A 57671-nucleotide genomic window follows, 5' to 3' on the forward strand; every position below is an offset into this window, starting at 1 on the left:
GGCTACACCTACGCCAACAACAACCCCCTCACCTACAGCGACCCCACCGGTCTCTTCTTCAGGAACCCCACGAAGTTCCTGAACAGCATGAAGAAGATCGCCAAGACCGCCACCAAGCTGTACAAGAAATCACAGTCGGTCAAGCGTTCCTCCACCGCCACCAGAACCAGCTACACGAGCAGGAACGCGTCCACCCGCACCAACGGACCGGTCAGTGATGACAGTGTGTGCGTGGGGAGTAACAGTGCATACTGCATCAAGTATCGGACAACTGGAAAGTATCCCCCGAGCATGTGGGGGCCTCAGGACCCGACCGTCAGCGGCAGGGACATCGCCAAGGCGCTCGTGTCCCTATTCGTCAGCCTTGACGAATGGAAGGGGTGTCTCGGAGACGAACCGAACCTGAGTGACTGTGTTTGGGCTGGTACTGACTTTGTGCCGGCACTCAAGCCTGCTCGCGCCGGCAAGTTTTTCAATAAGTTCAGAAATATCGACTGTAACAGCTTTGCGCCAGGCACACGCGTCCTGATGGCTGACGGTACGGCCAAGCCGATCGAGGAAGTCGAGATCGGTTGACAAAGTCCTGGCCACCGACCCGGAAACAGGAGAGACGTCAGCCCAAGCCGTCACCGCCGAGATCACAGGCCACGGTCTTAAGAATCTGGTCAGTATCTCGGTGGTCGCCAACGAGAGCAGTGACACCGTCGATATCGTGGCCACCGACGGCCACCCCTTCTGGGTACCCGACCTGGAACAGTGGACCGACGCCGGCGACCTCACCCCCGGCACATGGCTCGCCACCGGCACCGGAACCCTCACTCAGATCACCGCAGTCGAGCACCACACCCTCCAACTCACCGTCCACAACCTCACCATCGCAGACCTCCACACGTATTATGTGCTGGCGGGTGCCACGCCAGTCCTGGTGCACAACAGCAACGGATCGTGTGGTGTATGGAAATCTGAGTTCGACAAACTGCCGAAAGGGAGACAGGGGCACGTTCGGGAGATGCCTGATGAGAAGACCATGCGCAACGCATTCGAGCGCTGGACTGCTGGTGCTGAGCGACTTCCAGCGCGGGGACCAAAGATCCCCGAGGTGTATCGACTCGGAGACGGCACTGTGATCCAATGGAGAACGGCATCTGCTTCTGGTGGTGCGACGGTGGATATCCAGCCTGGTAGCGGTGGAAAACCAATGAAAATTCACTTGCCGTGATCGACAGACGCATTTTCGCTGACGTGCTGATCGAAGGGCTGGACGATTGGGTCCCAATCGACCAGCTCATCTGGGCAGCGCGCGAAGGGAGGAAGGGGCACCCGTGGAGGGGGTGCTTTGTCGAGCTTTTGCGCTTCTTGTTGGAAGACGGCCTGATTCAGATTGGTGAGCTTGCTGTAGAGGGATTTGTGCCGTGGAGGGGGGAGGTCGACGAAGTTGTCCAGCTGGTGCTCGATGATCTGGAACGCCTTTCCTGGGAACCTAAGCTGGGCAGCCGCGCCTGGATCGCGAATACGGAAGAAGGGGACGAAGTTGCGCGGTCGCTGATTGATTGCTGAGAGCTCGTAACACGTCTTGTGATGGCGGGCTGGTGGGCGTGACCAATCGATGGGTTGCCGCGCTCGGTGGTGTGTGAGTGCCAAGCCGTGGATTGTGTCGGATGAACTGTGGTCTTGGTGGAGCCGTTGCTGCCCCCTTGTCCGGAGCGCCCGGAGGTCAGGAACTCCATGCGGGGCCACGAAGAGGGTAACGGGGCGTTGGAAGAGGCCCGTCGCCGATCAACCGCTGGTCCCCGCCTGGCGGCGTCAACCGCGCCCGTGCTCGCGGCCGGACAGCAACTGCCCGTGCCGGGCGACTCGGAGCGCGGAAAGTCATCTACGCAGGTGGGTGTTGAGCCGGGCGGCCTGGCGGGTCAGGTGGTTGCGTTCGGCGAGGGTGGGGGCCTGCCGGGCCGCCTCGGCGTACAGCCGGGCCGCCTTCGGCAGGTCGCCGTCGCGCTCGTGGAGGTAGGCGGCCACCGCGGTGTGGCGGGGGACGGGGCGTGCCCCGCTCGGGGAGGTCGAGGAGTCGTGCTCCAGGGCCGCGAGCGCCGCGAGGCCGGCGCGCGGGCCGTCGGCCTCGCCGACCGCCACCGCGCGGTTGAGCCGGACGACCGGGCTGTCGGTCAGGCGCACGAGTTCGTCGTACCACTCGGTGATCTGCACCCAGTCCGTCTCCTCGGCTGTGGGCGCGTCGGCGTGGAGGGCCGCGATGGCGGCCTGCGCCTGGAACTCGCCGAGCAGGTCACGGGCGAGGGCCGCCTGCAGGATGCCGATGCCCTCGGCGATCGACTCCGTGTCCCACCGGCCGCGGTCCTGTTCGGCCAGCGGCACCAGGCTGCCGTCGGGCGCGGTCCGGGCGGCGCGTCGGGCGTGGTGGAGCAGCATGAGGGCGAGCAGCCCCGCCACTTCGGGGTGGTCGATGGCCGTCGCGAGCTGCCGGGTGAGCCGGATGGCCTCGGCGGCCAGGTCGACATCGCCGGAGTAGCCCTCGTTGAAGACGAGGTAGAGGACGCGCAGCACCGTGGCGACATCGCCGGGCCGGTCGAACCGGACCTTGGAGACGGTGCGTTTGGCCCGGCTGATGCGCTGCGCCATGGTCGCCTCGGGCACCAGGTAGGCCCGGGCGATCTGGCGGGTGGTCAGCCCGCCGACGGCGCGCAGCGTGAGCGCGACGGCGGACGACGGGGTCAGCGACGGGTGGGCGCACAGGAAGTAGAGCCGGAGCGTGTCGTCCGCCGCGGGCGCGGGACCGGGCGTCGGCTCCTTGTCGACCAGGGTCTCGCGCCGGCGGCGGGCGGCGTCCGCTCGGGTCGCGTCGAGGTACTTGCGCCAGGCCACGGTGACCAGCCAGCCCTTCCAGTCCCGCACGGCGGAACCGCCGCCGGTGGAGCCCGGGGAGGGGGAGGCGGCGGCCCGCCCGAGGCGGACCGCCTCCACCAGCGCCTCCTGCAGGGCGTCCTCGGCCGCCGCAAAGTCGGCTCCGCGGCGGACGAGGATGGCGAGCACGCCCGGGGTGAGGCTCCGGAGCCGGGCCTCGTCCACGTCAGGGGTCATTCCGTGACGGTGGGCGGGGCCGTCAGGAAGGGGCGGACCTCCAGCCACTCGTGGATCGGTTCCCCGCCCGCCCCGGGGGCGGCCGACAGCTCTCCGGCCAGTTCGAGGGCGCGCTCGTAGCTGTCGACGTCGATCACCATCCACCCGGCGATGAGGTCCTTGGTCTCGGCGAACGGGCCGTCGGTGACCGGCGGGCGTCCCTCGCCGTCGTAGCGGACGAAGGTTCCCTCCGGGGCGAGGGCCTGTCCGTCGACGTATTCGCCGGTCTCCTCCAGCCGGGCGGCGAAGTCGTTCATGTACCGCACGTGCGCCGAGACCTCCTCGGGGGTCCACTGGTCCATGGGCACGTCGTTGACGGCAGCCGGAGCTCCGCGGTAGTGCTTGAGCAGCAGGTACTTCGCCATCGTCTTCTCCTCGGTGCTGGTGCGACTCATTGTGGTCGCGTGCATCCGGGGGACGGAGCCGGTCGCGGTTTCTCGACACGTCCGGCGGATCCCTTTCCGCCGGGGTGGGCTATTCCCCTGAGCCGCCCCATGGGTTCCGGGGCGCCGCGACAGCGGTCCGCGCGCATGCCCGGGATGTCAGTCGTGGTGCCGGGAGCGGATCCGGGGGAGGCTGGGCGGATGAGCGAGATGGTGGAGACGGCGTCGGGGCCGGCGCGGGTGACGTGGCACCGGGCGGAGAAGACGGCGCGTGCGGTGCTGGCGCTGGGGCACGGCGCCGGGGGCGGTATCGAGGCGCGTGATCTGGTGGCGCTGGCCGCCGCCCTGCCGGGGCGGGGTATCACGGTGGCGCTGGTGGAGCAGCCGTGGCGGGTCGCGGGCAGAAAGGTGGCACCCGCGCCGAAGACGCTGGACGCGGCCTGGCGCGAGGTGTGGCCGGTGCTGGAGGCGGAGGGCGTGCCGGTGGTGTCGGGCGGGCGCAGCGCGGGGGCGCGGGTGGCCTGCCGCACCGCGGGGGAGCTCGGCGCCCGCGCGGTGCTGGCGCTGGCGTTCCCGCTGCACCCGCCGGGGAAGCCGGACAAGTCCCGGGCCGGGGAACTGGAGGGGGTCAAGGTGCCGGTGCTGGTGGTGCAGGGCGCCCGGGATCCGTTCGGGCGGCCCGCGGAGTTCCCGGCCGGCACCGAAGTGGCCGAGGTTCCCGGCGGGGACCACGGCTTCGCGGTGCCGAAGAAGGCGGACACCGGTCAGGACGAGGCGCTGGCGCTGCTCACCGAGTCGGTGTCCGGCTGGCTGGACCGGCACTGCTGAGCGCTGCCGCCTCGGCGCGGTGCCGGACCGGGCCCGTTTCTGTGTCATGCCGTGAGTCCGTTCACGGTGGTCGGCGACTGTGCCCTTGGGAGCTTGGAGAGGCGATACAGCGCACCCTCACAGCAACGGATTACCGGTGAGCCGGCTCTGTCCGGGCGCCATGTCCGTCGGTATGACGGTGGACGAACAGACCGCGTTCGGCATTCTGGCCGGGTTCGTCGAAGCCGGTGGGACCATCGACCCGCCAACTGCTGTTCGTTCCGGGTGCCCGAGGGCCGCGGCGGGGAGAGCAAGACCGTCCTGGGCCGCTGGCCGGCCGATCGCGGCAACGCTGCCCGGGGGGCAGTCCACAGGTGGTCCCGGTCATCGGGGTCAGTTCGGTGGCGCAGCTCGACGAGTGTCTGGCCGCGGCCGGTCTGGAACTCCCCGGGGAGCTGCGCACGCGCATGGACGAGGCGGCCTGACGCCGGACTTCACGGGCGCAACGCCCGGCGGGCCCCGCACCGGTGCCGGTGCGGGGCCCATGTGCGCACACCCGCTCGTCACCGGACGGTGCCCGTGTGACCGGGCCCCGTGGTCGCGGCCCGGCCGGCGGAAGAGGGCCCGGTCCCGCGGACGCCGTGCGCCACGGGCCGGACGGCGGGAGACGGGGAGCGGGGTCAGGAGGGGGTGCCGGGGGTGGCGGCTGCCGCGCCGGCGCCGGCGGTGCGCTGGGCGGGGATCTTCGGGCCGTCGCCGGCCTGCCGGCGGCGCCGGGCGTCGGACTTGTCGCACAGGGCGGCAGTGGCTGCCCTGAAGCGCTCCAGGGAGGGCGGGTCGGACGGGCCCAGCAGGTGCTCCTTGAGCGCGGCGCGGTCCGCGGCCAGCGTGTCGAGCGCCGGGTCTCGGACGGTGGCCAGCAGGGCGGGGATCCCGTCGGCGTCCCGGCCGAGGACGGTGGCGGCGCGCACAGTGGGGTTGACCGCCCGGAACTCCGCATCCGTCATGCCGCTGGTGTTGACCACGGCGTACGGCTTGGAGCTGGCCAGGAAGTCGGAGACGACGCTGGAGACGTCGGTGACCAGCAGGTCGGCCTGGTTGAAGCAGGCGTAGATGGCAGGCCGCGGGCCGTCCAGGACCAGGTGCTCGCCCGGGGCGTGGGAGGCCCAGAAGGCCGTTTCCCAGGCGGCGGTGGCGGCCTCGACGCGCGCGGCGCGGCCCGGCTCTGGGGCGCCCTGGAGCATCATCCGTTCCAGGTCGTCGGCGTCGGCCCGGAAGGCGGTGGCGGTGAGGCTGTCCAGCTCGGCGGTGCGCCGGGCCAGTTCCTCCCGGGCGGCGGGGTCGTGGCGCGGGGCGCGCGCGGCGTTGGCCTCGGCGATCAGCGCCCGGATGCGGGCGTCGGCCGCGCCGGCCCGGGCGTCGACGGAGCCGGTCATCGGGTGCGGCTTGTACAGGAGACGGACGCGCTCGTCGGCCAGCAGGGCCGAGACGATGTTCTCCCCGGCCAGGATGACCGAGGTGTTGCCCGGGTCCTTGGTCCAGCCCTCCCAGGTGGGGGCGTAGAGCACGGTGACCGGGCCGTCGGCCGGCGGGCGCCCGTCGGCCGGCCGCACGGGGGCGAGCTGCGGGCGGCCGACCTCGACGACATCCCGGTCGTCGACGCCGACGTCGGCCAGCGCGTAGCGCTCGCGGGCCGCCGGGCCGGCCACCCACACCTCGTCGTAGACCTTGGCGTAGGGGTTGCAGCTGGAGAGCTTGTCGCTCTCGCCGTGGTTGGTGAAGGCGTGCTTGATGGAGGGGATGCGCAGCACCTGGGTGGTCTTCGGGGCGTTCGCCGGGTGCAGCATCATCTTGAGCGTGGAGTGCTCCAGGTGCATCAGATGGGCGACCTTCGGGATGCACACCATCGGCACGTCGGTGGCGGCGATGAGCTGCACCATGCAGCGCTCGCGGAGGACGATCAGCGGCTTGCCGTCGAGGGCGGCCAGCGTGGTCAGCCACATGTTCGCCTGGTAGGCGGTCGCGTTGCCGCCGGAGAAGTACAGGGCGACGTCCGGCCGGTAGCCGTCCAGCCAGGCGTCCAGCCAGGCCAGCACCTGCCGCTCGCTCGGCGGGCGCTTCCCGGGCAGCAGCCAGGTGGCCAGGTGGACGGCGCCGGCCAGCGCGAGGAGGACGGTGGTGCCGGTGCCGAGCAGCCCCCAGATCACCTGCTCGGTGGCGACGGTCGCCAGCAGTCCGGCGGTCGCGGGCACGGAGAACAGCAGCAGCCGGTGGCCGGACTGCCGGGCCAGCAGCCGGGGCGGTGCCGGGGACAGCCGGAGCCCCGAGGTGTCGATGTTGCGGGTGAGGACCGGCAGCGTGCGGGAGCGGCGCACGACGATGGACAGGCCGCGGGTGACGAAGTGCAGGGCGTAGCCGGCGAGCAGTCCGGTCGCCAGCAGCAGCCGGTCGGAGGTCTCCAGCCCCGGCAGCTGCACGAGCATCGCCAGGACGAGGAGGTCGCGCAGCAGCTGCCGGACGGTCTCGGCGCAGTGGACGCGGGCCAGTGCGGCCGGCACGGCGGGCAGCCACTGCCGCAGCGCCAGGTCCACCGTGAGGCCGGCGGCAGCGGCGGCGATCACGAGCGTGACATGGGGCACTTTGACGCCGATGACGAGCACGGCGAAGGAGGCCAGCAGAACTGCGAGGGCGAAGTGCTGCAGTCCGCGGCGGGGCATCGGTCCGGCAGAGGGCACGAGGGGAGCTCCGGGGGAGAAACGAGCGGGTGGGGGGAACGGCTCACGCAGACGCGGGACCGGCCCGTCCCTCACAGAGCGTATGGCGGAGGCCAAAGCTGAGCAATCGCCGCGTCCGTTTGGTCCCGGCACGATTCCGTGGCGAACACCACACCCGGCCGTCCGCGCAGGCCGGGCGGGGGCGGCGGGGCCGCGCGGTGCCGTAGATTACGGCACGGTCCCGGTGCGGTCGGTGGGTGGCCGGGTGACACGACGGAGCACAGAGGTACCAAGGTGACAGCGGCACGGCAGGACGTCACGGACGCCCGCAGGATCGTCGTCAAGATCGGCTCGTCCTCGCTGACCACGGCGTCGGGCGGGCTGGACGCCGACCGGGTGGACGCGCTCGTCGACGTCCTGGTCCGGCACCTGGGCGGGCAGCCGTCCGGGCCGGGCGGCGCCGAGCCGGGGGGCGCCGGGGAGGGCAAGCAGATCGTGCTGGTCTCCTCCGGGGCCATCGCCGCCGGGCTCGCCCCGCTGGGCCTGCCCCGCCGCCCCTCCGACCTCGCCCGGCAGCAGGCCGCGGCCAGCGTCGGCCAGGGACTGCTGCTCGCCCGCTACACCGCGTCCTTCGCCCGCTACGGCCGGAGGGTCGGCCAGATCCTGCTCACCTTCGACGACGTCAGCCGCCGCGCGCACTACCGCAACGCCTACCGCACGCTGGACCAGCTGCTGGCCATGGGCACCGTCCCGGTGGTCAACGAGAACGACACCGTCGCCACGGACGAGATCCGGTTCGGCGACAACGACCGGCTGGCCGCCCTCGTCGCCCACCTGGTACGGGCGGACCTGCTGGTGCTGCTCTCCGACGTGGACGGCCTCTACGACGGGGACCCGCGCCGCCCCGGGGCCAGCCGCGTGGAGACCGTGCGCGGCCCGGGCGACCTGGACGGCATCCGGCTGGGCAACGCCGGGCGCGCCGGGGTGGGCACCGGCGGCATGGTCACCAAGGTGGAGGCCGCCAGGATCGCCACCGAGGCCGGCATCCCGGTGGTGCTGACCTCCGCCGGCCGGGCGGCCGACGCCCTGGCCGGCCTGCCCACCGGCACCCACTTCCACCCCACCGGGCGGCGCTCCGCCGGGCGCCTGCTGTGGCTGGCGCACGCCTCCGCCCCGCGCGGGGCCGTCATCCTGGACGAGGGCGCCGTGCGCGCCGTCACCGAGCGGGGCGGTTCGCTGCTGCCCGCGGGGATCACCGCGGTCGAGGGCGACTTCACCGCGGGGGAGCCGATCGAACTGCGGGCCGAATCGGGCCGTCCCGTGGCGCGGGGGCTGGTCAACTTCGACGCCCGGGAGATCCCCCGTCTCATCGGCCGCTCGACCCGTGAGCTGGCCCGTGAACTCGGGCCCGCCTACGAGCGCGAGGTCGTACACCGGGACGACCTCGTGCTGCTGCGCGGCTGAGCCGGGGCGGTCCTCACTCACGCCGGTGCGGTGCGGGCGGTTCCCGATCCGGCAGAAGTCCAGTCTTTCAACGGAAGGTTCCCCGAAAAACCCTGCGCGGACGGGCACGAACTGGTCCACTTTGATGCGCGGCCCGTGGCCGGCGAGGCGGCCGCGGGCATTCAGCGCAACGAGACCGCCCGAGTCAGGAGGCTGCCGGTGAGACGACTGGCCAGCGTCGAGGAGAACCGGCGCGCCCGGCCGGCGCAGCAGCGCGAGACCTGCGGCCGGCCCACGCCGCGGCTGTGGCACGTCACACTCAGCGTCGCGGGCGACGAGAGGCCGCGCACCGACGTGCGGCGAGCCCTGGAGCGGCTGGCGCACGACCACCCCTTCCTGCTCACCGGCCGCTACGCGGGCGACCACGCCGAGATCCGCTACTGGGAGGAGGCCCGCGACCTGCACGACGCCGCCGCGGTGGCGCTGCGGCTGTGGGGCGAGCACCGGCGCACCGCGCAGCTCCCGCCGTGGGAGATCGTCGGCCTGGAGGTCATCGGCCGGGAGGCCTACCACCAGCGCGTCGCCGAGGGCTGGGGTCCGCCGCCGGCCGTGCCCGTGGGCGTCCACCCGTTCTGATCGCCGGCGCGCCGGCGGCCGGAGCCCGGCAGGGCGGCCCGCGGGTGCCCGCAGTCCGGACGCCGCGGGCCCGGCGGCGCGCGGACGGCTAGGCTTGCCGGACATGAGCCGCAGCGCATCCGAATCCGCCGTGATCACCACCGCTCGCCGTGCCCGCGAAGCCGCCGCCGCCCTCGCCCCGCTGCCGCGCACGGCACGGGACGCGGCGCTGGAGGCCATCGCCGACGCTCTGGAGGCCCGCTCCGCCGAGATCGTCGAGGCCAACGCCCAGGACATCGCCCGGGCCCGGCAGGCCGGCACCCCCGACGCCATCGTCGACCGGCTCACCCTCACCGAGCAGCGCGTGTCGGCCATCGCCGCCGACGTCCGGGACGTCGTGGCGCTGCCCGACCCGGTGGGCGAGGTCGTCCGCGGCTCGACGCTGCCCAACGGCCTGGAGCTCCGCCAGGTCCGGGTGCCGCTCGGCGTGGTCGGCATCATCTACGAGGCCCGGCCCAACGTCACCGTGGACGCCGCCTCGCTCTGTCTGAAGGCGGGCAACGCCGTGCTGCTGCGCGGCTCCTCCTCCGCCTACGCCTCCAACACGGCGCTGGTGGCCGTGCTGCGCGACGCGGTGGTCGCGGCCGGCCTGCCCGCGGACGCCGTCCAGCTGGTGCCGGGGGAGAGCCGGGAGTCGGTCCACGAGCTGATGGGCGCCCGTGGCCTGGTGGACGTCCTCATCCCGCGCGGCGGTGCTTCCCTGATCAAGACGGTGGTGGAGCAGTCCACCGTGCCCGTCATCGAGACCGGCACCGGCAACTGCCACGTCTACATCGACGAGTCGGCCGACCTCGGCATGGCGGTGGACATCCTGGTCAACTCCAAGGCGCAACGGCCCAGCGTCTGCAACGCCGCCGAGACCGTCCTGGTGCACGCGGGGATCGCCGACCGGTTCCTGCCGCGCGCCCTGGCGGCCCTGACCGAGGCCGGTGTGAAGGTCCACGGCGACGAGGCGTGGCAGAAGGCCGGCAGCTCGGCCGGGGTGGAGGTGGCCCCGGCCACCGACGAGGACTGGGCCACCGAGTACCTGAGCTACGACATCGCCGCCGCCGTGGTGCCCGGCCTGGACGAGGCCGCCGCGCACATCCGGCGCTGGACCTCCGGGCACACCGAGGCGATCGTCACCCGTGACACCGCGGCGGCCCGGCGCTTCGTGTCGCTGATGGACTCCACCGCCGTCATGGTCAACGCCTCCACCCGGTTCACCGACGGCAGCCAGTTCGGCTACGGCGCGGAGATCGGGATCTCCACCCAGAAGCTGCACGCCCGGGGGCCGATGGGCCTGCCCGAGCTGACCTCCACCACGTACATCGTGACGGGGGACGGTCACATCCGCGAGTGAGGCCGGCCAAGCCTTCCCCGTACGGTCCGGTTCGGCCTACCCTGGGGAGCGTGCCGGACGACCTGGGGGGCCAGCCGTTTCCGGACGGTGACGGGCCCGACAGCCGAGACCACCAGACGGCGGACGAAGCGTTCGCCTCCCTGGTGCTGGACGAGCGATTCGTCGACGCGGCCGAGATCCACGAGCCGACCGCGGCCGAGCGGATCCTGTACGCGGCGCTGGAGCGTGCCGAGACCGACGCCCCGGCCGAGGAGCACGGCTTCCACCGGCAACCCGACCTCGACCCCGGGGGCTTCGAGGAGCCTTCGGGCCGGGGCTCCCACACGGAGGACGACGAGGACGCGTCCGGCCACCCGGACCGCACACCCCACCCGGGCGACGAGGACACCGGCTTCCGGAGCCCGTCCGGGTACGCCCCGTCGCCGCGGCCGGGGGTGCCGCCCGCCTGGCGGCCGGTGCGCTGGCAGCGCCCGGTGGCCTGCATGCTCGCGGTGGTCATGGGCATTTCCGTGATCGCCTTCGCGCTCATAGCCATCCAGCGCGCAGGCTCCGCCCAGCGCACCGCCCCCGCCCCGCCGCCGGCCGTCGGCCCGCAGCCGTTCGTGCCCGGCGCCCAGCCCTTCGCGGGCGGAACGTAGAAGACACACCGGGCGGGCACCGGCCGGATGCCGGTCGCCTCCGACTGTCGGTGTGCGGCTCCTCGGCTTAGGCTTGGTCTGTGGCCGGGCACACAGACCCCCCCGACGGGACACCACCCGGGGGTGTTCCGGGCGGCGGGGACGAGGAGTACCGATCGACCGTCTTCGACGAGTCGTTCATACGGGCTGCCCGGCTGGAGGAGTTCTCCGCCGAGGAACGCCTGACGGACCGCACCTCGCCGGTGCGCAGCCGCCCCGAGGTCTCGGTGGCGGACCCGCGCCTGGCCAAAGGGCTCTCCCGGCAGGGCCTGGCTCTCGCGCTGGTCGTCCTGCTGGCCTTCGCCGCCGCCATCTACCTGGGCAGCAACGCCACCTACGGCGGGAACGCGACCGCCGCGGCGGAGCCCCCGCACACCCGGGTCGTGCCGCTGGCCCCGGCCGGGGACGTCCCCGGCGGCGATCCCGCGCAGCTGTACGCGGACAGTCCGGCCGCCGAGTACGGCATCGGCGCGGCCGGGCTGCGCCTCCCCAGCCCGCACAGCACCGAGAACTTCACCCGGGAGCAGGTGCTCACCGCGCTGACGGTGGCCAAGGACTACGTGGTCGCCAGCGCGCTGACCCCCGAGGTGGTCAGCGGGGCGACCGTCCACCAGGTGCGCGACCTGCTCGCCTTCGGGCAGCAGCAGCACTTCGAGGACACCCTGACCGCGCCCGAGGCCGAACGCCCGGTGACCGGCTGGTTCCTGCGCTTCGATCCGTCCAGGGTGGTGCTGGCCGATCCGCAGATCCGCGCGGACGGTGGTTTCACGTTCGAGGAGAGCACCCCGGCCGTGCTGGCGGTGACCGCCGAGCACGTCGTCGCCTACACCGTGCGGCCGCCCGGGCCCGCCGACGGGCCGGCGGCGCTCTTCACCGTGCGGCGGCAGCTGCGGATGAACTTCTCCGAGGAGGACCTCCGCGACCGCCGCGTCACGCTGCGCGACACCGACGTGCTGGCCGGCCCGATGAGCTGCGACGCCGACCCGGCGCACAGCCTGGACCCGCTGCTGGCCGGGGAGAGTGCCTCCCGGTCCGGGCCGGGCGAGACCGACCTGTTCGACCCCGAGCCGGGCGGCGTGCCGCTGTGCGGCTCGCTCGCCACCGGAGGGCTCCCGTCCGCAGGAGAGGGGGGCGGCGAGGGCCGGAGCTGAGGGCAGTCCTCAGCCGCTCCCGCCGGGCTCCCGGCCGCCGTCCGTGGGCGGTGCCGGTGGCGAAGTCCGTGGCCTCTCCGGTCTGCCGGCCCTCTCACCGGCCTCCCCGGGAGCCTGCCGCACCGCGAGCGGCAGGGGGTGGCGGTGCGCCGCCGGCCCTTCCGCTTACGATGAGCCTACGTCCAGCCGTCCCCTTCCCGGATAGGTCCGCGCATGTCCCTGCTCAGCAACCCCGACGTCCTGACCGTGCTCGCCGAGGGCCAGAACGAGGGCGTGAACCCGTACTTCGTCGGCGGCCTCACGCTGGCCGGGCTCCTCCTGCTGCTGTGGATCACCACCCGCCTGAACCGCGACCGCTGACCGCTTCCCGTTTCACCAGCTAGGGTCTGCGTATGGGAGACCACATAGCCGCGCGCCGGAAACGGCTCGGGGTGATGGGCGGGACGTTCGATCCCGTCCATCACGGGCACCTGGTCGCCGCCAGCGAGGTGGCGGCCCGGTTCCACCTCGACGAGGTGATCTTCGTGCCGACGGGACAGCCGTGGCAGAAGAGCCACCAGAGCGTCTCCCCGGCCGAGGACCGGTATCTGATGACGGTCATCGCGACCGCCTCCAATCCGCAGTTCTCGGTCAGCCGGATCGACATCGACCGCGGCGGGAAGACCTACACCATCGACACGCTGCGGGATCTTCGGGACCTGCACCCTCAAGCCGACCTGTTCTTCATCACCGGTGCGGACGCGCTGGCCCAGATCCTGGGCTGGCGCGACGCACCGGAGCTGTTCTCGCTCGCCCATTTCGTCGGCGTCACCCGGCCGGGGCACGCCCTCGCGGACCCCGGGCTGCCGGACGGCGGCGTCTCCCTCGTCGAGGTGCCCGCGCTGGCGATCTCCTCCACGGACTGCCGTGCGCGGGTGGCCCAGGGCGACCCGGTCTGGTATCTGGTGCCGGACGGGGTGGTGCGTTACATCAACAAGCGAGAGCTGTACCGGAAGCGGCAGGACCAGGCGGGCTGAAGGGGCTGAGAGGCGGCACCGGTGAACGACCGACAGGACCCCTACGGGCAGATCTACGGCTACGACGAGTACGGCCGGCCCCTCTACGCCCCCCCGCCCGCGGCGCCCGGTCCGGCAGCCGGGCCGGACAGCGGCTACGGACAGGACGGCGGCTACGGACAGCAGGCCTACCCCCAGGACCCCGGTGGTCACGCCGCCCACCCGCAGGGGCAGCAGCAGGGATACGGCTACGACACGCAGACCGGCTACGACACCTGGGCCGGGCAGCAGCAGCCGGTCCATGAGTACCACCCCGGCGGGCAGCACAGCGGTTACGGCACCGGTGACCCGCAGGCCGGCTGGGGCCACGGCCAGGGACAGCAGGCCCCGGCACCTCAGCAGGCCGGCTACGGCTACGGCTACGACACCGGCCGGCAGGCACCGGTCCGCGAGTACGACACGGGCGAGCAGGACTACGGCTACGCCTACGACACCGGCGGACAGGCACCGGTCCGCGAGCCGGACCCGGTCCCGCGGCAGCATCCGCAGCAGGAGCCCGCGAGGCCCGTGGTGCCAGGTCGGCGTGGCAGCCGCGACCACGGCGAGCACGAGGACGCGCCCGCCGGGAGCGGCCCCGGCGGGCGAAACGACTACCGGACCGAGCAGTTCTCCTTCATCGAGGAGGAGGACGAGGAGTCCGAGGACGTCATCGACTGGATGAAGTTCACCGAGAGCCGCACCGAGCGGCGCGAGGAGGCCAAGCGCCGGGGCCGCAGCCGGCGGCGGCTGCTGGTCGTCGCGCTGGTGCTGGCCCTCCTCGGGTCGACCGGCTATCTGTGGTACTCCGACCGGCTGCCGTTCCTGCCCGGGCCGGGCGGGGCGGAGGAGACGGGCGTGGTGGCCGAGCAGCGGGACGTGATCGTGGTCCATCTGCGGGAGACCAGAGGACCGGGCACCTCCACCGTGCTGCTGGTCGCCAACGAGACGACCGGTGAGGGTACAGCCATGCTGCTGCCCAACGAACTGGCGGTTTCTCCCGACAGCGCGACGACGACGCTGGGGCAGGCGGTGTCCGGGCTGGGCGCAGCGCCCGTCCGGGACGCCGTCGGAGGGCTGCTGGGGGCCGAGATCAAGGGCACCTGGCGGCTGGACACCCCCTATCTGGAGATCCTGGTCGACGTGCTCGGCGGCATTGCGGTGGACACCGACACCGAGGTGTCCGACGCCGACGGCGAGGTGGTGGTGGAGCAGGGCGAGGGCGTCACGCTGGACGGCCGGTCCGCCGTGGTCTACGCGACCCACCGGGCCCCCGACGAGCCGCAGAGTGTCCAGCTGCAGCGCTTCGGACAGGTTCTGGAGGCCGCTCTGGGCAAGATGCCCGGTACGAAGGAGGGCGCCACCGGAGTGGTGGAGTCGCTGGCACAGATAGCCGACCCCTCACTGCCCGAGGCGGAGCTCGGCGCGAGCCTGGCGCGGCTCGCCGGGCTGGCCCAGTCCGGCTCGTACACCTCGGTGCTGCTGCCGGTGGAGCAGGACGGCACGCTGAGCGAGGAGACGGCCGACGGGCTGGTCATGGACGTGCTGGGCGGGACCGTCAGCAACGCCGAGCCCGGGTCGGCGGCCCGCATCGCGGTCCGGGACGCGAGCGAGGACGGGTCCGGGGGCGAGACGGCCCGGGTGGCCCTGGTCAACGGCGGATTCTCGGTGGTCGACGTGCGGGCGACGGAGAGCGCCCGGGAGAACTCCGAGGTGATCTACGCGGACGAGGCGCACCGGGAGACGGCGGTGGAGGTGGCACGGACCCTCGGCCTGCCGGAGGACGCCGTCGCGCAGAGCGACAGCACCAAGAACGCCGACGTGATGATCGTGCTGGGGGACGACTACGGCGACTGACCGCCGGAGCGGCGGGCGCCCGTACCGTGAGATCCTGGAACGGACAGCTGTCGGGTACACGCTGACGCGCGCCCGCCCGCCGGGGGCCGGCCGCCCGCCGAACCGAGGGAGAACACCGCACCTGTGACCGCCACGGAACGCGCCGAGGAGCTGATCGCCGCCGCCGCCCAGGCAGCGGCCGACAAGCTGGCGCACGACATCATCGCGTACGACGTGAGCGACGTCCTCGCGATCACCGACGCCTTTCTGCTGGCGTCCGCTCCGAACGACCGCCAGGTCAAGGCGATCGTCGACGCAGTGGAGGAGCGGCTGAACAAGGACCTGGGCGTCAAGCCGGTCCGCCGGGAGGGCGAACGGGAGGGCCGCTGGGTCCTGCTGGACTACGTGGACATCGTGGTCCACGTCCAGCACGCCGAGGAGCGCGTCTTCTACGCGCTGGAGCGGCTGTGGAAGGACTGCCCGGTGATGCCGCTGCCCGCGGACGCCGAGGCCACCCGGGGCAAGGCCGCGGCCCACGAGCGGGCGGCGGGGGACGACACCGCGGGTGGTGAGCTGAACTGAAGGCGGCAGAGGGCCGCAAGGTCGTGCTGTGGCGGCACGGTCAGACGGCCTGGAACCTCGAACGCCGTTTCCAGGGCAGCACCGACATCGAACTGACCCCGGCCGGGATCGAGCAGGCCCGGCGGTCCGCGCGGCTGCTGGCCCGGCTGCGGCCGGACGCGATTCTCTCCTCCGACCTGAAGCGGACGGCGGCGACGGCGGCCGAGCTGGCGGCCGTCACCGGTCTGGAGCCCGAGTACGACAGCGCGCTGCGCGAGACGTACGCCGGGGTATGGCAGGGGCTGACGCACGACGAGATCGTCCAGCGGTTCGGCGAGGAGTACGCCGCGTGGAGGCGTGGCGAGCCGGTTCGGCGCGGGGGCGGGGAACTGGAGACGGAGGTCGCCGAGCGGGCGGCACCGGTGGTCGAACGCGCGGTGGAGAAGCTGCCGCCGAACGGCACGCTGGTGGTGGTCAGCCACGGCGGCACCATCCGCACCACCATCGGGCGGCTGCTGGACCTTCCGCCGCGGCACTGGGAGGCGCTGGGCGGGCTGTCCAACTGTTCCTGGTCGGTGCTGGGCGAGAGCATGCGGGGCTGGCGGCTGACCGAGCACAACGCCGGCAGCCTGCCCGAGCCGGTGCTCGGCGACGACGACTGACAGCCCGAAGGGCTCCGGGCCGGGCGGATTTCCGTCCGGGCCGGTCACCGGGTAGGGTACTGATCGTTCGCGGCGCTCCGGCGCGGCGGTCCGGGGCTATAGCTCAGTTGGTAGAGCGCTTGCATGGCATGCAAGAGGTCAGGAGTTCGATTCTCCTTAGCTCCACATCTCGATCCCGTCTCCCTTGTGGTGGAGGCGGGGTCGCTGGCTTATGCGCGGGCCCGTGACGTGGCAGAATCAGCGGGCGGCGGCCGAGGCGGAACCGCCCGGTGACTCCTGGCGACGGTGGAGGGGTATTCCACGTGTGCATGGCCCACGACGAAGGCTGGAGCTGATCGCGTTGGGAGCACACAGCAGGAAGTGCGACTGGTGCGGCAGGGGCACGCCGATCGTGCGCGATCTGGAACCGGTCAACGAGTCCTACCAGTACTGGTGCGCCGAGTGCGCGCGGGCCCTGATCATCAAGGGTGACCCGATCCAGGTGTACCGGGAGCTGGAGGGCGAGCCGATCTACAGCCGGCTGCTGGACGAGCACTGCGCGCTGAAGCGTTTCTACTCCTTCGCCAGCGTCTGACCTGCCCGGTCCGCCCGTGCCGTCGTCCCGCGGGCCGTCCCGGCGGAGTTGGCATCCGGCGGCCGGTGCCGTGTAGAGTAGGCGTCGCCGCGGCGGGAAACCGCCGGGGGGAACCCATTCGGGGGCTATAGCTCAGTTGGTAGAGCGCTTGCATGGCATGCAAGAGGTCAGGAGTTCGATTCTCCTTAGCTCCACATCGCAGTCCGGTCCGGCGCCCTTCCGCGCGCCGTTCCTCTTCCCCCAGACGGGCCGTCCGCTCACCGGACGGCCCGCTTCTCGTCGCGCTGCGTGCGATACCCTGTGGCCATGCGTGCCGAACGCCTTCTGCTTACCCGGCCGCGCTGACCAGTCCCGGGCCCCGTGAAGAGGGCCGGAGTCGGCGCGGCTGCCCCTCCCTGCGAGGGGCTTTCCCATGCCGGGGCAGAGACGACCGATGGAGCTTGAAGGACCATGAGCGAGACATTCAAGTACGGGGCCGCCCTGGCGGCGGACATCGAGGCGCGCTGGCAGGACTACTGGGACAAGCACGGCACCTACGAGGCGCCGAACCCGGCGGGGAATCTGGCGGGGGACCCGGAGACGGTGGCCCGCCCCAAGAAGTACGTGATGGACATGTTCCCCTACCCCTCGGGAGCGGGGCTGCACGTCGGCCACCCCCTGGGGTACATCGCCACCGATGTCTACGCCCGCTACCACCGGATGACCGGTCACAACGTCCTGCACACCCTCGGCTTCGACGCCTTCGGCCTGCCCGCCGAGCAGTACGCCGTCCAGACCGGGACGCACCCGCGGGTGTCCACCGAGGCCAACATCCACACCATGAAGGCCCAGTTGCGCCGCCTGGGCCTGGGCCACGACCAGCGCCGCTCGTTCGCCACCATCAGCCCGGACTACTACCGCTGGACCCAGTGGATCTTCCTGCAGATCTTCAACTCCTGGTACGACGAGGAGGCCGGCCGGGCCCGCCCGATCCGGGAACTGACCGAGGAGTTCGAGTCCGGCCGCCGCCCGGTGCCGGACGGCCGCTCGTGGCAGGAGCTGACCACCGCGGAGCGGGCCGATCTGCTGAGCGGCTACCGCCTGGCCTACGCCTCGGACGCACCGGTCAACTGGTGCCCCGGCCTGGGCACCGTGCTGGCCAACGAGGAGGTCACCGCGGAGGGCCGCTCCGAGCGCGGCAACTACCCGGTCTTCAAGTCCAAGCTGCGCCAGTGGAACATGCGGATCACCGCGTACGCCGAGCGGCTGCTGAACGACCTGGACGGCCTGGACTGGCCCGAGGCGATCAAGCTGCAGCAGCGCAACTGGATCGGCCGCTCCGAGGGCGCCCGGGCCGACTTCCCGGTCCGTCAGGAGACCGGCGGGACCGCGGCCATCACCGTCTTCACCACCCGCCAGGACACCCTGTTCGGCGCCACCTACATGGTGCTGGCACCCGAGCACCACCTGGTCGACTCGATCGTCCCGGCCGCCTGGCCGGAGGGCACCGTCGAGGCCTGGACGGGCGGCCACGCCACCCCGGCCGAGGCGGTCGCCGCCTACCGCAAGCAGGCCGCCGCCAAGTCCGACGTCGAGCGGCAGGCCGAGGCCAAGGACAAGACCGGTGTGTTCACCGGTGCCTTCGCCACCAACCCGGTCAGTGGCGAGCAGGTGCCGGTCTTCATCGCCGACTACGTCCTGATGGGCTACGGCACCGGCGCCATCATGGCCGTCCCCGCCCACGACCACCGGGACTTCGCCTTCGCCCGCGCCTTCGGCCTGCCGATGCGCTGCGTGGTCGAGCCCGACGACGGCCGCGGCACCGACCCGGCCGAGTGGGACGACGCCTTCGTCTCCGGTGACGCCCGCGTCATCAACTCCTCCGGCCCCGGCCTGACCCTGGACGGCCTGGACGTCCCGGCCGCAAAGTCCCGCACCGCCCAGTGGCTGGAGGAACGAGGCATCGGCGAGGGAACCGTCAACTACCGCCTGCGCGACTGGCTGTTCAGCCGGCAGCGGTACTGGGGCGAGCCCTTCCCGATCGTCTACGACGAGGACGGCATCGCCCACGCGCTGCCCGAGTCGATGCTGCCGCTGGAACTGCCCGAGGTCGACGACTACTCCCCGCGCACCTTCGACCCCGACGACGCCGACACCCAGCCGGAGACCCCGCTGTCCCGGAACCAGGAGTGGGTCGACGTCACCCTGGACCTGGGCGACGGTCGCGGCCCGCGCCCGTTCCGGCGCGAGACCAACACCATGCCCAACTGGGCCGGTTCGTGCTGGTACCAGCTGCGCTACCTGGACCCGGACAACGACCGGAAGCCGGTCGACCCGGAGATCGAGCGCTACTGGATGGGCCCGCGCGAGGGCATGCCCACCGGCGGCGTCGACCTGTACGTGGGCGGCGCCGAGCACGCCGTACTGCACCTGCTGTACGCGCGGTTCTGGCAGAAGGTGCTCTTCGACCTGGGGCACGTCTCCTCCGCCGAGCCGTTCCACCGCCTGTACAACCAGGGCATGATCCAGGCGTACGTCTACCGTGACGAGCGGGGCATCGCCGTTCCCGCCGCCGAGGTCGAGGAGCGCGACGGCGCCTGGTTCCACCAGGGCCGGCCGGTGACCAGGCTGCTGGGCAAGATGGGCAAGTCCCTGCGCAACGCCGTCACCCCCGACGAGATCTGCGCCGAGTACGGCGCGGACACCCTGCGGCTGTACGAACTGGCCATGGGCCCGCTGGACGTCTCCAGGCCCTGGGACACCCGCGCGGTCGTCGGTCAGTACCGGCTGCTGCAGCGGCTGTGGCGCAACGTGGTCGACGAGGACACCGGCGAGACCACCGTGGTGGACACCGAGCCGGACGAGGCGACGCTGCGCGCCCTGCACAAGGCCGTCGACGGCGTCCGGCAGGACATGGCGGGGCTGCGGTTCAACACCGCCATCGCCAAGATCACCGAGCTGAACAACCACCTGACCAAGCAGCCGTCGGTGCCGCGCTCGGTCGCCGAGCCGCTGGTCCTGATGATCGCCCCGCTGGCCCCGCACATCGCCGAGGAGCTGTGGCACCGGCTGGGGCACCGCGACTCCGTGGTCCACCAGGACTTCCCGGTGGCCGACCCGGCCTACGTGGTGGACGAGACGGTCACCTGCGTCGTCCAGGTCAAGGGCAAGGTCAAGGCGCGCCTGGAGGTCTCGCCGCAGATCGCGGACGCCGACCTGGAGGAGCGGGCGCTGGCCGAGCCGGCCGTGGTCGCGGCGCTGGGCGGCGCGGGCATCCGCAAGGTGATCGTGCGGGCCCCGAAGCTGGTCAACATCGTCCCGGGCTGACCGCCGCCCGGCGGCGGAACCCGTAAGGGGACGGTCCGGGAAGCCTCAGGGCCCGGTACCGTCCCCTTTCCGCCGCGATTCCGCCTACCCTGGGGAGGCGGACAGCGCCGAAGCGACGTGAGGAGAGCACCGTCATGGAGATCGTTCTCGCCGTGGTGCTGCTGTCCTTCGTGATGTTCGTGGCCCTGACGGTCCGCGCCGTACGGGCCGTCAAAAGGGGAGTGGAACGCACCGGCCGCGAGGTGCGCCGCTCGCTGTCGGACACCGCGCTGCGGGCCAGGGCCGCCCAGCCGGGTCTGACCGGCGAGGTGGCACGCACCCGCCGCGAGCTGCGGTCCTCCATCGACTCCACCCGCGCCGTCCTGCGGGCCGGCTCGTCGGACGATCCCGCCCTGCGGGAAGCCCTCGGGCTGCTCGACCAGCTCCACGGCCACGCCCGGCAACTCGACCGCGAACTCGACGTGCTGATGGCGGGCGAACCCGACCGGGCCCGGATCGCCGCCCGGTTGCCGGAGCTGCGGGAGCGCGCCGACCGCATCAGGAACTCCGCCGACTCGCTGCGCTTCGCCGCCCAGGACCGCGCCCACCGGCACGACACCGACGCCCTGGACGCCCTGCACCAGCAGATCGACATCGAGGCAGGCGCGCTGCGGCACTGGGCTCCCGCCACGCCGCCCCCGGACTCCACACCGCCGGTGGGCCCCGAGCCGGGCACCGGACCGGCCCGGCTCTCCGCGAAGTTCCGACGCCGCCCCCAGGGCACCGGCTGAGCCGGGGCCGTCGGGCGGGCCCGTGAGGAGGGGGCGCCCGGCGGGGATATGCTCCGCTCCATGGCCAGCACTGTCGCGATCATCACCGATTCCACGGCCTATCTGCCGGCCGCCGCGCTCGCCCGGCACCGGATCACCAGCGTCCCGCTGACGGTGGTGATCGGTGGCGAGGCCCTGGAGGACGGCACCGAACTCTCCGCCCGGCGGCTGGCCCGGGCCCTCCAGCAGCGGCAGTCGGTGACGACCTCCCGCCCCGGCCCCGCGGTCTTCGCCGACGCCTACCGGGCGGCGGCGGACGCGGGGGCCACCGCCATCGTCTCGCTGCACATCTCGGCGGAGATCTCCGGTACCTGGGACGCGGCGACGGTGGCCGGGCGGGACGCCCCCGTCCCGGTGCACGTGGTCGACAGCGGTGGTGTCGCCATGGCGCTCGGCTTCTGTGTGCTGGCCGCCGCCCAGACCGTCGAGGCGGGCGGCACCGCCGAGGAGGCGGTCGCGGCGGCAGTCAAGCGGGCCGAGGCCACCCGCGCCCTGTTCTATGTCGACACCCTCGAACACCTGCGGCGCGGCGGCCGGATCGGCGCCGCGCAGGCCCTGGTCGGCTCCGCCCTGGCGGTCAAGCCGCTGCTGGAGCTGACCGGCGGACGCATCGAGCCGCTGGAGAAGGTCCGCACCGCCTCCCGGGCCATCGCCCGGCTGGAGGAGCTGGCCGTGGAGCACTGCGGGACGGCGCCGGTCGACATCGCGGTGCACCACCTGGCCGCCGCCGAACGCGCCGGCGGGCTCGCGGAACGACTCGCGGACCGGGTGCCGGGGCTGGCGGAACTCCACGTCAGCGAGGTGGGTGCGGTGCTGGGCGCGCACACCGGGCCGGGACTGCTCGGCGTCGTGGTCTCCCCCCGCTGAACACGTCCGGGTGACGGACTTCTCCACAACCCGCTCGCCGTCCACAAGATCCGTTCATGATCGTCCCGATGACGGCAGGCGTCCCTACCGTCGCCCGGTATGGAGACGACGCGAGTACGCAGACCGTCCGGCGCGGGGCGGGGCCCGGGCAGACACGGCCGCGGCGGCCCCGGCCGCGGCCGCCGCCCGCACACCGGCCCGCTCGACCCCCGGGCCAGGGCCGCAGCCCTCCTCACCCCGGCCGGCGGACTGCCGCGCGCGAGCGGGGTGCTGGTGCCGTTCCCGCCCCCCGCACCGGCCCCGGCCGCCGGCCACCGCGTCCTGCGGCGCCGGGACGACGGGGACGGGTGGCACACGGGACGCGAGGAGCAGTCGCCACCGGTGAAGCCACCGGGCCACGGAACAGAGGGCGCGGCCCCGCACCCCGCGCCGGTCCCGTCCTGGGCTGTGCGTGACCGGCCGGGGAAGCCGTCGGCGCCCTTGGCCCACCCGGCCCGGGGGAGCACCGCTGCCGAGGGGCGGGAGGAAGCCGGCGAACCGCCGTCGCGGGCAGCGGAGCCGGGCACCGGGGACGGCCGGGCGGACCCGGCCGGTGCCCCGCCCCCCGGCGGACCCGACCCCAGTGAGGCCGGTCCGCTGCCGGTCCGCGAGCGCTGGCGGCTCGCCGTGCTGGAGCGGCTGCCGCTGTGGGCCCAGGCGCGGTGCGGGATCGAGCCGCGCGCACTGATCGCGCTGTGCGCGGTGCTTGCGGTTGCCGCCGGGTTCGCCGCCCACCACTACGCGAGCGTCCGTCCGCGGCCGGTACCGGTGGCGCGGGCGGAGCCGGTGCCCTCGCCGGAACCGGGATCGGGGGCGGCACCGGCCGACGCGGACCCGGCGGCCGGTGCCGGGGCTGCTCCCGGGGCGCAGGACACCGGTCAGGCCGAGGTCACCGTGGATGTCGCAGGAGAGGTCCGGAACCCCGGCGTGCACACCCTGCCGTCCGGCTCACGGGTGATGGACGCCATCGAGGCCGCGGGCGGCAGCAGACCCGGAGCGGACACCGACGGCCTCAACCGCGCCCGGGTGCTGGCCGACGGGGAGCACATCGTGGTCGGTGCCCCGCCCGCCGGGGCGGGCCACGACGCCGCCCTCCCCGCGGGGGGCGCGCCTCCCGGGCAGGGGGCCGGCGGCGCGATCAGCCTCAGCACCGCCACCGCCGAACAGCTGCAGACCCTGCCGGGCGTGGGTCCGGTGCTGGCGGGCAACATCCTCGCCTACCGGCAGCAGCACGGCGGCTTCACCTCCGTCGACCAACTCCGCGAGGTCTCCGGCATCGGCGACCGCAGACTCGCCGACATCCGGGACCGTGTCACCCCCTGACCGGCCGCGCCGCACGCCACAGCGCACCGGGCGGCATCCGGTGCACGCCGCCGGCCGGCTGGGAGCGGGCGACCCGGCCGGGAAAGCCGAGGGTCCCGCCGATCTCCGACTGGTGCCCCCGGCGATCGCGGCGTGGGCCGCGGCCGCCCTCGCGCTGGGAGCCCCCGCCCGGACCGTCGTTCCGGGTATCGCCGTCTGCTGTCTGGCCGCGGCCGGTGCTCTGCTGCTCGCCCGCCGGGCGTCACCGGCCGACAGCGATCCCGCCGGGACAGCAGGCAGCCGCCCGGCCTCCCCCGGGCACCGCCGCTCGGTACCGGTGGCCTGCGCGCTGGCCCTGCTGTGCGCGGCGGCCGGAGCCACGGTCGCCGCCCTGCACACGGCGGCCGTCGCGAGCGGACCGCTGCCCGGCCTCGCCGCGCAGCGGTCCCACCTCACCGCCGAGGTGCGGATCACGGGCGACCCGCGCCCGGCCCGCCCACGCACCGGGGCGGACCCCGACGCCGCCCGGCCCCTGCTGGTCGACGCCGAGACCATCGCCGTCCTGTCCGGCGACGGCACCCGGCGGGCCACCCGGGCACCGGTGCTGCTCGTGGTACCGGAGGACCGGCACCGGAGATGGGAGGAACTGCTGCCCTCGACCCGGCTGGAGGTGCGGGCCCGGGCCGCGCCGCCGATGCCGGGCCGCGAGACCGACTACGCGGCCGTCCTCCGGCCGGCCGGCACCGGTCCGCCCGCCGTCACCGCGCCACCGGGCCTGCACCACCGCCTGGCGGGGCGGCTGCGGGCGGACCTGCGGGACATCACCGACTCCCTGCCGGCCGACACCCGCGGCATGCTCCCCGCCCTGGTCGTCGGGGACACCTCCCGCATCCCGCCCGGACTGCACGACGCGGTGCGGGCGACGGACATGACCCACCTCATCGTCGTCAGCGGAGCACACCTCGCCCTCGTGCTGGCCGTACTCATCGGATCGCCCGGCACCGCGTCCCGGGCCGAGCGCGGCGGGCTGGCCGCCCGGCTCGGCATTCCGCTGCGGCTGACCGCCCTGCTGGGCGGCACCCTGGTGGTGGCCTTCGTGGTGCTGTGCCGGCCGGGCCCGAGCGTGCTGCGGGCCGCGGTCTGCGGGGGCATCGCCCTGCTGGCCATCGCCACCGGCCGCCGCAGATCCCTGCTGCCCGCGCTGGCCGCCGCCGCCCTCCTCCTCGTCCTGCACGATCCCCGGCTGGCCCGGTCCTTCGGGTTCCTGCTGTCCGTGCTGGCGACCGGAGCGCTGCTCACCCTCGCGCCGGTCTGGAGCCTGGCCCTGCAGCGCCGCCGCGTGCCGGTGCGGCTCGCCGAGGCGCTCGCGGCGGCCGGAGCCGCCCAGGTCGTGTGCGCCCCGGTGGTCGCGGTGTTCTCCGCACGGGTGAGCCTGGTCGCCGTGCCGTGCAACCTGCTCGCCCAACTCGCCTTCGCCCCGGCCCTCCTGCTCGGCTGGGCCGCCCTGGTCACCGCGCCGCTGCTGCCCCCGGTGGCCGCGGCGGCGGCCTGGCTGGCGGGCTGGCCGACCGGATGGATCGCGCTCATCGCCCGCACCGGGGCCTCGCTGCCCGGCGCCGAACTGGCCTGGCCGGGAGGCTGGACGGGCGCCGCCCTGCTGGCCGCCGCCACCGTCGCCCTGCTGGTGCTCGCCCGGCCCGCCCTGCGACGGCCGCTGCCCGCGCTGGGGTGCGCGCTGCTCCTGCTGCTGGCGGTGCTGCGTCCGGCTCCGCTGGCCCAGTTCCTCACCGGCTGGCCGCCGCCCGGCTGGCGCCTGGTGGCCTGCGACGTGGGGCAGGGCGACGGGCTGGTGGTGGCCGCCGGGCCGCACACCGCGCTGGTGGTGGACACGGGTCCGGACCCGGCCGCGATGGACGACTGCCTGCACCGGCTGGGTGTGCGCAGCATCCCGCTGCTGATCCTCACCCACTTCCACGCCGATCATGTGGCCGGGCTGCCGGGGGCGTTGCGTGGCCGGGAGGTGGGGGTCGTACAGACGTCCAGTGTGCGGGAGACGCCGGGGCAGGCGATGTTCGTGGACCGGGTCGCCCGTCAGGCGGGGGTGCCGGTGGTTCCCGCGAGGCCGGGGGAGGCCGGGCGGCTGGGGGAGGAGCTGAGCTGGGAGGTACTGTGGCCGCCCGAGCACGCCGCCGGGTACGGCTCGAACGACGCGAGCGTCACGCTGCTGCTGCGCACCGGCGGTCTGACGGTCTTCCTGCCGGGCGATCTGGAACCGCCGTCCCAGCAGCGGCTGCTGGCGGAGCGTCCGGACCTGCCGGTGGTGGATGTCGCCAAGGTCGCCCATCACGGTTCGGCCTACCAGCACCCGCCGCTGTGGGAGCGGCTGCGTCCGCGCCTGGCGCTGATCTCCGCCGGTGAGGGCAACTCCTACGGCCATCCCGCTCCGTCCACGGTCGCCGCTCTGGAGGCGGCGGGCGCCACCGTCGCGCGCACCGACCGCCACGGCGCCCTGGCGGTGACGGGCGGAGGTCCCGGGGAACTCCCGGCGGTACTCGGCACCTCCGGCGCTCCCCACCGCTGACCGGCGTCGGGACGAGAAGGCACTATGCGGCGACCAGACCCGGGAAACCATATGAGCCGCACGTCTATCGTGGACTGCGTGACGGCCAAGCCTGAGATCACCCCACGTGACAAGCGCATTCAGTCCGGAGGGCACAAGGACGCCGACCCTGACCGGGCCTCCACCGTTACGCGAGATGGCCACCGGATCGGCGAGCCCGCGTCACTGTGCCGCCGGAGGCGCTTCGTCCCCCGTAGTGAGTTCGCCGCCATGTCCCGCACCGCCCCCGAGATCTCCCTGACGGCCTTCCGCGCCGACCAGGACGCCGTCATTCGTTCCGCCCTGCCCCGTGACTGACAGGCGACGGACCTGTCCTTCCGCGTGCTTCGCCCTGCCCCGGGTCAGACCAGCCAGGCGCCGTCGCGCATGAGACGGCGGCCGGCCAGCTCGTTCTCCTCGCGCCAGGCGCGCACGGTGCGGGGGACGCACCGCAGGGCGACCCAGGCGTCGCTGCCGCGGACGTCCCACAGGCGCTCGGCGAACGCCCCGGCCTCGGCCGGGCTCATCGCGTCGACGGGGACGACCTCGCCGTCCGCCTCGATGAGCACGACGTCCCGGGTGCCGTCCAGTGACAGCACCGCCCGGCCGGTGGAACGGAGGTTGGCGGCGGTCGGGTTGCCGGGCCGGGTGCACATCCAGATCGTCCCCTCGTGCCACAGGAAGGACAGCGGCACCATGCACGGCACCCCGTCCGCGCTCGTGGTGGCCACCCAGATGTCGATGTCCTCGGCCAGCCGTCGCAGGGCGTGCCGCTTGCGGTCGGGTCCCGGACGGGGCGGTGTCTTCGGAGAGCTCATGCCGCGGACGGTAGGCGGTCCGGCGGTCCCGGCGCATCGGGCGAGGGACGCAGGCCCCGGGGCCCGGCCGGTCCGGGACCCGGGACGGATGACAGCGGCGGGGGCGGCATGCGACAACGGATCCATGAACGACGCCTGGCTTCCCGCCTACCTCGACCGCATCGGTGCCCCGCGCCCGGCGGTCGCGGACGCCTCCGCCCTCGCCGCTCTCCAGGAGGCGCACCTGCGCGCGGTCCCGTTCGAGAACCTGGCGATCCACCTGGGTGAGGAGATCGAACTGACCGAGGAGGCGCTGGTCGACAAGGTGGTGCGGCGCGGCCGGGGCGGGTTCTGCTACGAGCTCAACGGCGCGTTCGGCATCCTGCTGGGGGCTCTGGGCTACCGGGTGACACCGCTCGCCGCCCGGGACTGGAGCAGCGGGGTGCCCGGCATTCCGTTCGATCACCTGGCGCTGCGCGTGGAGACCGCCGACGGTACCGGGCCGTGGCTGGCGGATGTCGGCTTCGGCCGGTTCATTTCCCGCCCGGTGCTGCTGGAGAGCCGGGATCCGCAGGCCGACCCGGCGGGCACCGTCCTGTTGAAGGACGCGGCCGAGGGGGACCTCGACGTCCTGCTGAACGGAACGCATCAGTACCGCCTCGAACTGCGCCCGCGCACGCTGGCCGACTTCGAGGTGGGCTGCTGGTATCACCGCACGTCGCCGCGCTCGCACTTCGCGCGGTCACTCGTGTGCTCCCGGCCGGTACCGGGGGGCCGCGTCACGCTCAGCGGGCGGACCCTGAAGATCTCCCGCGACGGCGCCGCCGGATCCGGCCCCGGCGAGCGGGTGACGGAGCTGGCGGACGAGGCCGAGGTGCTGGCCGCCTACCGTGAGCACTTCGGTGTGGTGCTGGACCGCGAGCCGGTGGTGCGCGGCGGCTGACCGCCGGCGCCGGCGCGGTTCACTCCCGCTCCAGCCAGCCCTCGTACCGCTCGGCCAGGGCCTCCAGCGCGGCCGGGTCGAGGCGGCCGTCCGGGTCCTCCAGGACCACCAGCCACTGGGCGTCCTCGGCGTCGTCCTCGCCCGCCAGGGCATCCCTGACCAGCAGCGGCTCACCGGCCGGCGCGGCCTCGCCGGGCCCCTCGGCGATCTCGGCCGCCACCTCCTCGGCGGCGTCACGGTCGGGCAGCACCAGAATGTGTCGCAGGTCGGTCACCCGTGCATTGTGTCCGAGGCGGGCGGGACCGCGTGTCGGCGGGGCGTGCGATGCTGGGCGGCGATGGCTGGGAAGACGAAGAACGACGATCCGCTCGCCGCCCTCACGCTGGCCGTGGGACAGGAGGAGCTGCTGCTGGACCGCGCGGTGCAGCAGGTGGTCGCCGCGGCCCGGGCGGCCGACCCGGACACCGACGTGCGCGATCTGCCGCCCGGCGGCCTGCAGCCGGGCACCCTCGCCGAGCTCACCAGCCCCTCGCTGTTCGCCGAGCGCAAGGTGCTGGTCGTGCGGCAGGCCCAGGATCTGGGCGCCGACACGGCCAAGGAGGTCAAGGCGTACCTCAAGGCCCCGGTCGACGAGGTCGCGCTGGTGCTGGTGTTCAACGGCAGCGGCACCAAGGGCAAGGGGCTGCTGGACGCGGCCCGCAAGGCCGGCGCCCGGGAGGTCGCCTGCCCGAAGATGACCAAGCCGGGGGACCGGCTGGGCTTCGTGCGCCAGGAGTTCCGCACCTCCGGGCGCAGCGCCACCCCGGCCGCCTGCCAGGCCCTGGTCGACGCGGTCGGCAGCGACCTGCGGGAGCTTGCCTCGGCCTGCGCCCAGCTCGCCGCGGACGTGGAGGGCACCATCGACGAGGCGGTCGTCGCCCGCTACTACACCGGTCGCGCCGAGGCGTCGAGCTTCGCGGTGGCCGACCGGGCCGTGGAGGGGAAGGCCGCCGAGGCGCTGGAGGCGCTGCGCTGGTCGCTGGCCACCGGCGTCGCGCCGGTGCTGATCAGCAGTGCCCTGGCGCAGGGGGTGCGGGCGATCGGCAAGCTCGCGTCGGCCCCGGGCGGGATGCGCCCGGCGGACCTCGCGCGGGAGCTCGGCATGCCGCCGTGGAAGGTGGACCGGGTGCGGCAGCAGATGCGCGGCTGGTCCGCGGACGGGGTCTCGGCCGCGCTGCGCGCTGTCGCGGAGGCCGACGCGGCCGTCAAGGGCGGGGGCGACGACCCTGGCTACGCCCTGGAGAAGGCCGTGGTGACGATCGCCCGGGTGGCCCGCGCGCGCTGAGGCCGGGCGGACGCGCAAAGGCCCCGCGCGGCCCGGGGGAACGGGCGGGCGCGGGGCCTTCGGCTGTGTTCGTGCGGGCACCGCACCCGCGTGGCGAACGCAGGAACGTGGTGCGGTGCCGGTGCCGGCCGGGCGGAGAGAGGGGCCGCTGGATCCGGGCCGGCGACGAGCGGAGAGCCGGCGGCTCAGCCCTTGAGGGAGCTGACCCGGGCGGCCAGCGCCGACTTCTTGTTGGCGGCGTTGTTCTTGTGCAGAACGCCCTTGCTGACGGCCTTGTCGAGCTTGCGGGCCGCCACGCGACGCGCGGCCTCCGCCTGCTCCACGTCACCGGAGGCGGCGGCCTCACGGGCACGCCGGACGGCGGTCTTCAGCTCGGACTTGACCGCCTTGTTGCGCAGGCGGGCCTTCTCGTTGGTCTTGTTCCGCTTGACCTGGGACTTGATGTTCGCCACGAATGAGCCTTTGCAGGTTCGATGATGATGTCGTTCGCTGTCCGGTGCGCGTGCAGCGCACGAGACACAGTGGGCCAGCCTACCAGCGGGCCGGGTCCGCCTCCCAATCCGCCGACAGGCCTCCGCGCATGGGAGCATGGGTGACGACCCAGCCCCACGACCGCCTTCACCCGACAGGACCTTGCGTGCCCGCGATCTCTTCGAACGTGCCGGAGCCGAGCCGCACCGACCCGGCTGTCATCCGCAACTTCTGCATCATCGCGCACATCGACCACGGCAAGTCGACCCTTGCCGACCGGATGCTCCAGCTCACCGGTGTGGTGGAGCAGCGGCAGATGCGCGCCCAGTATCTCGACCGGATGGACATCGAGCGGGAACGCGGCATCACCATCAAGTCCCAGGCCGTCCGGATGCCGTGGGGGGCCGAGGACGGCACCCCGCACATCCTGAACATGATCGACACCCCGGGCCACGTGGACTTCACCTACGAGGTGTCCCGGTCGCTGGCGGCGGGGGAGGGCTGCATCCTGCTGGTGGACGCCGCCCAGGGCATCGAGGCGCAGACCCTCGCCAACCTCTATCTGGCGATGGAGAACGACCTCACCATCATCCCGGTGCTCAACAAGATCGACCTGCCGGCCGCCCAGCCGGAGAAGTTCGCCGCCGAACTGGCGCACCTGGTGGGCTGCGAGCCCGAGGAGGTCCTGAAGGTCTCCGCGAAGACCGGGGAGGGCGTCGGCGAGCTGCTGGACGAGGTGGTCCGCCGCATCCCGCCCCCGGTCGGTGTGGCCGATGCCCCCGCCCGGGCGATGATCTTCGACTCGGTCTACGACGCCTACCGCGGCGTGGTGACGTACGTGAAGGTCGTCGACGGGCACCTGGGCAAGCGCGAGCGCATCCAGATGATGTCCACCGGCGCCACGCACGAACTGCTGGAGATCGGCACCAACTCGCCGGAGATGACCCCCTCCGACGGCCTGGCCGCCGGCGAGGTGGGGTATCTCATCACCGGCGTGAAGGACGTGCGGCAGTCCAAGGTCGGCGACACGGTCACCCAGCAGAAGGGCGGGGCGACCGAGGCGCTCGGCGGCTACAAGGACCCCAAGCCGATGGTGTTCTCCGGGCTCTATCCGCTGGACGGCTCGGACTACCCGGACCTGCGGGACGCGCTGGACAAACTGCAGCTCAACGACGCCGCCCTGGTCTACGAGCCGGAGACCTCCGCGGCGCTCGGCTTCGGGTTCCGGGTCGGCTTCCTGGGGCTGCTGCACCTGGAGGTCATCCGTGAACGCCTGGAGCGGGAGTTCGGCCTCGACCTGATCGCGACCGCCCCCAACGTCGTCTACCAGGTCACGATGGAGGACGGCTCGGAGCACACCGTCACCAACCCCAGCGAGTACCCCACCGGCAAGATCGCCGAGGTGCGGGAGCCGGTGGTGCGGGCCACGCTCATCGCGCCCAGCGAGTTCATCGGCGCGATCATGGAGCTGTGCCAGACCAGGCGCGGGGCGCTGCAGGGCATGGACTACCTCTCCGAGGAGCGCGTCGAGCTGCGGTACATGCTGCCGCTCGCGGAGATCGTCTTCGACTTCTTCGACGCCCTGAAGTCCAAGACCCGCGGTTACGCCTCGCTGGACTACGAGACGACCGGTGAGCAGGCCGCGGACCTGGTGAAGGTCGACATCCTGCTGCACGGCGACAAGGTGGACGCCTTCTCCGCCATCGTGCACAAGGACAAGGCGTACGCCTACGGGGTGAAGATGGCCTCCAAGCTGCGCGAGCTCATCCCGCGGCAGCAGTTCGAGGTGCCCATCCAGGCGGCCATCGGTTCCCGGGTGATCGCCCGCGAGACGGTCCGTGCCATCCGCAAGGACGTGCTCTCCAAGTGCTACGGCGGTGACATCTCCCGCAAGCGGAAGCTGCTGGAGAAGCAGAAGGAGGGAAAGAAGCGGATGAAGGTGGTGGGCCGGGTCGAGGTCCCGCAGGAGGCCTTCATCGCCGCGCTGTCCTCCGACTCGGACGGCGGCGGCGAGGGCAAGGGCAAGAAGTAGCCCGCTCTCCCCGCTTCGGCACGGCGCGCCGCGCGTGCCACGGGACCGCGTGCTCCTCCGGCGCGGCCGGAGTTTCCCCCAGCGCGCCGTCGGCGTGCCCGGCCCCGGAGGCGTGTGGTGCGGGCGGATGCCGGGGGACGTACGGTGGACGCGACGGGCCGGTTCCGGCCATTCGCCGGACGGGCCGTGTCCCGTCGTGTGCCGCGTTCGCGCAGGACAGGGCCGGTCGGGTCGCCGATGGTCACCGTCGGCCACGTTCCGGCATCGACGAGGCCACAGCCCTTACGTACCGGGGCCCGGGCATTTAGTCTGAGCGCTCCGAGTGTTACTCGTGAGTCACCCTTTTGCAGTGCGGGACCCGGAGGAAGCCGTGAGCGAGAAGCAGAATCCGATCGAGAACCGTCCGCCGTCCGTGGCGCATCTCTTTCTCGATCGGGTCGCAGCCACCCCTGACAAGGAGGCGTACCGGTACCCTGTGCCCTCCGCGGGCGACGGCCCCGACGACTGGCGCGGCTACACCTGGCGCGAGGCCGGGGAGCGGGTGTTCGCCATCGCCGCGGGTCTGATGGACCTGGGCGTCAGCGCAGAGGAGCGGGTGGCCATCGCCTCCGGCACCCGGGTGGACTGGATCCTTTCCGACTTCGGCATCCTGAGCGCGGGCGCGGCGACGACCACCGTCTACCCGACCACCAACGCCGAGGAGACGGCCTACATCCTGGCCGACTCCGCCAGCCAGGTGCTGATCGCCGAGGACGCGGCCCAGCTCGCCAAGGTCCGCGAGCGCCGCGCCGAGCTTCCCGAGCTCAAGCACGTGGTGGTCATGGAGGCCGAGGACGCGGTGGCCGCCGAGGGCGACCCTGAGGGCTGGGTCCTCTCGCTGTCGGAGCTCGCCGAGCGCGGCAACGCCTACCTGGAGAAGCACCCGGACTGCGTCAAGGAGTCCGTCGCCGCCCTGCGCTCGGACCAGCTCGCCACCCTCATCTACACCTCCGGCACCACCGGCCGGCCCAAGGGCGTCCGCCTGCCGCATGACGCGTGGTCCTACATGGCCTACGCGATCGAGGCGATCGACCTGTCGGACGACACCGACGTGCAGTACCTGTGGCTGCCGCTGGCACACGTCTTCGGCAAGGTGCTGCTGGCCGCGCACATCAAGGTCGGCGACGTGATCGCCGTGGACGGCCGGGTCGACAAGATCATCGAGAACCTGCCGGTGGTGAAGCCGACCTACATGGCGGCCGTGCCGCGGATCTTCGAGAAGGTCTACAACGGGGTCGCGGCCAAGGCGAAGGCCGCCGGTGGCGCCAAGTACAAGATCTTCCTGTGGGCCGCGGAGATCGCCCGCGAGTACGGCAAGGTCAGCCAGGAGAACTACCGCAGGACCGGCAAGCGCACGGCGCCGTTCGGGCTGCGGACCAAGCATGCGATCGCCGACAAGCTGGTCTACTCCAAGCTGCGGGACGCGTTCGGCGGCCGGATGCGCGCCTGCATCTCCGGCTCGGCGGCGCTGTCCCCGGACATCGGCTTCTTCTTCTCCGGCGCCGGCATCCACATCCTGGAGGGCTACGGTCTCACCGAGTCCAGCGCCGCCAACTTCGTCAACCCGGGCGAGGCCTACCGCACCGGCACCGTCGGCAAGGCGCTGCCGGGCCTTGAGGTGCGCATCGCCGAGGACGGGGAGATCCTGGTGCGCAGCCCCGGCGTCATGCAGGGCTACCACAACCTGCCGGAGAAGACCGCCGAGGTCCTGGAGGAGGACGGCTGGTTCCACACCGGCGACATCGGCGAGCTGTCCGAGGACGGCTACCTGCGGATCACCGACCGCAAGAAGGACCTGTTCAAGACCTCCGGCGGCAAGTACATCGCGCCCACCGAGGTCGAGGGCCAGTTCAAGGCGGTCTGCCCGTACGTGTCCAACGTCCTGGTCATCGGCGCCGGCCGGAACTTCTGCTCGGCGCTGATCGCCCTGGACGAGCCCTCCATCATGGGCTGGGCCGCGGAGAACAACCTGGGTGGCAAGAGCTACGAGGAGGTCGTGGGCGACGAGCGGACCCGCGAGCTGATCGACGGGTATGTGCAGCAGCTCAACTCCGGGCTCCAGCGCTGGCAGACGATCAAGAAGTTCCGCCTCCTGCCGCGGGACCTGGACATCGAGAACGGCGAACTCACCCCCAGCCTGAAGCTGAAGCGCCCGGTGGTGGAGAAGAAGTTCGGCCACCTCATCGAGGAGATGTACGAGGGGGTCTGACGGTCCCCACGGCAGTTCTGCGGGCTCCGTGAGACGCTAAATCCCTTTTCCAGCCGCCCGGTTGGCGTCCGGTAATTACCGGCGCCGACCGGGCGGTTCTTTCTTGTCGTGGAGCGGAAGGCCGGACGAGGCGGTACGGCAATTCGCGTGAAGGTGTCCGCCGTGCGGGGCATGCAGGGCGTGGCTGAGTCCCTGGAGCATGGCGCGGAGTGATACTCGTGCTGTTCTTCCGCATGGGGAGATCAGGATAGGAGAGTAACTATGCGTTCATCGATCCGGCTTGCTGCTGTCACGGTTTCGGCTGCCGCGATGGTCGGCGCCTCGGCCACGGCGGCGAGCGCCGGACCGCGCGGTGGCGACTCGCTGTCGCAGGCCACCATTCAGAGCTGTCTGTCCGTCGATCAGGAGGCGGAGGCCGAGACCGAGCGCTCGATCTTCTCCGACGCCGAGGCGGAGAACAACGCCACCTTCATCTTCTTCGGGCCGTTCGTCTGCACGCAGGTCGCCCCGCAGGTCGTCGCTCCGGTCACGGTGTTCGGTGACGGCAACACCGCAGGGTGGGAGGCGGACGCCGAGGCGGCGGGAGAAGCGGTCGACCTCGACATCGAGGCTCCCGGGAACGGTGTGCTGCCGCCCGAGATCCTCTCGGCCCAGGACATCAACGCGCAGACTTCCCGCATGGTGGAAGGGGTGCTCGCCGACGCCGGCGCGAGGCCGCAGCCCGCGGCCGGCATCGAATCGGCGCAGCCCGTCGCCGGCACCGGGATGGAGCAGCCCGTCGCCGGCACCGGGATGGAGCAGCCCGTCGCCGGCGCGGACATGCTCCGCCCGGACCAGGGTGTCGCTCCCATGGCCGACGCCGAACTCGCACGCTGAACGCATGGACCGGTTGCGGGAGGCTTTTCCGGGCCGCTCCCGTAATTGCCGCCCGGCAGGGGCCAGAAATTTCTGACCCCTGCCGGGCAGCTTTGTGTGCCCGGAATGCGATTAGGCAATTCGAATGACGGTGCCACCCGAATGCTGGGATACCGGCGTGGCAGATGCTTTCTCTGTCGGTGTCGCGGGTGATACTCGTGCTGTTCTTCCAAAAGGGGAGATCAGGATAGGAGAGTAACTATGCGTTCATCGATCCGGCTGGCCGCTGTTACGGTGACGGCTGCCGCAATGGTCGGAATGTCGTCTGCGGCCGCCCACGCCGCGCCGTGGGACCGGGGCGGCGACTCGCTGTCGCAGGCATCGCTCCAGAGCTGCATCGCCGTCGAGCAGGAGGGCGAGGCCGAGGTGAAGCGCTCCTGGTTCTCCGACGCGGAGGCCGAGAACACCGCCGTCCTCATCGCTCCTGCCGGTGTCATCTGCAACCAGGCCTCGGCTCAGGTCGTCGCTCCCGTCACTGTCTTCGGCACCGGCAACACCGCTGGGTGGATCGGGGAAACCGGCGCCGAGGGCGACATCATCGACGTCGACATCACGGCCCCGGAGAACGGACTGGAGCCGGTGGAGCCCGTCTCCGACGCCAACACCCGCACCCTGCGGATGGTCGAGGGCGCCCTGGCGGGCAACGCCGGGCTGCTCGGCGCCCACCGCTGAGCCAGGCCCGTACAGCCGGGAAGGCCGTGGGTCTTCGCGGCGAACGGCCGGCCGGCGAACCGCGAGACGGGCGGGCCGACGCCTTCCCTCCACGGATGCCGCGGTTCTCCTGCCGCGATGCCGCAAGGTGACCGTTCCCCCGCCGGGGCCGGCCGGTGCGGGAAAATGACCCTCCAGAGTTCGTCCGGCCGGGGCGGGCACCCCTCGGGTGCCCGCCCCGGTCCGCTGTGTCCGGGCGCGCTCAGTCGGTCAGATCCCGGGTGACCGCGTCGGCCAGCAGCCGGCCGCGCAGGGTGAGAACGGCCTGGCCCCCGGCGTGCGGACCGGCCGCCAGCAGCCCGTCGTCCCGCGCCTGCCGGGCCGCCCGCAGGCCGGCCGGGGTCAGCAGGGACAGCTCACAGCCCTCGGCCCGGCGCAGCTCCAGCAGGATCCGCTCCACCCGGATGTCCTCCGGAGTGAGCCGCTCCCGGCCGGCCCCGGGGGACCGGCCCGCCGCCAGCGCCTGGGCGTACGCCCCGGGGTGCTTCACGTTCCACCAGCGGACGCCGCCCACGTGGCTGTGCGCCCCCGGCCCGGCCCCCCACCAGTCCGCGCCCGTCCAGTACAGCTCGTTGTGCAGGCAGCGCCCGGCCGGCGAGGACGCCCAGTTCGACACCTCGTACCAGGTGAAGCCGGCGGCCGAGAGCGTCTCCTCGGCGATCAGGTATCGGTCGGCGTGCACGTCCTCGTCCGTCATCGGCACCTCGCCGCGGCGGATCTGCTGCGCCAGCCGGGTGCCCTCCTCCACGATCAGCGAGTACGCCGAGATGTGATCGGGGCCCGCGCCGGTCGCCGCCTCCAGCGTGGCCCGCCAGTCGGCGTCGCTCTCCCCGGGAGTGCCGTAGATCAGGTCCAGGTTGACGTGCGTGAAGCCCGCCGCCCGCGCCTCGGCCACGCACGCCTCGGGGCGGCCAGGGGTGTGCGTGCGCTCCAGGACCCGCAGCACGTGCTGCCGGGCGCTCTGCATGCCGAAGGAGATCCGGTTGAAGCCCGCGGCCCGCAGCCGTTCCAGGGACGCCGCGTCCACTGACTCCGGGTTGGCCTCGGTGGTGATCTCGGCGTCGTCCGCCAGCCCGAACTCCTGCCGCACCGCGTCCAGCATCAGCGCCAGGTCGTCCGGCGGAAGCAGGGTCGGGGTGCCGCCTCCGACGAAGACCGTGCGCACCGCGCGGGGGTCGTCGCCCAGCACCGTGCGGGCCAGCCGCACCTCCTCGGTCAGCACCCGGGCGTAGTTCTCCCGGGAGGCCGCCGCGCCGCCGGGGCCGCGCAGCTCGCTCGCGGTGTAGGTGTTGAAGTCGCAGTAGCCGCAGCGGGTGGCGCAGAACGGGACGTGCAGGTAGAAGGCGAGCGGGCGGTCGGCGGCGCCGGCCAGGGCGGACGCGGGCAGCGCGCCGTCGTCGGGCACGGCCTCGCCGTCGGGGAGTGCGGAGGGCATGGGGCCATTGTCGCCGCAGCCCGCGGTTTCCCCGGCGCCCGCCCCCTGCGGCCCCGGCCTTGCCGGCCCGGTCCGGTCCCCGCCCGCCGCTACGGGCCGGCCGGCGAGCCGACCGTGACGTGATCGATCAGGTGCTCCACCGGGCCCAGCAGCCCGGGGTCCAGGTCGCGGAAGCTGTGCACGCGGCCGAGGATGTGCTGCCAGGCCGCGCCGGTGTTCTCCGGCCAGCCCAGGGCCCGGCAGACCCCCCGCTTCCAGTCCTGGCCGTGCGGGACGCGCGGCCACCGGTCGATGCCGGCCGCGGAGGGCTTGACCGCCTCCCAGATGTCGATGAACGGGTGACCGACGACCAGGACGTCCGGGTGGGTGACCTGTGCGGCGATGCGGGACTCCTTGGAGCCGGGCACCAGATGGTCCACCAGCACCCCGAGCCGGGCATCGGGGGAGGGGGAGAAGTCGCGCACCACGGCCGGCAGGTCGTCAATGCCCTCCAGGTACTCCACCACCACGCCCTCGATGCGCAGGTCGTCGCCCCACACCTTCTCGACCAGCTCGGCGTCGTGGCGCCCCTCCACATAGATGCGCCCGGCGCGGGCCACCCGCGCCCGCGCGCCGGGCACCGCCACCGAGCCCGAGGCGGTGCGCGCCGGGCCGCGCGCGGCGGCGGGCGCAGCCGGACGGGGGCGCACCAGGGTGACGACCTTCCCCTCCAGCAGGAAGCCCCGGGGCTCCATGGGGAAGACCCGGTGCTTGCCGAACCGGTCCTCCAGGGTGACCGTGGGGCCCTGGGCGGTCTTCTCGCAGCGGATCACCGCCCCGCAGAAACCGGTGGAGACCTCCTCCACCACCAGGTCCGGCTCGGCCGGTACCTCGGGCACGGGTGCCTGCCGCTTCCACGGCGGCGTCAGGTCGGAGCTGTATCGCCTGCTGCGCATGGCTGCCATTGTGACCCAGGCTCAGGCCGCGCCCCCGGCGGACCCCGGGCCCGGCGCGGCCTGGCCTTCCGCCGCCGCCCGGGCCGCCAGGGCATCCCGCTGGGCCCGGACGAAGCCGGCGTCCACCACCGCGCCGTGCCCCGGCACGTACCGGGCGTCCGGCCCGCCCAGGTCCAGCAGCCGGTCCAGCGCCGCGGGCCACCACGACAGGTGGGCGTCGGGCCCGGTCTGGGGCTCGCCGGACTCCTCCACCAGGTCGCCGCAGAACACCACTTCCGGGGTCATGCCCCCGAGTCCGGGGACCAGCACCGCCACGTCGTGGGCCGTGTGCGCCGGGCCCAGGTTGGCCAGCATCACCTCCCGGCCGCCGCCCAGGTCCAGCGTCACCTCCCCGCTGACCCCGTGCCGCGGCAGGATCATCGCGTCGGCGGCCTCCTGCGCGGCCCGCCGGTCCACGCCGTACCGGACGGCGTCCTCCACCAGCAGGGGCCGGTCCCGGGCGAGCAGTTCCGACAGCCCCGCGGCTCCGTACACCTCGGCGCCCGGGAACGCGCCGACTCCCAGCACATGGTCGAAGTGCGGGTGGGTGATCACCACGTGGGTGACCGGGAGCCCCAGCCGCCGGCGCAGGTCCAGGCGGACGCGTTCCCCCTCGTCCAGGGTCGGGCCCGCGTCGACGACGAGCACCCCCTCGGGGCCCGCGACCGCTCCGACCGTCTCGTCCCAGCCCGGCAGCCGCAGGCGCAGTACTCCGGGTGCGAGCTCTTCCCACGTGGTCTCCATGCGGGCGACGTTAGCCGTACCACACCCCCGGCGCCTCCTGCGGCGGGCCCGCGCGCGGTACCTTCGGGGCCACCAGTCATTCCGTACCGGTGCTACCCGGCCGTACACTGGTCCGGAAGCTGGCACTCGCCAATCCGGAGTGCCAGTGCGGGAACGACCGACACGGCCGGACGGGAGGTGCGCGGCATGCTGAGCGAACGCAGGCTCCAGGTGTTGCGGGCGATCGTCCAGGACTACGTGGGCACCGAGGAACCGGTGGGTTCCAAGGCGCTGACCGAGCGGCACAACCTCCGGGTCTCTCCGGCCACCGTGCGCAACGACATGGCGGCGCTGGAGGAGGAGGGGTACATCGCCCAGCCGCACACCAGCGCCGGGCGGGTGCCCACGGACAAGGGCTACCGGCTCTTCGTGGACAAGCTGGCCGGGGTCAAGCCGCTCTCCTCGCCGGAGCGGCGGGCCATCCAGAACTTCCTCGACGGCGCGGTGGACCTCGACGACGTGGTGGGCCGCACCGTCCGGCTGCTGGCCCAGCTGACCCGGCAGGTCGCGGTCGTGCAGTACCCCTCGCTGACCCGCTCCACGGTGCGCCATGTGGAGCTTCTCTCGCTGGCCCCGGCCCGGCTGATGCTGGTGCTGATCACGGACACCGGCCGGGTGGAGCAGCGGATGGTGGACTGCCCGGCGCCCTTCGGCGAGTCCTCGCTGGCCGATCTTCGCGCCAGGCTCAACAGCCGGGTGGTCGGCGAGCGTTTCACGGAGGTCCCGCAGCTGGTGCAGGACCTGCCGGAGTCCTTCGACGCGGAGGACCGCGGCACCGTCTCCAGCGTGCTGTCCACGCTGCTGGAGACCCTCGTGGAGGAGACCGAGGAGCGGCTGATGATCGGCGGCACCGCCAATCTGACCCGCTTCGGGCAGGACTTCCCGCTCACCATCCGGCCGGTGCTGGAGGCACTGGAGGAGCAGGTGGTGCTGCTGAAGCTGCTGGGGGAGGCGAAGGACCCCGGCATGATGGTACGAATCGGGCACGAGAATGCCCATGAAGGGCTGACGTCCACATCGGTTGTCGCTGTCGGCTACGGTTCTGGGGACGAGGCGGTCGCGAAGCTCGGTGTGGTGGGTCCGACCCGCATGGACTACCCCGGAACGATGGGAGCGGTGCGCGCAGTGGCACGGTACGTCGGACAGATCCTCGCGGAGAACTAGGTGGCGACGGACTACTACGCGGTCCTGGGCGTTCAGCGTGATGCCTCGCAGGACGAAATCAAGAAGGCGTTCCGCCGGCTGGCCAGGGAGCTGCACCCGGATGTGAATCCGGACCCGAAGACCCAGGAGCGGTTCAAGGAGATCAACACCGCCTACGAGGTGCTCTCCGACCCGCAGAAGAAACAGATGTACGACCTGGGCGGGGACCCGATGGGGGGCGCCGCGGCGGGCGCCGGTCCCGGGTTCGGCGGCGGCTTCGGCAACTTCTCGGACATCATGGACGCCTTCTTCGGCACCGCTGCCCAGCGCGGGCCGAAGTCGCGCACCCGGCGTGGCCAGGACGCCATGATCCGGCTGGAGATCGACCTCAACGAGGCCGCCTTCGGCACGACCAAGGAGATCCAGGTCGACACGGCCACGGTCTGCAACACCTGCAACGGCGAGGGCGCCGCTCCGGGTACCTCCGCGCAGACCTGTGACATGTGCCGCGGCCGGGGCGAGGTCTCCCAGGTCACCCGGTCCTTCCTGGGCCAGGTCATGACCTCCCGGCCCTGCCCGCAGTGCCAGGGCTTCGGCACTGTGGTGCCCACCCCCTGCCCGGAGTGCGCCGGCGACGGCCGGGTCCGCTCCCGTCGCAAGCTGACGGTGAAGATCCCGGCCGGTGTGGACAACGGCACCCGCATCCAGCTGGCGGGCGAGGGCGAGGTGGGCCCCGGCGGCGGCCCGGCCGGCGACCTCTACGTGGAGATCCACGAGACCCCGCACGCGATGTTCCAGCGGCGCGGCGACGATCTGCACTGCACGGTCACGGTCCCGATGACGGCCGCGGCCCTGGGCACCAAGGTGCCGCTGGAGACGCTCGACGGGGTGGAGGAGGTGGACATCCGGCCCGGCACCCAGTCCGGCCAGTCCATCCCGCTGCACGGCCGCGGCGTCACGCACCTGCGTGGCAACGGCCGCGGCGACCTGGTGATCCATGTCGAGGTGCAGACCCCGTCGAAGCTGGACGCGGAGCAGGAGGAACTGCTGCGCCGGCTGGCCGAGCTGCGGGGCGAGGAGCGCCCGCTGGGCCAGTTCCAGCCGGGCCAGCAGGGCCTTTTCTCCCGGCTCAAGGACGCCTTCAACGGCCGGTGACGGCCGGGCGGGGCGCGGGAGCGCGGACAGTGACGAGTGAGGCCGGCGGCGCCGGCCGGTGCGGGAGCGCGGTGTGACGGCGCCGGTGTTCGTGCACGGGGAGCTGGCCGGGCTGCGGCCGGGCGCGGTGCCGGTGCTCTCCGGCGCCGAGGGCCGGCACGCGGTGTCGGTGCGGCGACTGCGGGCCGGCGAGGAGATCGTGCTGACCGACGGCGAGGGCACCGGAGTCTTCGGGACGGTGGCCGCCGTGGAGGGCAGGGACCGGTTGTCGGTCGAGGTCACCGAGGTGCGGCGGGAACCCGAACCGCGCCCCTCGGTCACCGTCGTGCAGGCGCTCGCCAAGGGGGACCGCGGGGAGCTGGCCGTGGAGACGATGACCGAGACCGGGGTGGACACCATCGTGCCCTGGTCCGCGTCCCGCTGCGTCACCCGCTGGAGGGGCGAGCGGGGGGAGAAGTCCCTGGCCAAGTGGCGCAGCACCGCCCGGGAGGCGGGCAAGCAGGCGCGTCGGCTGCGTTTCCCCCGGATCACCGGGCCGATGACCACCGAGGAGGTGGCCGGTCTGCTGGCGGGCGCGTCGTTCGCCGGGGTGCTGCACGAGGCCGGCGGTGAGCCGCTGGCCACCGTGGTGCTTCCGGCGGACGGCGGCATCGTACTGGTGGTCGGTCCGGAGGGTGGTGTGTCCCCGCAGGAGCTGGAGGCGTTCGAGGAGGCCGGCGCCCGGCCGTGCCGGCTGGGGCCCTCGGTGCTGCGGACTTCCACCGCGGGCACCGCGGCGGCCGCGCTGGTGCTCGGCCGGACCGGCCGCTGGGGCTGAGCGGGGGGCCGGCGGCGTCAGAAGTCCTCGGCGTGCGGGTCGGGGTGGCGGCGCAGCCGCAGGAGGGCGGCGATCAGCCCGCCCCACACGATGCCGACGGCGACGATCATCATGATGACGGCTCCGGTGGACATCAGCCGTTGCTCCTCTTCGGTGCGTTCTTGTCGTGCCGGGCCTCGTCGAGGAGGTCCTCGGGGCCGGGGGCGGGAGCGTTCCGCCAGGGGATGAGGGAGAACAGGATGCCCAGCACCAGCGCGCCGGCGGCGACCCCCCAGCCCGACCAGGACAGGAACGAGGAGGGGTACCCCTCGTAGTTGTCGTCGAACTCCGACACCAGGCTGTCGATCATCATCCAGCCGAGCACGAGCGGGGTGATCAGGCCCAGGCACAGCCGCCACCACCAGCCCAGCGGGACCGCGGAGGTGGCGTCGGCGTTGCGCTGCAGGACCGGCAGCCGGCGCAGCACCCAGGCGACGACGATCACCGCGACAAGCGCTGCCAGCGCGATGCCGTACTGGTTGATGAAGTGGTCGGAGGCGTCCAGCAGGTAGATGCCGCCGTCGGTGGGGAACAGGGCCACGGACACCACGGCGATCAGGCCGCCGACGGACAGCACGGCCGGCAGCCGGCGCAGGCCGAGGCGGTCCTGCACCGAGGACACCACCACCTGGACGATGCTGATCAGCGAGGAAAGACCGGCGACCACCAGCGAGGCGAAGAACAGCGCGCCGAACAGGGTGCCCATCGGCATCTCGGAGATGACCTGCGGGAAGGCGACGAAGGCCAGTCCCAGGCCGGAGGTCGCCACCTCGTCCACGGCGGTGCCGGCGGAGACGGCCATGAAGCCGAGCGTGGCGAAGACCCCGATGCCCGCGAGGATCTCGAAGGAGCTGTTGCCGAAGGCGGCGACCAGCGCCGAACCGGTCAGGTCGGCGCGCCGCCGCAGATAGGAGGCGTAAGTGATCATGATGCCGAAGCCGATGGACAGCGAGAAGAAGATCTGTCCGTAGGCGGCGACCCAGACACTGCCGGTGGTCAGCGAGTCCCAGTCGGGTGCGAAGAGCGCGTCCAGGCCCGTGGCGGCACCCTCCAGGGTGACCGCGCGCACCACCAGGACGAGGAAGAAGACGACCAGCAGCGGGATGAAGACGGTGTTGGCCCGCTCGATGCCGCGCCGGACCCCGAGGGCGAGCACCGCCAGCACCACGACCCACACCGCGACCAGCGGCCAGACCGCACCGGGCACGTAACTGGCGCCCCAGGGAAGGTAGTCGGCGAACGAGCCGGGGCTGTCGGCGGCCCGCAGGAAGGTCCCGAAGAGGAAGCTGTCGGGTTCGTCGCCCCACTGCTGTCCCACCGAGAAGCCGACGTACCGCACGGCCCAGGCGATGATCACGGCGTAGTAGGTGGCGATGACGAAGCAGATGACGACCTGCCACCAGCCGATGGCCTCGGCGGGCCGGGACAGCTGACGGAACGCCGCGGGCGGCGAGGAGCGGTACTTGCGGCCCAGGGTGTACTCCAGGATCAGCACCGGGATTCCCGCGGTGAGCAGGGCGACCAGGTAGGGCAGGAGGAACGCCCCGCCGCCGTTCTCGTACGTGACGGCGGGAAAGCGCCAGATGTTGCCGAGCCCGATGGCCGAGCCGATGGCCGCCAGGAGGAACCCGGCGCGGGTCGCCCATTGCTCGCGTGGCTGAGGGGGCATGTGCGCGCGTCCTTCATCGTCCGCCGTACGAAACTGACCGAACGTTATCAGGTGATATGTCGTTTATCGTGTCAAACGCGGTGGCGCTCCCGGGATCCCCCTCTGTACCGGAGCGACTGCGCTTCGTAGGCTGGCGCGGGTGACTTCGCCTTCGTATCTCCGATTTCCGCATGTCGCGGGTGAGCTGCTCACCTTCACCGCCGAGGACGACGTCTGGGCGGCGCCGCTGGCAGGCGGCCGTGCCTGGCGGATCAGCGCCGACCAGGCGCCCGTCGCCCATCCCCGGCTCTCCCCGGACGGCACCCTGGTCGCCTGGGGTTCGAGCCGCGACGGCGCCCCGGAGGTGCACGTCGCTCCCGCCGACGGCGGCCCCTCGCGCCGGCTGACCTACTGGGGAGGCACCGAGACGGCGGTGCGCGGCTGGCTGCCGCCGGGGCCCGACGGGACGCCCGAGGTCCTGGCCACCGGCGCGCACGACCGCCCGTCCATCCGCGAGACCTGGGCACGCGCCGTCCCGCTGGACGGCGGCCCCGCCCGGCTGCTGCCCTACGGACCGGTGGGCGCGGTGGCCTTCGGCCCCGGCCCGGCCGTGCTGCTGCTGTCCGCCACGATGAGCCGCGGCCGGGACGCCGCGCGCTGGAAGCGCTACCGGGGCGGCACCGCCGGCAAGCTGTGGATCGACCCGGACGGCTCGGGCACCTTCCGGCGCCTGCACGAGAACCTCGACGGCAACCTCGAATGCCCCATGTGGGTGGGCGAGCGCATCGCCTTCCTCTCCGACCACGAGGGCACCGGAGCGCTGTACTCCTCGATGCCCGACGGCACCGGTCTGCGCCGGCACACCCCGGTGGACGACGGCTACGCCCGGCAGGCCACCGGCGACGGCACCCGCGTCGTGTACGCCTGCCGCGGCGAGCTGTGGTGCCTGGACGACCTGGACTCCGGCTCCGGCCCCCGCCCGCTGGAGGTCCGCCTCGGCGGCCCACGCGCCGCCCGGCAGCCGCACCCGGTGAACGCCGCCGCCCACCTCGGCACCGCCTGCCCGGACCGCACCGGCCGGGCCAGCGCCGTGGAGACCCGCGGCACCGTGCACTGGGTCACCCACCGCGACGGACCGGTCCGTGCCCTGGCCGCCGAGCCCGGCGTGCGCGCCCGGCTGCCCCGGGTCTTCCGCGCCCCGGCCGACGGCGACGGAGGCCCGGCGAACGGTGACCAGCAGGTGCTGTGGGTCACCGACGCCGAGGGGGACGACGCGCTCGCCCTCGCCCCCGCGGACGGCACGACCGGCTCCCCGCCGCGCCTGCTGGCCCATGGCCTGCTCGGCCGGGTGCTGGAACTCCAGGTCGCCCCGGACGGCAGCCGCGCGGCCGTGGCGTCCCACGACGGGCGCGTGCTGCTCGTCGGCCTCGCCGACGGGCAGGTGAGCGAACTGGACCGCAGCACTCACGGCGACGCCGACGGCCTGGCCTTCTCCCCGGACTCCCGCTGGCTGGCCTGGTCCCACCCCGGCACCCGGCCGCTGCGCCAGCTGCGCCTCGCGGACCTGACCACCGGCACCGTGAGCGAGGCCACCCCGCTGCGCTTCCGCGACCTCTCGCCCGCCTTCACCACCGACGGCAAGCACCTGGCCTTCCTGTCCGAGCGGGTCTTCGACCCGGTGTACGACGCACACGTCTTCGACCTGTCGTTCACCGCCGCCTGCCGGCCGCACCTGCTGACGCTCGCCGCGGACACCCCCTCGCCGTTCGGCCCGCAGCGGCACGGACGCCCGGTGGACAGCGCCGCGGACCGGGACGAGGCCTCCGGCACCGGCGGCACGGCCACCGGAGAGGACGGGCCGGAAGGCCGGGACGGGCAGGAACAGGGCCCCGCGGCGGCCGCCGCCGCGCCACCGGCCAGCCGGGTGGATCTCGACGGGCTGGCCGAGCGGGTCGTGCCGTTCCCCGTGGAGGCCGGCCGCTACAGCGGGCTGCGGGCCTATGCCGACGGAGTGCTCTGGCTGCGGCACCCGCTGACCGGCGCCCTGGGCACCGCCGCCGCCCCCGGCGAGGGCCCCGCCACCTCCGTGCAGCGCTACGACCTGGCCAAGCGGCGTTCCGCCGAACTGGCCCGCGAGGTCAGCGGCTTCGAGGTCAGCGGGGACGGCCGGCAGGTGCTGCTGCACACCCGCTCCGGGCTGCGCCTGGTCCCCGCCGAGGGCGGCCCGTACCAGGCCAGGCCGCAGGGGGACAGCGACGAGCGCGGCGTCACGCTCGACCTGTCGCGCATCCGGCTGATGGTGGACCCCACCGCCGAGTGGCGGCAGATGTACGACGAGGCCGGCCGGCTGATGCGGGACAACTTCTGGCGCGCCGACATGGGCGGCACCGACTGGGACGCGGTGCTGGACCGCTACCGGCCGGTCCTGGACCGGGTGGCCACCCACGACGACCTCGTCGACCTGGTCTGGGAGGTGCAGGGCGAGCTCGACACCTCGCACGCCTACGTCATGCCGCACGCCCACCGCGCCCCCGACGGCCTGCGGCAGGGCATGCTGGGCGCCGACCTCTCCCGCGACGCGGAAGGCCGCTGGCGGGTGGACCGGGTGCTGCCGTCGGAGTCCTCCGACCCCGAGGCCCGCTCGCCGCTGGCCGCCCCGGGCGTCGCGGTCCGGGCCGGTGACGTGCTGCTGGCCGTGGACGGACGCCCGGTCGACCCGGTGACCGGCCCGGCACCGCTGCTGGCCGGAGCCGCCGAACGGGCCGTCGAACTCACGGTGGAACCGGCCGACGGCTCCGGTGTCCGCCACCCGGTGGTGGTCCCGCTGGCCGACGAGGAGGCCCTGCGCTACCAGGCCTGGGTCGCCGGGTGCCGCGCCACCGTCCACGAGCGTTCCGGCGGGCGGCTGGGCTACCTGCACATCCCCGACATGATCGGCAGCGGCTGGGCCCAGCTCCACCGCGACCTGCACACCGAGATCGGCCGCGACGGGGTGGTCGTCGACGTGCGCGGCAACCGCGGCGGCCATCTCTCGCAGCTGGTCCTGGAGAAGCTGGCCCGCCGGGTCATCGGCTGGAACCTCCCGCGCGGGGAGGAGCCGGACACCTACCCGTCGGACGCCCCGCGCGGCCCGATCGTGGTGGTCGCCAACGAGTTCTCCGGGTCCGACGGGGACATCGTCACCGCCGGGGTCCGGGCCCTGGGACTCGGCCCGGTCGTGGGAACCCGTACCTGGGGCGGCGTGATCGGCATCGACATGCGGTACGACCTGGTGGACGGCACCGGCGTCACCCAGCCGAAGTACGCGACCTGGCTGCGCGGCTTCGACTGGGGTGTGGAGAACTACGGCGTGGAACCGGACATCGAGGTCGTGCGGACCCCGCAGGACTGGGCCGCGGGCCGCGACCCGCAGCTCGGGGAGGCGCTGCGGGTGGTCCTCCAGGCCCTCGCCGCCTCCCCCGCGGCGGCCCCGCCCGAACTGCCGGAGCGCTGACCGGCCCCGCTGCGGGCGGCCCCTCCACGGGGCCCGCCCGCAGCGGGTGCCCTCCGGCGGTCAGTCGCGGCGCAGCGGCTCCTCCAGGGGAAGGATCCAGTCGGCGGCGCCCCGCCACGGCACGGGCACCGACGCCATGTCGGTGAACGGGTCCACCAGCATCGCCGGGGCCCGCCCGTTGAGCGAGACGGACGTGGCCACCCGCACCTCCGCGCCCCCGTGCAGCTGTGACAGGTGCCGGGCGAACAGGGCGATCCGCTCCGGGTGCCCGGCCATCAGCCGCTGCTGCTCCGGCGTCAGGTACTCGGAGACATCCACCCGCCAGGCGCGCTCACCGTCGGAGAGGGTGAACTCCGCGCTGCCCTGCTTCGTGCGCAGCATCATGTGCCAGGCGAAGCGGTGGCCCTCCTCCGACCAGTTCACGGTGGAGGGCACGGCGAAGTGCCGCAGCGGCAGCACCACCTGCACCGCCGCCCACGCCCCGAGCGCGGCCACGGTCAGCGGGGCCATCAGCACGGGACGGGCCCCGCCGGCCGCGGGCACCGGCGGTGCCCCCCGGGCGCCGGCTTCCGCGCCCTTAGCCGCCCCCCGCGTGGCCCGCTCACGGAGCCGGCGCAGCCGGGCCGCCGCGCGCAGCGGCCAGTCGGGCCGGAAGAACACGGTGGTCGCCGCGATCATCAGCCACGGGAAGACGTACAACCCGAACAGCCGCGCGTTGAGCAGGTGGAAGCACAGGGCCACCGCGAACGCGTACGGCCGGGTCCGCGGGTGCAGCAGGAAGCCGACCACCACCAGGTCGAACACCAGCGAGCCGTAGGTCATGAACCACACCACGGGCTCGTGGGTGAACAGCGGTCCGATCAGCTGCACATGGGTGCGCTCGGCCAGCCACATCCGCAGCGGTTCGCCGCGCAGCCAGTCGGAGTTGAGCTTGGCGACGCCCCCGAAGAAGTACGGCACCCCGATCTGGAAGCGCAGCAGCCACATCACCCAGGCCGGCACCGTCGGCGAGGCCACGGCGGGCCGCCACCGCGCGTCCAGCGACCACATCCGGTGCAGCGGCAGCCAGATCATCAGGAACGACAGCAGCGAGATCAGATACTCGTGGTTCTGGTAGTACGACGAATCGAGCAGGAAGACGTACGTCGTGAGTACGAAGAAGGCCGCGCACGACCAGCGGTACCACAGCCCCGCGGCGATCGTCAGCCCGAGCACACCCATCATCGCGTACACCGCGTACATCCCGGCGTCCGGCAGCGGCCGGACGAAGAGGAAGGGCGGATAGCCGAAGTGGAAGGAGGCCGCCAGGTAGTGGTCGCGCATCAGATACGGCAGGTACAGCATCGCGTTCACGGTCATGGCGACGCCGAACGCCATCCTGAACACCGCCGCCCCCGCGGCGCTCACCTGCCTGGCCCCACCCTCGCGGATTCGCTCTCCCCACATGCGCCGGATCCTATGGGCTGCCCCGCCATCCCTGCCGGGACAGTCCCCGGGGGTGCCCGGGGCAACGGGTAGCATCCGGGGCGTACTGCTGCGACGGACCGGAGGAGAGAGCCAGGCGATGGCGGGAGAACCACAGGCGGACTGCCTGTTCTGCAAGATCGTTGCCGGTGAGGTCCCGGCCGACGTGGTGCGGGAGACCGGGACGACCGTCGCCTTCCGGGACATCAACCCGCAGGCGCCCACCCACATCCTGGTCATCCCCCGGGCGCACTACCGCGACGCCGCCTCGCTGGCCGCCGCCGATCCCCGGCTCGCCGCCGACCTGCTCGCCGGCGCCGGTGCGGTCGCGGAGCAGGAGGAACTCGGCGCCTACCGGATCGTCCTGAACACCGGTGCCGGAGCGGGCCAGACCGTCTTCCACGTCCACGCGCACGTCCTGGGCGGCCGCGGCCTCGAATGGCCTCCGGGCTGAGGGCCGGTGTCCGTGAGGGAGCTGGTGGTGCTCGGCACCGCCAGCCAGGTCCCGACCCGGCGCCGCAACCACAACGGGTACCTGCTGCGGTGGGACACCGAGGGCATCCTCTTCGACCCCGGTGAGGGCACCCAGCGGCAGATGCTGAGGGCAGGGGTGTCCGCGCATGCCCTCACCCGGCTGTGCGTCACGCACTTCCACGGCGACCACGCGCTCGGCCTGCCCGGGGTGATCCAGCGGATCAACCTCGACCGGGTGCCGCACCCGGTCACCGCCCATTACCCCGCAGGCGGGCAGGAGTACTTCGACCGGCTGCGCCGCGCGACCTCCTACCGGGAGACGGTACGGCTGCGCGAGGAGCCGGTGCGCGGCGACGGTGTCCTGGCCGTCACCGGCGCCTTCACGCTCTCCGCGCACCGGTTGTCGCACCCGGTGGAGACCTACGGCTACCGCCTGGCCGAACCGGACTCCCGCCGGATACTGCCGGAGCGGCTGGCCGAGCACGGCATCGAGGGCCCGGACGTCGGGCGGCTGCAGCGGGAGGGAACGCTGCGCGGGGTGACCCTGGAGCAGGTCAGCGAACCACGGCCCGGCCAGCGCTTCGCGTTCGTGATGGACACCCGGCTGTGCGAGGGTGTCCACGCACTGGCCCAGGGGTGCGACCTGCTGGTCATCGAATCGACCTTCCTGGACGAGGACGCCTCGCTGGCCGCCTCCTACGGCCACCTGACGGCCGGCCAGGCCGGCCGGGTGGCGGCCGAGTGCGGCGTGCGGCACCTGGTGCTCACCCACTTCTCGCAGCGCTACGAGGACCCGGAGTCCTTCGCCCGGCAGGCCCGGGCGGCGGGGTTCGCCGGTGAACTGACCGTGGCCGACGACCTGATGCGCGTCCCCGTCCCGCCCCGGGCCCGGCCCGTCCCACGCTGACGGCCGGTGCCCGGGGGCGTCCCGCGCACCGGCCCCGGGGCCCTCGCGGCCGGCCGGCTCAGCGGCCGGCGCCGGCCAGGATGCGGGAGGCGACGGCGGGGGAGTCCACCAGCGGATGCAGGGCCAGGGCACGCAGCGCCGCCGCGCGCGACCCCGTGGTGGCCGCCTCGATGGTGGCCCGCTCCACCGCCTTCACCTGGAGCATCAGACCCAGCTCGGCCGGCCCGGGGGACACACAGGGCACCGGGTAGGCGCCGTGCGAGCCCACCTCGCAGACGGTCTCGATGACCGCCGTGTCCGGCAGCGCCGGGACGGTGCCGCAGTTGCGCACGTTGAGGATGAGCCGGGTGCGGCGGTTCCCGGCGATCGCCCGCATCAGCTCCAGCGCCACCCGGTCGTAGCCGCCGCCCTCCAGATCGCAGGCGTCCCGCTCCGGGACCTCCCCGGGGGCCGCGGCCGCGCCGCCGCTGCCGGCGGCGCGGTTGTCCGCCAGATACGTCTCCTCGCGCTCCCGCCACGTGCGCTCCCACAGCTCCGGGGCGCGCAGCGGGTCCTCGGCGGCCTCCGCGAAGAAGCCGTCCTGCTGCCGCTGCAGGAACTCCCCACGGGTGCGCTCCGCGGCGGCCACCGCCGCCAGCGTCTCCCGGCGGAAGTAGTAGTAGTGCAGATATTCGTTGGGCAGCGCGCCCAGCGCCCGCAGCCACTCCGGCCCGAACAGCCGCCCCTCCTCGAAGGACTCCAGCGCGGCGTCGTCCTCCAGCAGGTCCGGCAGCAGATCCTTGCCGTTGCGGGTCAGCGACCGCAGCCAGCCCAGATGGTTGAGCCCCAGGTAGTCGGCCGAGACGGCCTCCGGATCGGCCCCCACGGCCCGCGCCGCCCGGCGCACCAGCCCCACCGGGGAGTCGCAGATGCCGATGACCCGGCGCCCCAGCACCCGGGACATCGCCTCCGTCACCATCCCGGCCGGGTTGGTGAAGTTGATGACCCAGGCCTCCGGTGCCGTCTCCCGTACCCGGCGGGCGATCTCCAGGGCGACCGGGACCGTCCGCAGCCCGTAGAGCACCCCGCCCGCGCCGACCGTCTCCTGACCCAGCACGCCGGCCTCCAGCGGCACCCGCTCGTCCCGCACCCGGCCCGCCGTACCGCCCACCCGGATCGCGCAGAACACGAAGTCGGTGCCGCGCAGCGCGTCCTCCAGCCGGGTGGCCACCCGCACCGCGGGAGCCCGCGCCACCCCGGCGGCCTGCGCCGAGAGCACCGCGCTGATCACCCGCAGCCGCCGCGGATCGGTGTCGTACAGCGTCACCTCGGTGCATCTGCCGGGAGCCTCCGTCTGGGCATCCTCCAGCAGCGCCCGGTATACCAGGGGGACACGGAACCCGCCGCCTCCGATGATCGTGAGCCTCATGAAGGGGAACGTACCGTAGGAAGCGAATCCGGAACGGGAGCGAAGTGACGACCGACAACGACCCGCGGGCCGCGGCCCGCGACGGGACGGCCGAGGGCCGGCTCGACCCGCTGGCCGCCGTGCGCGCCGAGGGGGACCCCGAGTGCGACGTGTTCCTGACCGGAACCGTCTTCCTCGACATCATCTTCACCGGGCTGGACAGCGCCCCGGTGCGCGGCAGCGAGACATGGGCCCGCGGGATGGGCTCCAGCCCCGGCGGGGTGGCGAACATGGCCACCGCCCTGGCCCGGCTCGGCCTGCACACCAGCCTGGCCGCCGCCTTCGGCGACGACAAGTACGGCGAGTACTGCTGGGAGACGTTGGAGGACGGTGAGGGCATCGACCTGTCGCAGTCCCGCACCGTACCCGGCTGGCATTCCCCGGTCACCGTATCCCTGGCCTACGACGGCGAACGGACGATGATCTCGCACGGGCACGAGGCGCCGGTGCCCGGCCACGCGCCCTCGGCCGCCTACGGCCCCCCGCCGGCCCGGTCGTGCGTGGCGTCGCTGGCGCCCGGGCACTACCAGGACTGGATCGGGGCCATGGCGCGCCGCGGCAGCCTGGTCTTCGCCGGAGTCGGCTGGGACGAGACCGGCCGGTGGGAGCTGGACGAGCTGCCCGGCCTGGAGCACGCCGACGCGTTCGCGCCCAACGCCGAGGAGGCGATGCGCTACACCCGCACCGACTGCCCGCGCGCCGCCGCCCGGGTCCTGGCCGACCGGGTGCCGCTGGCCGTCGTCACGATGGGGGCCGACGGCGCGTGCGCGGTGGACGCCGCCACCGGGGAGACGGCCGAGGTGCCGGGCATCGCCGTCGAGGCCCTGGACACCACCGGAGCCGGGGACGTCTTCATGGCCGGGCTGGTGACCGGCACCCTGGCGGGCTGGCCGCTGGCGGACCGGCTCGCGCTGGCCGGGCTGACCGCCGCCCTGTCGGTCCAGGAGTTCGGCGGCTCGCTCTCCGCGCCGGGCTGGGTGGAGATCGCCGCGTGGTGGAACCACGTGCGGCCGTGTGTCCCCGGCTCGCCCGCCCCGCCCGGCCACCCCCTGGCCCGCTACGCGTTCCTGGAGACCCTGCTGCCGGGCTGCACCCGCTCCTGGCCCCTGCGGCGCGCCGTCCCCACCCTCGGCTTCCGCGACCACGGGCCGTTCGGCATCCCCGGCGTCCACGCCCTCCCCGGCGTCAGCGCCGCCCCCGCGGAGGCGGGCGACGCGGGGCCCGGCATCGCCGGCCCGCAGGGAGGTACGGGGCAGGGCGGCTGAGGCCTTCCCGCCCCGCGCCTTCCGTGGTGACCGTCCGGGCCCTCGCGCCGGGCGGTGGCTCAGCGTTATTCTCTACGGCCCGGTCGGTTCGACCGCGTACTCTTGGGGGTACGCAAGCGTGCAGAGCAGAGAGGGATGACAGGCCCGCAGCGGCCGCCCATGACCCAGACACCCACACACCAGGCGACGGCCCCCCAGACGCAGGAGACCGCCCGGTTCACCGTGCCGGCCAAGCACCCGATGGTCACCGTGCTGGGATCCGGGGACGCGCTGCTGCGCGTCATCGAGGACGCCTTTCCCGGGACCGACATCCACGTCCGCGGCAACGAGATCAGCGCCACCGGCGCGGCCCACGAGGTCGCCCTCGTGCAGCGCCTGTTCGACGAGATGATGCTCGTGCTGCGCACCGGGCAGCCGATGACGGAGGACGCCGTCGAGCGTTCGATCGCCATGCTCCGCGAGGAGGACGGGCCGGGCGGCGAGACGCCGGCGCAGGTGCTCACCCAGAACATCCTGTCCAACCGCGGCCGGACCATCCGCCCCAAGACGCTGAACCAGAAGCGCTACGTCGACGCCATCGACAAGCACACCATCGTGTTCGGGATCGGCCCGGCCGGTACCGGCAAGACGTATCTGGCGATGGCCAAGGCGGTCCAGGCGCTCCAGTCCAAGCAGGTCAACCGCATCATCCTCACCCGCCCCGCGGTCGAGGCCGGAGAGCGGCTGGGCTTCCTGCCCGGCACCCTCTACGAGAAGATCGACCCCTACCTGCGCCCGCTGTACGACGCGCTGCACGACATGCTCGACCCCGACTCCATCCCGCGCCTGATGGCGGCGGGCACCATCGAGGTCGCGCCGCTGGCCTACATGCGCGGGCGGACGCTGAACGACGCCTTCATCATCCTGGACGAGGCCCAGAACACCAGCCCCGAACAGATGAAGATGTTCCTGACCCGGCTCGGCTTCGACTCCAAGATCGTCATCACCGGGGACGTCACCCAGGTCGACCTCCCCGGCGGCAGCCGGAGCGGGCTGCGGCAGGTGCAGGAGATCCTGGAGGGCGTGGAGGACGTCCACTTCTCCCGGCTCACGAGCACCGACGTGGTACGGCACAAGCTGGTGGGCCGTATCGTCGATGCCTACGAACGCTACGACGGCCGCACCGGGGGCCGCGGCGACGGTAACGGAAAGTAGCCGATCTGCATTATGGCGATCGAGGTCAACAACGAGTCCGGCCTGGACTTCGATGAGCAGGCCGTACTCGACATCGCGCGCTACGCGCTGGCCCGGATGCGGATCCATCCGCTCTCGGAGCTGTCGGTCATCGCGGTGGACGCCGCGGCGATGGAACAGCTTCACCTGACCTGGATGGATCTGCCCGGGCCGACCGATGTCATGTCCTTCCCGATGGACGAGCTGCGTCCGCCCGCGAGGGACGACGAGGAGCCCGACCAGGGGCTGCTCGGGGACATCGTGCTGTGCCCGGAGGTCGCCAGGACCCAGGGCGAACAGGCTCCCACCGCGCACTCGATGGACGACGAGCTCCAGCTGCTCACCGTGCACGGGGTGCTGCACCTGCTCGGCTACGACCATGAGGAACCGGCCGAGAAGGCGGAGATGTTCGGTCTGCAGAAGGCCATCGTGGACGGCTGGCGCGCCGAGCGCGGCCTGTCGGGACCGTCCCCGGCCCCGACGACGGCATGAGTGCCTCGCTGGTCACCGCGGCCGTCGCGCTTGTTGTGGTGGCCTGGCTGGCGTCCTGCGCGGAGGCCGGGCTGGCCCGCACCACCAGCTTCCGGGCCGACGAGGCGGTGCGGGCGGGCCGGCGCGGCGCGGACAAGCTGGAGGCGGTGGCCGCCGACCCGACCCGTTACCTGAACCTCGCGCTGCTGCTGCGGGTCGCCGCCGAGATGGCCGCCGCCGTGCTGGTCGCCTACGCCTGCCTGCGCACCTTCGAGGAGCCCTGGCAGGCGCTCACCGTCGCCTTCGGCGTGATGGTGCTGGTCTCGTTCGTCGCCGTCGGCGTCTCGCCGCGTACCATCGGCCGTCAGCACCCGGTCAACACGGCCATCGCCGCGGCCTACGTGCTGCTGCCCATGGCCCGGGTGCTGGGCCCTCTCACCCAGCTGCTGATCATCATCGGCAACGTGCTCACCCCGGGGAAGGGCTTCTCCAAGGGGCCCTTCGCCTCCGAGGCGGAACTGCGGGCCCTGGTGGACCTGGCCGAGCAGGAGCAGCTGATCGAGGACGACGAGCGCCGCATGGTGCACTCGGTGTTCGAACTGGGCGACACCCTGGTGCGTGAGGTGATGGTCCCGCGCACCGACCTGGTGTCGGTGGCCCGGGACAAGACGATCCGCCAGGCTCTCACCCTCGCGCTGCGCTCGGGCTTCTCCCGCATCCCGGTCACCGGCGAGAACGACGACGACATCGTCGGCATCGTCTACCTCAAGGACCTGGCCCGGAAGGTCCACATCAGCCGTGAGGCCGAGTCCGAGCTGGTGGAGACCGCCGCCCGTCCGGCGACCTTCGTCCCGGACACCAAGAACGCCGGCGACCTGCTGCGCGAGATGCAGCGCGACCACATCCACGTCGCGGTGGCCATCGACGAGTACGGCGGCACGGCCGGCATCGTGACCATCGAGGACATCCTGGAGGAGATCGTCGGCGAGATCACCGACGAGTACGACACCGAGCTGCCGCCGGTGGAGGAGCTCGGGGAGGGCCGGTACCGGGTCACCGCCCGGCTCGACCTGGGCGACCTCGGGGAGATCTTCGGGATCGACCTGGAGGACGAGGACGTGGAGACGGTGGGCGGTCTGCTGGCCAAGGAGCTGGGCCGGGTGCCGATCGCCGGGGCCACCGCCGAGGTCGATCTGAGCGCCGACCCCGCCGACCCGTCCCTGGCCGCGCTGCGGCTGACCGCCGAGTCGGCGGCGGGCCGCCGCAACAAGATCGTCACCGTGCTCGTCGAGCCGGTGCGCGTCGAGGCCGGCGACCGGGACCGCGCCGACCACTGAGCCGTGCCGGGCGGCCGCGGTGGCGGATGCCGCCGCGGGATGTCTTGATGGAGGTATGCACCGACATCTGTGGAGGACGGCCGTCGCCACGGGGATGGCGGGTCTGCTGGCCCTCGGCGTCCCCTCCGCGGCCGCGGAGCCGCTGGACGAGCGCGGGCTGCGCCAGGCACTGCTGGAGGTCACCGACTTCCCGCCGGGCTGGGCGACCGACAGCGACAAGACCGCCGAGCGGCGCGGCATCGGAGTCCCCAGCCCGGTCGAGGACCACTGCCGGGAACTGTTCGAGAGCGCGTCCGGTCTCGCCGCGAGGGCCCAGTTCGCCCGCTCCAGCAGCGGCCCCTTCGTCACCACGTCCACCGAGGCGCACGCCGGCCCGGAACAGGCCCGCGAGGTCCTGGAGGACCTGCGGGAGGCCGCCGGGGAGTGCGAGTCCTTCCGCGCCCGCGAGGGCACCGGCCGGCATGCCGTGATGGTCGGCTACGAGGCGGAGGAACTGGAGATGAAAGGGCTCGGTGACGACAGCGTCGCCGTCCGCTTCCACCGGGTGCTGGAGGGCGAGGCGACCACTCCGGTCGTCGCCGACGTGGTGATCTCCCGGGTCGGGTCGCACACCGTGCGCGTCGCCCAGGCCGGGCGGGAGGACGTCGAGAGCGAGCGCGTGGAGCCGCTGGCCGTGCGGGCCGTGGAACGGCTCCAGCAGGTCCTCGACGGCATCGTGCCCACCCCCGCCCCCGACCAGCCGGACTCCGTGGACCTGTGACCCGGGAGCCGCGCCGCTCCGGGCGGTGAGGCCGCTCCGCGTACGACCCGGCGCTTCCCCGGGACCGGGCCTTAAGCTCATGCCCATGACTGACGCTGCCCCCATGGACCCCGAGGACAAGAAGATCATCACGCTGGCGCGCAGCGCCCGCGCCCGCAACGGGGTGCCCGAGGGCGCCGCCGTGCGCGACGAGACCGGCCGCACCTACGTCGCCGGCACGGTCGCCCTGGACTCGCTGCCGCTGAGCGCCCTGCAGACCGCCGTCGCCATGGCCGTGGCCAGCGGCGCGAAGTCCCTGGAGGCGGCAGCCGTGGTCTCGGAGGCCGAGGCCCTGCCGCAGCACGACCTGGCCGCCGTCCGCGACCTCGGCGGCCCGGCCACCCCGGTCCTGCTCGCCGGCCCCGACGGCGGCCTGCGCACCACCGTCACCCCCGGCTGAGGCGGCCCCGGCCGCCCGCTTCCGCGGGCAGCCGGAGGACCGGCGGCAGTGAGCGGCCCCGCGGTCGGGGAGAATGGTCGCCATGAGCGATCCTTCCTCCGGCCCGTCCGCCCACCGCGCGGGCTTCGCCTGCTTCGTCGGCCGCCCCAACGCGGGCAAGTCCACCCTGACCAACGCGCTGGTGGGGACGAAGGTCGCGATCACCTCCACCCGTCCGCAGACCACCCGGCACACCGTGCGCGGCATCGTGCACCGGCCCGACGCCCAGCTGGTACTGGTGGACACCCCCGGCCTGCACAAGCCGCGCACCCTGCTCGGTGAGCGCCTCAACGACGTGGTCCGCACCACATGGGCCGAGGTCGACGTCATCGGTTTCTGTCTGCCCGCCGACCAGAAGGTGGGCCCAGGCGACCGCTTCATCGCCAAGGAACTGGCCGGCATCAAGCGCACCCCCAAGGTCGCCATCGTCACCAAGACCGACCTGGTGGACTCCGAGGCCCTGGCCGAACAGCTGATCGCGGTGGACCGGCTCGGGAAGGAACTGGGCATCGAATGGGCCGAGATCGTCCCCGTCTCGGCCACCGGGGGCAGCCAGGTCGGACTGCTGGCCGACCTGCTGGTGCCGATGCTCCCGGAGAGCCCGCCGCTCTACCCCGAGGGCGACCTCACCGACGAACCCGAGCAGGTCATGATCGCCGAGCTGATCCGGGAGGCCGCCCTGGAGGGCGTCCGCGACGAACTGCCGCACTCCATCGCCGTCGTGGTCGAGGAGATGCTGCCCCGCGAGGACCGCCCGGCGGACAAGCCGCTGCTGGACATCCACGCCAACCTGTTCGTCGAACGCTCCAGCCAGAAGGGCATCGTCATCGGGCCCAAGGGCAAGCGCCTCAAGGACGTCGGCACCACGTCCCGCAAGCACATCGAGGCGCTGCTCGGCACCCCCGTCTTCCTCGACCTCCACGTCAAGGTCGCCAAGGACTGGCAGCGCGACCCCAAGCAGCTCCGCAAACTGGGCTTCTGACCCCCCCGCACCCCGCACGGCACCGGGGCTGGCCTA

At 73.0% G+C, this 57671-nt stretch carries 53 protein-coding genes and 2 tRNA genes; 42 read left to right on the plus strand and 13 right to left on the minus strand.

Annotated elements, in window-relative coordinates; genetic code table 11:
• From ABD299_RS18555 to ABD299_RS18565, 3 genes are all read left to right on the plus strand, one after another.
• Positions 1 to 576, plus strand: a 576-nt coding sequence (locus ABD299_RS18555) for an RHS repeat-associated core domain-containing protein (protein ID WP_344263821.1), incomplete at its 5' end; no start/stop codon positions are given.
• A 7-nt stretch (positions 577 to 583) separates the two neighbouring features.
• Positions 584 to 1219, plus strand: a complete 636-nt coding sequence (locus tag ABD299_RS18560; protein WP_344263924.1) for a polymorphic toxin-type HINT domain-containing protein — start codon at positions 584 to 586, stop codon at positions 1217 to 1219.
• A complete protein-coding gene (locus ABD299_RS18565; protein ID WP_344263823.1) occupies positions 1216 to 1557 on the plus strand; it encodes a hypothetical protein in 342 nt (113 codons plus the stop codon). The genes ABD299_RS18560 and ABD299_RS18565 overlap by 4 nt, the downstream gene beginning before the upstream one ends.
• A 312-nt stretch (positions 1558 to 1869) precedes the next feature.
• On the opposite strand, the gene ABD299_RS18570 is transcribed toward ABD299_RS18565, so the two are convergent.
• Positions 1870 to 3081 (minus strand): RNA polymerase sigma factor, encoded by a 1212-nt coding sequence (locus ABD299_RS18570; protein ID WP_344263926.1) that lies wholly within the window; start codon positions 3079 to 3081, stop codon positions 1870 to 1872.
• Between the two features lie 8 nt (positions 3082 to 3089).
• Entirely contained in the window at positions 3090 to 3497 is a 408-nt protein-coding gene (locus tag ABD299_RS18575) for a YciI family protein (RefSeq protein ID WP_344263928.1), read from the minus strand.
• A gap of 219 nt (positions 3498 to 3716) precedes the next feature.
• On the opposite strand from ABD299_RS18575, the gene ABD299_RS18580 reads away from it, so the two are divergent.
• Positions 3717 to 4343 carry an alpha/beta hydrolase family protein gene (locus ABD299_RS18580; protein WP_344263825.1) on the plus strand — a complete coding sequence of 209 codons (627 nt, stop codon included), beginning with the start codon at positions 3717 to 3719 and terminating at the stop codon, positions 4341 to 4343.
• A 659-nt stretch (positions 4344 to 5002) separates the two neighbouring features.
• On the opposite strand, the gene ABD299_RS18585 is transcribed toward ABD299_RS18580, so the two are convergent.
• A complete protein-coding gene (locus tag ABD299_RS18585) occupies positions 5003 to 7057 on the minus strand; it encodes a hypothetical protein (protein ID WP_344263827.1) in 2055 nt (684 codons plus the stop codon).
• Between the two features lie 273 nt (positions 7058 to 7330).
• Here ABD299_RS18585 and proB point away from each other — a divergent pair, with 273 nt between their 5' ends.
• The 19 genes from proB (at position 7331) to ABD299_RS18680 (ending at position 26228) form a co-directional block, all read left to right on the plus strand.
• Positions 7331 to 8500 (plus strand): glutamate 5-kinase, encoded by a 1170-nt coding sequence (gene proB / locus ABD299_RS18590; protein ID WP_344263829.1) that lies wholly within the window; start codon positions 7331 to 7333, stop codon positions 8498 to 8500.
• Between the two features lie 198 nt (positions 8501 to 8698).
• Complete coding sequence (locus ABD299_RS18595) at positions 8699 to 9115, plus strand: hypothetical protein (protein ID WP_425581367.1); 417 nt, start codon at positions 8699 to 8701, stop codon at positions 9113 to 9115.
• A 103-nt stretch (positions 9116 to 9218) separates the two neighbouring features.
• Entirely contained in the window at positions 9219 to 10496 is a 1278-nt protein-coding gene (locus ABD299_RS18600) for a glutamate-5-semialdehyde dehydrogenase (protein ID WP_344263831.1), read from the plus strand.
• A gap of 50 nt (positions 10497 to 10546) precedes the next feature.
• Positions 10547 to 11134 (plus strand): SCO2584 family spore wall biosynthesis protein, encoded by a 588-nt coding sequence (locus ABD299_RS18605; protein ID WP_344263833.1) that lies wholly within the window; start codon positions 10547 to 10549, stop codon positions 11132 to 11134.
• Positions 11135 to 11214: 80 nt separating this feature from the next.
• Positions 11215 to 12324, plus strand: a complete 1110-nt coding sequence (locus ABD299_RS18610) for an SCO2583 family membrane protein (protein ID WP_344263835.1) — start codon at positions 11215 to 11217, stop codon at positions 12322 to 12324.
• Between the two features lie 213 nt (positions 12325 to 12537).
• Entirely contained in the window at positions 12538 to 12684 is a 147-nt protein-coding gene (locus tag ABD299_RS18615) for a hypothetical protein (protein WP_344263837.1), read from the plus strand.
• A gap of 32 nt (positions 12685 to 12716) precedes the next feature.
• Complete coding sequence (gene nadD, locus ABD299_RS18620) at positions 12717 to 13340, plus strand: nicotinate-nucleotide adenylyltransferase (protein WP_344263839.1); 624 nt, start codon at positions 12717 to 12719, stop codon at positions 13338 to 13340.
• A 21-nt stretch (positions 13341 to 13361) separates the two neighbouring features.
• Positions 13362 to 15212, plus strand: coding sequence for an LCP family protein (locus ABD299_RS18625; RefSeq protein WP_344263841.1), 1851 nt, complete (start codon positions 13362 to 13364; stop codon positions 15210 to 15212).
• A 123-nt stretch (positions 15213 to 15335) separates the two neighbouring features.
• The gene (gene rsfS, locus ABD299_RS18630; protein WP_344263843.1) at positions 15336 to 15773 is read left to right on the plus strand and encodes a ribosome silencing factor; all 438 of its coding nucleotides are present in this window, start codon (positions 15336 to 15338) and stop codon (positions 15771 to 15773) included.
• Positions 15770 to 16414, plus strand: a complete 645-nt coding sequence (locus ABD299_RS18635; protein WP_344263931.1) for a histidine phosphatase family protein — start codon at positions 15770 to 15772, stop codon at positions 16412 to 16414. Before rsfS ends, ABD299_RS18635 begins: the two co-directional genes overlap by 4 nt.
• A 92-nt stretch (positions 16415 to 16506) precedes the next feature.
• A tRNA-Ala gene (locus ABD299_RS18640) sits at positions 16507 to 16579 on the plus strand.
• A gap of 175 nt (positions 16580 to 16754) precedes the next feature.
• Entirely contained in the window at positions 16755 to 16988 is a 234-nt protein-coding gene (locus ABD299_RS18645) for a hypothetical protein (protein WP_344263844.1), read from the plus strand.
• 121 nt (positions 16989 to 17109) lie between these two features.
• Positions 17110 to 17182 (plus strand) — tRNA-Ala (locus ABD299_RS18650).
• Between the two features lie 256 nt (positions 17183 to 17438).
• Positions 17439 to 20294, plus strand: coding sequence for a leucine--tRNA ligase (gene leuS, locus ABD299_RS18655; RefSeq protein WP_344263846.1), 2856 nt, complete (start codon positions 17439 to 17441; stop codon positions 20292 to 20294).
• A gap of 134 nt (positions 20295 to 20428) precedes the next feature.
• Positions 20429 to 21064 carry a hypothetical protein gene (locus ABD299_RS18660; protein WP_344263848.1) on the plus strand — a complete coding sequence of 212 codons (636 nt, stop codon included), beginning with the start codon at positions 20429 to 20431 and terminating at the stop codon, positions 21062 to 21064.
• 60 nt (positions 21065 to 21124) lie between these two features.
• On the plus strand, positions 21125 to 21970 hold the full coding sequence (locus tag ABD299_RS18665; RefSeq protein ID WP_344263850.1) for a DegV family protein: 846 nt from the start codon (positions 21125 to 21127) through the stop codon (positions 21968 to 21970).
• Between the two features lie 99 nt (positions 21971 to 22069).
• Complete coding sequence (locus ABD299_RS18670) at positions 22070 to 23332, plus strand: ComEA family DNA-binding protein (protein ID WP_344263852.1); 1263 nt, start codon at positions 22070 to 22072, stop codon at positions 23330 to 23332.
• Positions 23319 to 25892 (plus strand): ComEC/Rec2 family competence protein, encoded by a 2574-nt coding sequence (locus ABD299_RS18675; protein WP_344263854.1) that lies wholly within the window; start codon positions 23319 to 23321, stop codon positions 25890 to 25892. Before ABD299_RS18670 ends, ABD299_RS18675 begins: the two co-directional genes overlap by 14 nt.
• A gap of 78 nt (positions 25893 to 25970) precedes the next feature.
• The gene (locus ABD299_RS18680) at positions 25971 to 26228 is read left to right on the plus strand and encodes a prevent-host-death protein (protein ID WP_344263856.1); all 258 of its coding nucleotides are present in this window, start codon (positions 25971 to 25973) and stop codon (positions 26226 to 26228) included.
• Positions 26229 to 26272: 44 nt separating this feature from the next.
• On the opposite strand, the gene ABD299_RS18685 is transcribed toward ABD299_RS18680, so the two are convergent.
• Positions 26273 to 26728: a pyridoxamine 5'-phosphate oxidase family protein gene (locus tag ABD299_RS18685; RefSeq protein WP_344263858.1), complete on the minus strand. Its 456-nt coding sequence runs from the start codon at positions 26726 to 26728 to the stop codon at positions 26273 to 26275.
• A 124-nt stretch (positions 26729 to 26852) separates the two neighbouring features.
• On the opposite strand from ABD299_RS18685, the gene ABD299_RS18690 reads away from it, so the two are divergent.
• A complete protein-coding gene (locus ABD299_RS18690) occupies positions 26853 to 27650 on the plus strand; it encodes an arylamine N-acetyltransferase family protein (RefSeq protein WP_344263860.1) in 798 nt (265 codons plus the stop codon).
• A 19-nt stretch (positions 27651 to 27669) separates the two neighbouring features.
• On the opposite strand, the gene ABD299_RS18695 is transcribed toward ABD299_RS18690, so the two are convergent.
• The gene (locus ABD299_RS18695) at positions 27670 to 27924 is read right to left on the minus strand and encodes a hypothetical protein (protein ID WP_344263862.1); all 255 of its coding nucleotides are present in this window, start codon (positions 27922 to 27924) and stop codon (positions 27670 to 27672) included.
• Between the two features lie 63 nt (positions 27925 to 27987).
• Here ABD299_RS18695 and holA point away from each other — a divergent pair, with 63 nt between their 5' ends.
• Positions 27988 to 28974: a DNA polymerase III subunit delta gene (holA, locus tag ABD299_RS18700; RefSeq protein ID WP_344263864.1), complete on the plus strand. Its 987-nt coding sequence runs from the start codon at positions 27988 to 27990 to the stop codon at positions 28972 to 28974.
• Positions 28975 to 29159: 185 nt separating this feature from the next.
• Here the strand turns inward: holA and rpsT are convergent, their stop codons facing one another.
• Positions 29160 to 29426 (minus strand): 30S ribosomal protein S20, encoded by a 267-nt coding sequence (gene rpsT, locus ABD299_RS18705; RefSeq protein WP_344263866.1) that lies wholly within the window; start codon positions 29424 to 29426, stop codon positions 29160 to 29162.
• Between the two features lie 185 nt (positions 29427 to 29611).
• Here rpsT and lepA point away from each other — a divergent pair, with 185 nt between their 5' ends.
• From lepA to ABD299_RS18725, 4 genes are all read left to right on the plus strand, one after another.
• Entirely contained in the window at positions 29612 to 31477 is a 1866-nt protein-coding gene (gene lepA / locus ABD299_RS18710; RefSeq protein WP_344263868.1) for a translation elongation factor 4, read from the plus strand.
• A gap of 370 nt (positions 31478 to 31847) precedes the next feature.
• Entirely contained in the window at positions 31848 to 33725 is a 1878-nt protein-coding gene (locus ABD299_RS18715) for an AMP-dependent synthetase/ligase (protein ID WP_344263870.1), read from the plus strand.
• 261 nt (positions 33726 to 33986) lie between these two features.
• Positions 33987 to 34601 carry a hypothetical protein gene (locus ABD299_RS18720; RefSeq protein WP_344263872.1) on the plus strand — a complete coding sequence of 205 codons (615 nt, stop codon included), beginning with the start codon at positions 33987 to 33989 and terminating at the stop codon, positions 34599 to 34601.
• 240 nt (positions 34602 to 34841) lie between these two features.
• Complete coding sequence (locus ABD299_RS18725; RefSeq protein WP_344263874.1) at positions 34842 to 35312, plus strand: hypothetical protein; 471 nt, start codon at positions 34842 to 34844, stop codon at positions 35310 to 35312.
• Positions 35313 to 35553: 241 nt separating this feature from the next.
• Here ABD299_RS18725 and hemW read toward each other — a convergent pair whose 3' ends face one another.
• From hemW to ABD299_RS18740, 3 genes are all read right to left on the minus strand, one after another.
• Positions 35554 to 36786 carry a radical SAM family heme chaperone HemW gene (gene hemW, locus ABD299_RS18730; RefSeq protein WP_344263876.1) on the minus strand — a complete coding sequence of 411 codons (1233 nt, stop codon included), beginning with the start codon at positions 36784 to 36786 and terminating at the stop codon, positions 35554 to 35556.
• Between the two features lie 89 nt (positions 36787 to 36875).
• On the minus strand, positions 36876 to 37721 hold the full coding sequence (locus tag ABD299_RS18735) for a DUF3097 domain-containing protein (RefSeq protein WP_344263878.1): 846 nt from the start codon (positions 37719 to 37721) through the stop codon (positions 36876 to 36878).
• Positions 37722 to 37742: 21 nt separating this feature from the next.
• Entirely contained in the window at positions 37743 to 38504 is a 762-nt protein-coding gene (locus tag ABD299_RS18740; RefSeq protein ID WP_344263880.1) for an MBL fold metallo-hydrolase, read from the minus strand.
• A gap of 186 nt (positions 38505 to 38690) precedes the next feature.
• On the opposite strand from ABD299_RS18740, the gene hrcA reads away from it, so the two are divergent.
• The 3 genes from hrcA (at position 38691) to ABD299_RS18755 (ending at position 41658) form a co-directional block, all read left to right on the plus strand.
• Positions 38691 to 39707: a heat-inducible transcriptional repressor HrcA gene (gene hrcA / locus ABD299_RS18745; protein ID WP_344263881.1), complete on the plus strand. Its 1017-nt coding sequence runs from the start codon at positions 38691 to 38693 to the stop codon at positions 39705 to 39707.
• Positions 39708 to 40841, plus strand: coding sequence for a molecular chaperone DnaJ (dnaJ, locus tag ABD299_RS18750; protein WP_344263883.1), 1134 nt, complete (start codon positions 39708 to 39710; stop codon positions 40839 to 40841).
• Positions 40842 to 40914: 73 nt separating this feature from the next.
• A complete protein-coding gene (locus ABD299_RS18755) occupies positions 40915 to 41658 on the plus strand; it encodes a 16S rRNA (uracil(1498)-N(3))-methyltransferase (RefSeq protein WP_344263885.1) in 744 nt (247 codons plus the stop codon).
• A gap of 17 nt (positions 41659 to 41675) precedes the next feature.
• Here ABD299_RS18755 and ABD299_RS18760 read toward each other — a convergent pair whose 3' ends face one another.
• On the minus strand, positions 41676 to 41792 hold the full coding sequence (locus ABD299_RS18760; protein WP_344263887.1) for a methionine/alanine import family NSS transporter small subunit: 117 nt from the start codon (positions 41790 to 41792) through the stop codon (positions 41676 to 41678).
• Positions 41792 to 43366, minus strand: coding sequence for a sodium-dependent transporter (locus ABD299_RS18765; protein ID WP_344263889.1), 1575 nt, complete (start codon positions 43364 to 43366; stop codon positions 41792 to 41794). The genes ABD299_RS18760 and ABD299_RS18765 overlap by 1 nt, the downstream gene beginning before the upstream one ends.
• Positions 43367 to 43505: 139 nt before the next feature.
• On the opposite strand from ABD299_RS18765, the gene ABD299_RS18770 reads away from it, so the two are divergent.
• Complete coding sequence (locus tag ABD299_RS18770) at positions 43506 to 46838, plus strand: S41 family peptidase (protein WP_344263891.1); 3333 nt, start codon at positions 43506 to 43508, stop codon at positions 46836 to 46838.
• A gap of 60 nt (positions 46839 to 46898) precedes the next feature.
• Here ABD299_RS18770 and ABD299_RS18775 read toward each other — a convergent pair whose 3' ends face one another.
• A complete protein-coding gene (locus ABD299_RS18775; RefSeq protein ID WP_344263892.1) occupies positions 46899 to 48284 on the minus strand; it encodes an HTTM domain-containing protein in 1386 nt (461 codons plus the stop codon).
• A gap of 118 nt (positions 48285 to 48402) precedes the next feature.
• Here ABD299_RS18775 and ABD299_RS18780 point away from each other — a divergent pair, with 118 nt between their 5' ends.
• Positions 48403 to 48756: a histidine triad nucleotide-binding protein gene (locus ABD299_RS18780; RefSeq protein ID WP_344263894.1), complete on the plus strand. Its 354-nt coding sequence runs from the start codon at positions 48403 to 48405 to the stop codon at positions 48754 to 48756.
• A gap of 6 nt (positions 48757 to 48762) precedes the next feature.
• Positions 48763 to 49683, plus strand: a complete 921-nt coding sequence (locus ABD299_RS18785) for a ribonuclease Z (protein WP_344263896.1) — start codon at positions 48763 to 48765, stop codon at positions 49681 to 49683.
• 58 nt (positions 49684 to 49741) lie between these two features.
• Here the strand turns inward: ABD299_RS18785 and ABD299_RS18790 are convergent, their stop codons facing one another.
• Complete coding sequence (locus tag ABD299_RS18790; protein WP_344263898.1) at positions 49742 to 51091, minus strand: family 4 glycosyl hydrolase; 1350 nt, start codon at positions 51089 to 51091, stop codon at positions 49742 to 49744.
• A gap of 44 nt (positions 51092 to 51135) precedes the next feature.
• On the opposite strand from ABD299_RS18790, the gene ABD299_RS18795 reads away from it, so the two are divergent.
• The 7 genes from ABD299_RS18795 to era all read left to right on the plus strand — a co-directional run bounded on the left by ABD299_RS18795 (position 51136) and on the right by era (position 57635).
• Positions 51136 to 52395 (plus strand): PfkB family carbohydrate kinase, encoded by a 1260-nt coding sequence (locus ABD299_RS18795; RefSeq protein WP_425581368.1) that lies wholly within the window; start codon positions 51136 to 51138, stop codon positions 52393 to 52395.
• Between the two features lie 159 nt (positions 52396 to 52554).
• Positions 52555 to 53589 carry a PhoH family protein gene (locus ABD299_RS18800; RefSeq protein ID WP_344263900.1) on the plus strand — a complete coding sequence of 345 codons (1035 nt, stop codon included), beginning with the start codon at positions 52555 to 52557 and terminating at the stop codon, positions 53587 to 53589.
• Between the two features lie 12 nt (positions 53590 to 53601).
• The gene (gene ybeY, locus ABD299_RS18805) at positions 53602 to 54099 is read left to right on the plus strand and encodes an rRNA maturation RNase YbeY (RefSeq protein ID WP_344263902.1); all 498 of its coding nucleotides are present in this window, start codon (positions 53602 to 53604) and stop codon (positions 54097 to 54099) included.
• On the plus strand, positions 54096 to 55415 hold the full coding sequence (locus ABD299_RS18810) for a hemolysin family protein (protein ID WP_344263904.1): 1320 nt from the start codon (positions 54096 to 54098) through the stop codon (positions 55413 to 55415). Before ybeY ends, ABD299_RS18810 begins: the two co-directional genes overlap by 4 nt.
• Before the next feature lie 55 nt (positions 55416 to 55470).
• Positions 55471 to 56175 (plus strand): hypothetical protein, encoded by a 705-nt coding sequence (locus tag ABD299_RS18815; RefSeq protein ID WP_344263906.1) that lies wholly within the window; start codon positions 55471 to 55473, stop codon positions 56173 to 56175.
• 85 nt (positions 56176 to 56260) lie between these two features.
• Positions 56261 to 56614 carry a cytidine deaminase gene (locus ABD299_RS18820; RefSeq protein ID WP_344263908.1) on the plus strand — a complete coding sequence of 118 codons (354 nt, stop codon included), beginning with the start codon at positions 56261 to 56263 and terminating at the stop codon, positions 56612 to 56614.
• Positions 56615 to 56687: 73 nt separating this feature from the next.
• Entirely contained in the window at positions 56688 to 57635 is a 948-nt protein-coding gene (era, locus tag ABD299_RS18825; protein WP_344263910.1) for a GTPase Era, read from the plus strand.
• Positions 57636 to 57671 lie beyond the last annotated feature (36 nt).

Source organism: Streptomyces sodiiphilus (assembly GCF_039529215.1).
GTDB classification, from domain to species: domain Bacteria; phylum Actinomycetota; class Actinomycetes; order Streptomycetales; family Streptomycetaceae; genus Streptomyces; species Streptomyces sodiiphilus.

Coding starts and splice junctions, on each gene's coding strand:
- ABD299_RS18575 (WP_344263928.1), bottom strand. CDS start 3,497: ATGGCGAAGTACCTGCTGCTCAAGCACTACCGCGGAGCTCCGGCTGCC.
- ABD299_RS18580 (WP_344263825.1), top strand. CDS start 3,717: ATGAGCGAGATGGTGGAGACGGCGTCGGGGCCGGCGCGGGTGACGTGG.
- ABD299_RS18600 (WP_344263831.1), top strand. CDS start 9,219: ATGAGCCGCAGCGCATCCGAATCCGCCGTGATCACCACCGCTCGCCGT.
- ABD299_RS18615 (WP_344263837.1), top strand. CDS start 12,538: ATGTCCCTGCTCAGCAACCCCGACGTCCTGACCGTGCTCGCCGAGGGC.
- nadD (WP_344263839.1), top strand. CDS start 12,717: ATGGGAGACCACATAGCCGCGCGCCGGAAACGGCTCGGGGTGATGGGC.
- leuS (WP_344263846.1), top strand. CDS start 17,439: ATGAGCGAGACATTCAAGTACGGGGCCGCCCTGGCGGCGGACATCGAG.
- ABD299_RS18660 (WP_344263848.1), top strand. CDS start 20,429: ATGGAGATCGTTCTCGCCGTGGTGCTGCTGTCCTTCGTGATGTTCGTG.
- ABD299_RS18665 (WP_344263850.1), top strand. CDS start 21,125: ATGGCCAGCACTGTCGCGATCATCACCGATTCCACGGCCTATCTGCCG.
- ABD299_RS18670 (WP_344263852.1), top strand. CDS start 22,070: ATGGAGACGACGCGAGTACGCAGACCGTCCGGCGCGGGGCGGGGCCCG.
- ABD299_RS18685 (WP_344263858.1), bottom strand. CDS start 26,728: ATGAGCTCTCCGAAGACACCGCCCCGTCCGGGACCCGACCGCAAGCGG.
- ABD299_RS18690 (WP_344263860.1), top strand. CDS start 26,853: ATGAACGACGCCTGGCTTCCCGCCTACCTCGACCGCATCGGTGCCCCG.
- holA (WP_344263864.1), top strand. CDS start 27,988: ATGGCTGGGAAGACGAAGAACGACGATCCGCTCGCCGCCCTCACGCTG.
- ABD299_RS18720 (WP_344263872.1), top strand. CDS start 33,987: ATGCGTTCATCGATCCGGCTTGCTGCTGTCACGGTTTCGGCTGCCGCG.
- ABD299_RS18725 (WP_344263874.1), top strand. CDS start 34,842: ATGCGTTCATCGATCCGGCTGGCCGCTGTTACGGTGACGGCTGCCGCA.
- hemW (WP_344263876.1), bottom strand. CDS start 36,786: ATGCCCTCCGCACTCCCCGACGGCGAGGCCGTGCCCGACGACGGCGCG.
- ABD299_RS18735 (WP_344263878.1), bottom strand. CDS start 37,721: ATGCGCAGCAGGCGATACAGCTCCGACCTGACGCCGCCGTGGAAGCGG.
- ABD299_RS18740 (WP_344263880.1), bottom strand. CDS start 38,504: ATGGAGACCACGTGGGAAGAGCTCGCACCCGGAGTACTGCGCCTGCGG.
- hrcA (WP_344263881.1), top strand. CDS start 38,691: ATGCTGAGCGAACGCAGGCTCCAGGTGTTGCGGGCGATCGTCCAGGAC.
- ABD299_RS18760 (WP_344263887.1), bottom strand. CDS start 41,792: ATGTCCACCGGAGCCGTCATCATGATGATCGTCGCCGTCGGCATCGTG.
- ABD299_RS18765 (WP_344263889.1), bottom strand. CDS start 43,366: ATGCCCCCTCAGCCACGCGAGCAATGGGCGACCCGCGCCGGGTTCCTC.
- ABD299_RS18775 (WP_344263892.1), bottom strand. CDS start 48,284: ATGTGGGGAGAGCGAATCCGCGAGGGTGGGGCCAGGCAGGTGAGCGCC.
- ABD299_RS18780 (WP_344263894.1), top strand. CDS start 48,403: ATGGCGGGAGAACCACAGGCGGACTGCCTGTTCTGCAAGATCGTTGCC.
- ABD299_RS18790 (WP_344263898.1), bottom strand. CDS start 51,091: ATGAGGCTCACGATCATCGGAGGCGGCGGGTTCCGTGTCCCCCTGGTA.
- ABD299_RS18800 (WP_344263900.1), top strand. CDS start 52,555: ATGACCCAGACACCCACACACCAGGCGACGGCCCCCCAGACGCAGGAG.
- ybeY (WP_344263902.1), top strand. CDS start 53,602: ATGGCGATCGAGGTCAACAACGAGTCCGGCCTGGACTTCGATGAGCAG.
- ABD299_RS18810 (WP_344263904.1), top strand. CDS start 54,096: ATGAGTGCCTCGCTGGTCACCGCGGCCGTCGCGCTTGTTGTGGTGGCC.
- ABD299_RS18815 (WP_344263906.1), top strand. CDS start 55,471: ATGCACCGACATCTGTGGAGGACGGCCGTCGCCACGGGGATGGCGGGT.
- ABD299_RS18820 (WP_344263908.1), top strand. CDS start 56,261: ATGACTGACGCTGCCCCCATGGACCCCGAGGACAAGAAGATCATCACG.
- era (WP_344263910.1), top strand. CDS start 56,688: ATGGTCGCCATGAGCGATCCTTCCTCCGGCCCGTCCGCCCACCGCGCG.